The sequence below is a fragment of the Streptomyces sp. JJ66 genome, from assembly GCF_019303495.1.
Taxonomy (GTDB): domain Bacteria; phylum Actinomycetota; class Actinomycetes; order Streptomycetales; family Streptomycetaceae; genus Streptomyces.
This window is the reverse complement of record NZ_JAEVFI010000007.1, coordinates 57,329-112,136: the sequence shown is the minus strand read 5'-3', so window position 1 is coordinate 112,136 and position 54,808 is coordinate 57,329. Positions and strand designations below refer to the sequence as shown.

Here is a 54,808-nt window from a genome sequence, read left to right as displayed (position 1 = left end):
CGGTTCGCAGGCTGGGCCAGGACGTCAGGCGCCGTCCGCGTACGACGTCGGCCTCCACCAGCGTCCACGGCGCGTGGCAGATCGCCGCGACGGGCTTGCCGCGCTCGAAGAACCCCTTGACGAACGAGACGGACTCCGCGTCCATCCGCAGGGCGTCGGGGTTCGCGACGCCGCCGGGGAGGACGAGGCCGTCGTACTCCTCCATGCCGGCCTGGCCGACCTCCTGGTCCACGGGGAAGGTGTCGGCCGCCTCCAAGTGGTGGAAGGCTTGCACCGATCCGCCCTTGGGGGCGAGCAGGCGCGGGGTGCCGCCGGCCTCGGTCACCGCCTTCCAGGGCTCGGTCAGCTCGACCTGTTCGATGCCTTCCTGTGCGACGAGAAACGCGACGCGCACGTCGTTCACGTCCTTCCTTGTGGGATGTGGTCAGCGAACGTTCTTCGGGTGCCCACCCTGCGGGGTGCTATGCCCGACGCGGCGTCGGGCATCGGCGTCGGGCTCAGCTTGGACCGGGCCGGGTGCTGTCACCGGGCGGGCTCCGGCGCACGGCAGCGGCGTCAGCAGATACGGGGGAGCTGTTCGCCCAGCGGCAGGTCCACGACGCGGGTGCCGCCCAGGGTGGTGCGGGCGACGACCATGCCGGGGTGTTCGGCCACGCATGCCCCGATGACCGCCGCGCCCGCGCCCTGGGGGTGCTCGCGCATGGCGGCCAGCACCGCGTCGGCCTCGGCGCGCGGGACGAACGCCAGCAGGCGCCCCTCGTTGGCGACGTAGAGCGGGTCGAGGCCGAGGAAGCCGCAGGCGGCGGACACCGCGTCCGGGACGGGCACGTCACGCTCGGTGAGGACGACGCCGGTGCCCGAGGCGGTGGCGATCTCGTTGAGTGACGCCGCCACCCCGCCCCGCGTCGGGTCGCGCAGCACGTGCACCTCACGGGTGACGCCGAGCATCGCCGCGACCAGGCCGCCCAAGGGCGCCGTGTCGCTGACGATCTCCTCGGCGCCGAACTCCAGCCCCTCGCGCCTGCTCATGATCGCGATGCCGTGCAGCCCGATCGGCCCGCTGACGATCACCACGTCACCCGGCCGCGCACGCTGCGGGCGGATGTCCACCCCGTCGGGGACGAGGCCGATGCCGGAGGTGTTGACGTAGACGCCGTCGCCGTGGCCGGAGTCCACGACCTTGGTGTCACCGGTGGCGACGGTGACCCCCGCGGCCGAGGCGGCGGCCCCGATCGCCCCGGCCACCTTCCCGACCACCGACAGCTCCACACCCTCCTCCAGGATGAACGCGCACGACAGGTAGGCCGCGCGGGCGCCGCTCATCGCCAGGTCGTTGACGGTGCCGTTGACCGCGAGGTCCCCGATGCTGCCCCCGGGGAAGAACAGCGGGCGCACCACGTAGGAGTCGGTGGAGAACGCCAGCCGCGCGCCGCCGAGTGTGAGCGCGGCGCTGTCGCCGAGCCCGGCCAGCGTCTCGTTGCCGTAGGCGGGCGCGAACAGGTGCTCCATCAGCTCGGCGGACAGCGCCCCGCCGCCGCCGTGTCCGAGCACGACGGTGGGGTGGTCGCGCAGCGGCGCGGGGCAGGTCCACGCGACGGGGTCCACCACCGCGGGCGTCGTCGGCTCAGGCACGGAAAGTCGCCTCCTCCAGGGCGGGGGCGGGTGCTCCGGTGGCGTCCGGGGCTAGCGGGGCGGCCGAAGCGGCTGTGGCCTCCGGGGCGTCCGGGGCCTCCGGGGCGGGTGGGGTCTGGAGTCGGCGGTAGAGGAAGTACGCCGCGCAGGCGCCCTCGCTGGAGACCATCGTCGCGCCCAGCGGCGAGCGCGGCGTGCACGTCGTGCCGAACGCCTCGCACGCGTGCGGCTTGATCAGCCCCCGCAGCACCTCGCCGCTGCGGCAGGCGGCGGGTTCGGCGGTGTGCACATCGCCGACGTCGAAGCGGTGCTCGGCGTCGTAGGCGCGGAAGGCGGGGGACAGCCGCCAGCCGCTGTCCGGGATCAGGCCGATGCCGCGCCAGGAGCGGTCGGTGACCTCGAAGACCTCCTCGATGCGCGCCAGCGCCGCCGCGTTGCCCGCCTCCCGCACGGCGCGCGGGTAGGCGTTCTCCACCCGGTGTTCGCCACGCTCCAGTTGGCGCACGGCGCGGCGCACCCCCTCCAGGATGTCCAGCGGCTCGAACCCGGTGACGACCATCGGCACCCGGTACCGCTCGGCCAGCTGGGGGTACTCGGCGGTGCCCATCACGCTGCACACGTGCCCGGCCGCGAGGAACGCCTGCACCCGGCAGTCCGGCGCCCGCATGATCGCCTCGACGGCGGGCGGCACGCGCACGTGCGAGACGAGCAGGCTGAAGTTGCCGATGCCCAGGCGCCGCGCCTCGTGCACGGTCATGGCGTTGGCCGGGGCCGTCGTCTCGAAGCCGATGCCGAAGAACACCACCTCGCGGTCGGGGTGGCGGCGGGCGAGGTCGAGCGCGTCCATCGGCGAGTACACCACCCGCACGTCGCCGCCGGAGCTGCGCACCCGGAACAGGTCGCGCTCGGAGCCGGGGACGCGGAGCATGTCACCGAACGAGCAGAAGATCACCTCGGGCCGGGACGCGATCTCCAGCGCCTTGTCGATCATCTCCAGCGGGGTGACGCACACCGGGCAGCCGGGGCCGTGGATCAGCTCCAGGGAGTCCGGTAGCAGTTGGTCGATGCCGTGCCGGATGATCGAGTGCGTCTGGCCGCCGCACACTTCCATCAGTGCCCACGGCCGGGTGACCGTGGCGTGGATGTCGTCCAGCAGCCGCCGGGCGAGCGCGGGGTCGTGGAACTCGTCGATGTACTTCACCGGGCACCTTCCTCCAGCACGGGTTCCTCGGACGCGGGGGACGCCGGGGACGCGGACCGGCTCTCCCCGGGTGGGGACGCCGCCGGGTTGGCCGCGCCCGCCTCGGTGGCCGCCCGGCCCCAGGCGTCACCGAACTCCTCCTCCAGCAGGCCGAGTTGTTCGAACAGGGCGAGGGAGGCGCGGGCGGACTCCTCGTCCAGCCGCTGGAGCGCGAAACCGACGTGGACGATGACGTACTCGCCTACTTCCGCGTCCGGGACGTAGGCCAGGCACACGTCCTTCACGACGCCGCCGAAATCGACCCGCGCCATGGGCGTGCCGTCCCGTTCACTCGTCCCGACCACTTTGCCGGGCACCGCCAGACACATGGGCCTTACTCCGTTCGTCCGTGGGGGTCGCCAGCTGATGCGGCGTGCGCGGGGCGGGCGTGCGCGGCCACCAGGAGCTGGCCGAGCGCCAGACCGCCGTCCCCCGGGGGCACCTGGCCGTGCCGCAGCACCGTGAAACCGTGCGCGCGCAGGCCCTCCGCGCACGCCTCGTCCAGCAGCGCGTTGGCGAAGACGCCACCGGTGAGGGCGACGCTCGTCGCACCGCTGGCCTGCCGCGCGCGACGGCAGACGGTGACGACGGCCGAGGCGAGCGCCCGGTGGAAGCGGGCCGCCAGCACCGGGGCCGGGATACCGCGCCGCACGTCGTCGGCGAGCGTGGCGAGCAGCGGCGCCGGGTCGAGCACGTCCGGGCGCTCGCCCGCGCCCGCGCGCACCGCGAAGGTGTAGCCCGGGGGCGGCTCGGGTACGGGCCACGCCCGGGCGGCGGCGGCCTCCAGTTCGATCGCCGCCTGCGCCTCGTAGCCCGCGCGGTGGCACACGCCCACAAGCGAGGACACGGCGTCGAACAGGCGGCCCGTGGACGACGTGGGCACACAGGCGAGGTCGCGTTCCAGCTGCCGGGACAGCAGGCGCCGCTCGTCGGCCGGGCAGGCGGCGACGCACGGCAGCGCGGGGTCCCAGGCGACCCCGGCCGTACGCAGCCGGGCGAGCGCGGTGCGGTAGCAGTTGGCCACGCCCGCGTCGCCGCCGGGCAGCGGGGCGTACGCCAGGTGGGCCAGGCGGCGGTACCCGGCGTAGTCCGCCAGCAGCACTTCACCGCCCCACACCGCACCGTCCGCGCCGTACCCGGTGCCGTCGAAGGCGACGCCGATGACGGGCGCGGCGCCGTCCAGCCCGTGTTCGGCCAGCGCGGAGGCGACGTGCGCGTGATGGTGCCGCACCAGCCGCAGTTCCCGCCCGGCCGCGTGCCGCCGCGCCCAGCGGGTGGCCTGGTAGCCGGGGTGCGGGTCGGCGGCGAGCAGTTGTGGTGCGATGCCGGTGAGCGCGCGCAGCCGCTGTTCGGCGCGGGTGAAGGCGTCCAGCGTCGCGACGTCGCCCATGTCGCCGAGGTGCGCGGAGAAGAACGCCTGCTCACCCTCGGCCAGGCACAGCGTGTTCTTCAGGTCGCCGCCGACGGCCAGGGTGGGGCGGACGGTGATGGGCAGCGGCAGCGGGGTGGGCGCGTACCCGCGCGAGCGGCGCAGCACCAACTCGGTGCCGTCCGCGCGGACGCGCACCACCGAATCGTCGCACGGGGTGTCGATGCGGCGGTCGTGGCCGAGCCAGGCGTCGGCGAGACCGGCGAGGCGGGTCAGGGCGTCGGCGTCGTCGGTGACGATCGGCTCGCCCGAGCGGTTGCCGCTGGTCAGCACGAGCGTGCGGGGGCCGGGCGGATCACCGGGGAGGCCGAACAGGAGCTGGTGCAGCGGCGTGTAGGGCAGCAGGACGCCGACGTCCGGGCTGCCCGGGCACACCCCGTCGGCCAGTAGCCCCGGGCCGGGCGTGGCCAGGCGGCGCAGCAGCACGATGGGGCGGCGCGGGGCGGTCAGCACGGCCCGCTCGGCCGGGCTGACGTGGGCGAGGCGCGCCGCGGTGGCGGCGTCCGCGCACATCACGGCGAACGGCTTGTCACCGCGCGCCTTGCGGCGGCGCAGGGTGGCCACCGCGCGGGAGTTGGCGGCGTCGCAGGCCAGGTGGTAGCCGCCGACGCCCTTCACGGCGAGCACCGCGCCCTCGGCCAGCAGCAGCCGGGCGGCGGCCAGCGCCGGTGCGCCCTCGGCCGGACGCAGTCCGAGCCCGGCGGACGGGGTGAGCCGCAGCCGTGGGCCGCAGTCGTGGCAGGCGACGGGCTGGGCGTGGAAGCGGCGGTCCAGCGGGTCGGTGTACTCGGCGGCGCAGGCCGGGCACAGCGGGAAGACCGACATGGTGGTGGTCGCGCGGTCGTAGGGGAGCGCGGTGGCGATGGTGAAGCGGGGGCCGCAGTGGGTGCAGGTGATGAACGGGTGGCGGTGGCGGCGGTCGCCGGGGTCGGCCAGTTCGCGCAGGCAGTCGGCGCAGGTGGCGGTGTCCGGGGGGATCAGGGTGCGCTGTCCGGCGTCTTCGGTGGGGGCGGAGTCGGGCGCGGAGGTGCGGATGGTGAAGCCCGGCTCGCCGTCGCCGGTGGGAGTGAGGGGGGTGTGGGTGACCTCGCGGACGGCGGCCAGCGGCGGAGCCTGGGTGCGCAGCCGCCGGCAGAACTCCTCGACGGCGTCCGCCGGGCCCTCCACCTCGGCGATGACTCCGGCGGCGGAGTTGGAGACGTGGCCGGTGAGGGCGAGCCCGGTGGCCAGGCGGTGCGCGAACGGGCGGAAGCCGACCCCCTGGACGACGCCGCGCACGGTGACGCGGCGCCGCGTCCTGCCACCGCCGGACGCGGCGCCGTGGCGCACGGTGCTGCCGGACGCGGCGGTGCCGGACGTGGCGCCGCCGGACGCGGTGCAGTCGTGGGCAGCGCCGTCACGCCCGGCATCCGGGCTGGCGGTGCCGTGCGCGCCGCCGTCGGCCGCGTCCTGGGTGACCGCTTCTGTCATGGGTGAAGTCCGCTCGGTCCGCTCCGGCTCAGCCCTGGTGGCTCGGGTCCGTCACCCGTCCGGGTGCGGCCGGGGCGTTGAGCGTCCGGGTCAGCCCGTCCGCCTCCGCCTCGTCCGGCGTGTGGCCGTGCGTCCCGGGGCTGTCGTGGTCGTGGGCTCCGCGTGCCGGGGCGTGGTGGCCGTCGGCGTCGGGGCCGCCGTGGTCATGGCCGCCGGGGTCATGCCCGCCGGGGCCGTGGTCGTGGGCGTGGTGGGCCAGGTGCTGGGCGGCCAGCACGGGCTGGTGGGGCGTCACGCCGCTGCACGTGGCGAGCACGCGGTCCAGGAGCGGTTCGACGCCCTCTCCCGTGCGGGCGGAGGAGTGCACGATCTCGACGCCGGGGTTGACCTGCTCGACGTGGGCGGTGAAGGCGGGGAAGTCGAACTCCACGGCGTCGGCGAGGTCGGTCTTGGTGAGTACCACCAGGTGGGCGAGGCCGAAGGCGGTGGGGTACTTGACCGGCTTGTCCTCGCCCTCGGTGACCGACATCAGCACCACGCGCAGGGATTCGCCCAGGTCGTAGGAGGCGGGGCAGACCAGGTTGCCGACGTTCTCGATGAACAGCGCCCGTACGCCCGCCGGGAGCCAGTCGGTGAGGTGGGCGCGGACCTGCTCGCACTCCAGGTGGCACAGGCCGCCAGTGAGGACCTGCTGGACCGGGGCGCCGGAGCGGGCGAGGCGGCGGGCGTCGTTCTCGGTGGCGAGGTCGGCGGTGAGGGCGGCGGCGGCGAGGTGACGTTCACCGGCGCGGGTGAGCACGCGTTCCAGCAGCGCCGTCTTGCCGCTGCCGGGGCTGGACATGAGGTTGACGGCGGTGACGCCGCGCCCGGCCAGGTCGGCGCGGAGGCTGGCGGCGAGGCCGTCGTTCTTCGCCAGCACCGCGTGGCGCAGGTCAACGGTCCGGCACATCACGGGGTCACTCCTGAAGGTAGCGTTACGGCGGCCAGTTCCAGTTCCCGCCCGCTGACCAGTTCGGCGGCCGAGCCCTCGCAGCGGGGGCACCGCAGGTCGGGCGGGGAGCCGACGGGGAAGTCACCGGGGCAGGTGGCGCAGCGGGCGCGGGCGGGCACGTCCTCGATCTCCAGCGCAGCGCCTTCCAGCGCGGTCCCGGCGGCGGCGAGTTCGAAGGAGAAGCGCAGGGCGTCGGGGACGACGCCGGACAGCTCGCCGACGCGCAGCCGCACGGAGCCGACACAGGTGGCGCCGTGCCGCCGGGCGGCGGCCTCGGCGCTTTCGACGACGGCGGTGGCGATCGACAGTTCGTGCATCGGGTTCACGGTGGCATTCCGGGTGCCCGGGGAGGGGACGGCGCGGCCCTGGGGTGACGATTTCCCCCCGTGCGGCCGACACCGGGGCGTGGCGTGCGGCGGGCGGGGCGGGAGGGGGCGTCAGGATCGGCGGCCTGTCCTGATCCCCGTGCCCTGGGAGGTGGCCGTGCGCATCCTGCTTCTGGCGAGTGCCTTCAACAGCCTGACACAGCGGGTCTTCACCGAGCTGACCGACCGTCGGCACCGGGTGGCGGTCGAGCTGGCGGTGGACGGGTTCGCGGACGCGGTGCGGGCCCACGACCCCCAGCTGGTGATCGCGCCGATGCTGACGCGGGCCATCCCGCGCGAGGTGTGGTCGGCGTACCCGTGCCTGGTGGTGCACCCGGGACCGCCGGGTGACCGGGGTCCCTCGGCGCTGGACCGGGCGCTGCTGGACGGGGTCACCGAGTGGGGCGTGACGGTGTTGCAGGCCGAGGCGGAGCTGGACGGCGGGCCGGTGTGGGCGTCGGCGTCGTTTCCGGTGCCGCCGGGCGTGGGCAAGAGCGCGCTGTACCGGGGTGAGCTGGCGGACGCGGCGAGCGGGGCGGTGCTGGAGGCGGTGGAGCGGTTCGCGTCGGGAACGTACGTGCCGCGCCGGGCCGGTGCGGGGCGGTGGCGGCCCGTCGTGCGGCAGGAGGAGCGGCGCATCGACTGGGCGGCGGATTCCACCGAGGTGGTGCTGCGCAAGCTGCGGGCGGCGCACTCCCAGCCGGGCGTGCTGGACGGTGACTGGTACCTGCACGGGGGCTGCCGCGAGGACCGGCTGCGGGGCCGCCCGGGCCAGGTGCTGGCCACGCGGCACGGCGCGGTGTGCCGGGCGACGGCGGACGGGGCGGTGTGGATTCCCGAGGTGCGGCCCCGCCGGCGTCCGGGCGGGCCGCGCACGTTCCGGCGGGCGGCGGCGGAGCAGGTGGGGGCGGGGGCTCCGGAGGTGCCCGCGTCGCTGTGGTCACCGGCGCGGCGCGAGACCTACCGGGACATCTGGTACGCCGAGGAGGGGTCGGCGGGGTTCCTGCGGTGGTCCTTCCCCGGCGGGGCGATGAGCGCGGAGCAGTGCCGCAGGCTGCTGCAGGCGTACCGGTTCGCGTGTACCCGGCCGACGGACGTGCTGGTGCTGGGCGGCACCCGGGACTTCTTCTGCAACGGCATCCACCTGGGCGCGATCGAGGCGGCGGCCGATCCGGCGGCGGAGTCGTGGGCGACCATCCGGGCCATGGACGACCTGGTGGAGGCGGTGCTGACCACCGGGGACCGGCTGGTGGTGGCGGCGCTGGCCGGGAACGCGGCGGCTGGCGGTGTGATGCTGGCGCTGGCGGCCGACGAGGTGTGGTGCCGGGAAGGGGTGGTGCTCAACCCGCACTACCGGCTGATGGGGCTGTACGGGTCGGAGTTCTGGACGTACGTGCTGCCGCGCCGGGTGGGCGAGGCGGCGGCGCGCGAGCTGACGGAGCGCGCGCTGCCGGTGAGCGCGGCGGCGGCGCACCGGGCGGGGCTGGTGGACCGCCTGGTGCCGGTGCCGCCGGGCGGTTTCGGTGCCGAGGTCACCCGGCTGGCCGTACGGCTCACCGCGTCGGCGCAGCTGCCGGGCCGGATCGCGGCGAAGAAGGCGGCCCGGGAGCGGGACGAGGCGCACCGGCCGCTGGGGGCCTACCGGGAGGCGGAGCTGGCCCGGATGCGCCAGACGTTCTTCGACGCGGGCGCGCCGTACCACACCCTGCGCGCGGCCTTCGTGCGCAAGGCCCGGCCCGCGCGGACGCCCGAACACCTGGCCGGGTACACCGAACCCACCCCCCGCGTGTCCGATTTGTGAGCTTTTTCGCCGCGTGTCAGCCTGCACGAGGTGAGCGATCGGGACGGCAGCAGGGCGCTGGCGGCCGGGAAGGAAGGCGCGATGACCACCGAAACGGCCGCCCCCAGCGGCGTGGACGAGGTACACATCCTGTGGACCTCCGAAGGCATGAGCTGCGACGGCGACACCGTCTCGGTCACCGCCGCCTCCCTGCCCAGCCTGGAGGACGTCGTGCTGGGCGCGATCCCCGGCCTGCCCAAGGTGCACCTGCACAACAAGGTCCTCGCCTACGAGACGGGCGAGGACTTCCTGCACGCCTTCCACCAGGCGGCGCGCGGCGAGCTGGACGCGCCGTTCGTGCTGGTGGTCGAGGGGTCCATCCCCAACGAGAACATCAACGGCGAGGGCTACTGGACGTCGATGGGCAACGACCCGGACACCGGCGAGCCCCGCCCGCTGAACACCTGGCTGGACCTGCTGGCCCCCAAGGCGCTGGCCGTCGTCGCCATCGGCACCTGCGCCACCTACGGCGGCATCCACGCCATGGCGGGCAACCCCACCGGCTGCATGGGCCTGGCGGACTACCTGGGCTGGGACTTCCGCTCGGCTGGCGGCCTGCCGGTCATCAACGTCCCCGGCTGCCCCGTCCAGCCGGACAACTTCATGGAGACGCTGACCTGGCTGCTCTACCAGGCGGCCGGAATGGCGCCCACCATCCCGCTGGACGACCAGCTGCGCCCCACCTGGCTGTTCGGCAAGACCGTGCACGAGGGCTGCGACCGGGCCGCCTACTACGAGCAGGGCGACTTCGCCAAGGACTACAACTCGCCCAAGTGCCAGGTGAAGGTCGGCTGCTGGGGTCCGGTGGTCAACTGCAACGTCACCAAGCGCGGCTGGATGGACGGCATCGGCGGCTGCCCCAACGTCGGCGGCATCTGCATCGCCTGCACCATGCCGGGCTTCCCGGACAAGTTCATGCCGTTCATGGACGAGCCACCCGGCGGCAGCGTGTCCTCCGCGCTGCTGTCCTCCACCTACGGCCCCCTCGTGCGCTCCCTGCGCGCGATCACCAACCGCACCGCCAACCACGAACCCAAGTGGCGCCACAACCGCTCCGAGCTGACCTCCGGCTACGCACCGAGGTGGACCGGACGCTGATCCGCACGCCCCACGCCCCCAGGACGCACGCATCAGGAGAGGACCGCTCCCAGTGACCGCCACCCAGTCCCGTCCGGCCGAGGCCCCGCCGGGTCAGCTCACCGAGGTCGCCTTCGACCCGATCACCCGCATCGTCGGCAACCTCGGCATCTACACCAAGATCGACTTCCAGAACAAGCGGGTGGCCGAGTGCCGCTCCACCTCGTCGATCTTCCGCGGCTACAGCGTCTTCATGAAGGGCAAGGACCCACGGGACGCGCACTTCATCACCAGCCGCATCTGTGGCATCTGCGGCGACAACCACGCCGTGTGCTCGATCTACGCCCAGAACATGGCCTACGGCGTCAAGCCGCCGCCGCTCGCGGACTACATCATGAACCTCGGCGAAGCCGCCGAGTACATGTTCGACCACACGATCTTCCAGGACAACCTGGTCTTCGTCGACTACTGCGAGCGCATGGTCAAGGAGACCAACCCGGGCGTGTGGGAGCGGGCCGAGCGCACCCCCGCGCCGCGCGGCGACCAGCACGGCTTCCGCACGATGGCCGACATCATGCGCTCCTTCAACCCCTTCGAGGGCAGCACCTACAAGGAGGCGCTCGTCATGAGCCGCCTCACCCGCGAGATGTGCTGCCTGATGGAGGGGCGCCACGTGCACCCCTCGACGCTCTACCCCGGCGGCGTCGGCACCGTGGCCACCCCGCAGCTCTTCACCGACTACCTGGTGCGCCTCACCCGCTGCCTGGACTTCGTCAAGCGCGCCGTCGCCATGAACGACGACGTCTTCGACTTCTTCTACGAGGCGCTGCCCGGCTACGAGGAGGTCGGCCGCCGCCGCACCCTGCTGGGCTGCTGGGGCGCCTTCCAGGACCCGGAGGTCGTGGACTACCGCTACCGGACGATGAACGAGTGGGGGAACGCCATGTTCGTCACCCCCGGCATCGTCGTGGACAACGAGCTGGTGACCACGAACCTGGTCGATATCAACCTCGGCATGCGCATCCTGCTCGGCAGCTCCTACTACGAGGACTGGACCAGCGAGGAGGTCTACGTTGACCGGGACCCGCTGGGCAACCCCGTGGACAAGCGCCACCCGTGGAACCAGACCACGCTGCCCGCACCGCAAAAGCGCGACCTGACCGACGGCGGCAAGTACAGCTGGGTGATGAGCCCGCGCTGGGTCGATCCGCGCAACGGCGACCACCTCGCCCTGGACACCGGAGGCGGCCCCATCGCCCGCCTGTGGGCCACCGCCCTGGCGGGCAAGGTGCGCACCCCCTACGTGCACTCCACCGGGCACAGCGTGCGCATCGACCTGCCGAAGACGCCGGGCATGCCCGAGGTCAACCTCGAATGGACGCCGCCGCCCTTCCCGAACACCATCGAGCGCAACCGCGCCCGCATGTACTTCGTCGCCTACGCGGCCGGAATGGCGATGTACTTCGTGGAGAAGGCCCTGAACGAGGTCCGCGCCGGGCGCACCAAGGTGTTCGAGGACTTCACCGTGCCGGACGAGGGCATCGGCGTCGGCTTCCACGAGGCGGTGCGCGGCGTCCTCTCCCACCACCTGGTGATCCGGGACAAGAAGATCGCCAACTACCACCCGTACCCGCCCACCCCGTGGAACGCCAGCCCGCGCGACACCTACGGCACCCCCGGCCCGTACGAGGACGCGGTACAAGGCTGCCCGATCTTCGAGGAGAACGGCCCGGAGAACTTCAAGGGCATCGACATCATGCGCACCGTGCGCAGCTTCGACCCCTGCCTGCCCTGCGGCGTGCACATGTACCTCGGCGGCGGCAAGACCCTCACCCAGTCCCACTCGCCGACCTTCGGCGCGGTGGGAGCGTGACCGGGGACGCCGGGGACCAGATGGCACGCCAGGAGCAGCGGGAGCACCCCGGGTGGGACGACGCGTTCGCCCGCGAGCAGGTGCGGCGCGCCGAGGAGCAGCTGGGCGGACTCGACGCGCTGCCCGACAGCGCGGCGGCGGCCCGGGCCCGGGAGACCGTCGAGACACTGGTCGGCCTCTACGGTGACGCCCTCGCCCGCGTCCTGCACCACGCGGAACAGGCGGGCGGCGACGCGCTGGCGCGGCGGCTGGCGGACGACGAACTGGTCGGGCACCTGCTGCTGGTGCACGACCTGCACCCCGACCCGCCCGCCGCCCGCGCCCGCCGCGCCCTGGACGCGGCGGCCGGGCACCTGCGCGGACTGGGCCTGGAACTGGACGTCGCACAGCTGACGGACGCCACCGCCCACGTGCGGCTGACCGGCACCACCAAGGGCTGCTCACCGCCCCCGGTACCGCCCGAGCAGACGGTGCGCGACGCGCTGACCGCCGCCGCGCCGGAGCTGGCCGACGTCCAGGTGGAGCGGGCGGCGGCACCGGCCGCCCCGGCGCCCGTCATCCCGGTGGACGCGCTGTTCCAGCGCCCGGCCCCGGTGGGCGGCACGCCGTGACCGCCCCCGCCTCCCGGCTGCGGGCCGTGGCCCACCGCGCCGCGGCCCGCGACCCGCGCCACGCCGAAGCGGCCGGGGAACGCTGCGACCTGTGCGCGCAGCCGCTGGACGAGGCCCACCGGCACCTGCTCGACCTGCTCTCCGACGAGGTGTCCTGCGCCTGCCGCGCCTGCGCCCTGCTGTTCGACCGGCAGGCGGCCGGCGGCGCGCACTACCGCCTGCTGCCGCGCCGCCGCCTGCGACTGCCGGACGACACGATCGACGACGCCCTGTGGGCCGGGCTCGGGCTGCCCGTGGACCTGGTGTTCCTCACCCGGCACGCGGCCTCCGGCGAGGTCACCGCCCGCTACCCCAGCCCCCTGGGCACCCTGCGCGCGCACCCGGACGCCGGGGTCTGGCACGAGGTGACCGCCAAACACCCCGCGCTGGCCGACCTCGCCGACGACGTCGAGGCGCTGCTCGTCCACCGGGCCCGCGACCGGCGCGAACACTGGCTGCTGCCGCTGGACGACTGCTACCGCCTGGCGGCCCTGGTGCGCGCACACTGGAAGGGACTCAGCGGTGGCCAGGAGGTGTGGCAGCGCGTTGACGGCTTCTTCGCGGAGCTGACAGAGCTGACAGAGCTGTCGGCGCCGGCCACCGGCGCCGCCACAGACCCCGGCGGCGCTCCACACCACAACCGCACCCAGCAGGAGGCGTCATGGGCATCTCCGTAGGCAAACCCGACATCAAGAACGACGCGGCGTCACACACCAAGGGCGTGCGGCGCGGCAACCACCAGGGCAAGGCCAAGCACCAGCCGGGCCACACCGACGACGACCGCTCCACCATGCGCCGCTCCACCGGCATCAACGCGGCGCTGCGCGAGCCGATCCAGCCCGACATGCCGAACCTCTCCCCGTCATGACGGGCCCGGAGCGGACGGGAGCCGCACCCCGTGCCGCCGGGCCGGGCGCCGGGGGCAGCACCGGGCCGGGCGCGGGGGGCGGCGCCCGGCCGGGCGCTGTCCGCCACGCCGCGCCGGGCGCCGGGGACCACGCCGTGCCGGACCTGGACTTCGCCGTCACCGGTGTCACCCAGGAGCGGTACGCCGCCGTTCCCACGCTGCGGTTCGCCGTGGAACTCTCCCGCACCGGCGGCGGCCCCGTCCGCTCCGTCAGCCTGACGACGGCCCTGCGCATCGACGTCACCCGGCGCCGCTACGACGCACGCGCCCGCGCGGCCCTCGCGGAGCTGTTCGGCGGCGCCGACCAGTGGGCCGACGGCCTGCGCCCGCTGCCGTGGACGCAGACCACCGTGCAGGTGCCCGCCTTCGACACCCGGACCACCACCGGCCTGCTGGTGCCGTGCGGCTACGACACCGAGCTGGCCGTCACCAAGTACCTGAAGGCCGTCACCGACGGGGACGTGCCGCTGGACTTCCAGTTCAGCGGCACCGTCTTCTACGACGGCCCCGGCGGCCTGCTGCGCACCGCCCGCGTCTCCTGGTCCAAGGACGCCGCCTGCCGCCTGCCCGCCGCGCTGTGGCACGAGCTGGTCGAGCGCTACTACCCCGGCAGCCCGTGGCTGCGGCTGTCGGCCGAGACGTGGGCCCGGCTGGACGCCTACCGGGCCCGGCAGGTGTGCACCGGCTGGGACGAGGCGGTGTGCCGTCTGCTGGACGCGGCCGAGGCACCCGCCGACACCCCCGCCACCTGAGCCCCGACCGCCCGCCACATCCCGCCCGCATCCCGCCCGCCCCACGCCCGAACCACCCGGAGTGCCATGGACGCCGCCGAGGCCGTCGAGAAGATCGTGCGCACCTGCCTCTACGAGGGCTACCTGCTGTGGCCCTACCGCAGGTCGGCACTGAAGAACACCAAGCGCTGGACCTTCGGCGGCGTCTTCCCGCCCGCGTGCGCCCAGCCGCTCGGCGAACGCGCCGCCTCCCACACCGAGGTGCTGCTCGACACCGGCGTCCCGGGCGGCACCGGCGTCCCGGGCACCGGCGGCCCAGGCGGCACCAGCGGCCCGGACGGCAGCGGGACCCAGCGCACGGGCGGGACCCAGCGCACGGGCGGGACCCAGCACACGTGCGGCACCGAGCGCACGGGGGGCACCGACGGCGTCGAGGTCACCGTCCGGGTGCGGTTCCTGCACGTCGTGGACCGCACCGTGCTGCGCGAAGGTCCCGGCGGCCCGGAGCCGGTGGACGCGGTGACCGTGGGCGGCGAGCGGTACCTCGCCTGGCAGGAGGCCACCGAGCGGGAGTTCACCCTCCCGCTGACGCTCGCCGAGCTGCGCGCGCTACCCGAGGGCGCCCGCGAGGTGCCGCTGACGGTGGCACCCGGCACCGACCGCGAGCCGCTGCACGCGCCGGACGGCACCCACGCCGCCACCCTCCAGCGCACCTGGCAGCGCCTCACCGGCACCGTACGGCTGAGCGCGGAGCCGGTCGCAGGTGGCGTGTACCGGCTCGCCGTGCACGTCGCCAACACCACCGACTGCCCCGCGCCCGACCCGGCCGCCCGCGACGCGCGGGAACGGGCCGCGCGCTACGCGTTCGTCTCCACGCACACCGTGCTGCACTGCGCCACCGCGCGGTTCGTCTCCCTGCTGGAGCCCCCGGCCCGCCTGGCCGACGCCGCCGCCGCGTGCCGCAACGAAGGGGTGTGGCCCGTCCTCGTGGACGGCGGCCCGGGCGGGCTCGGCGCTGGCCGCCGGGACGGCACCGCGGGCGCGCACACCGTGCTCAGCTCCCCGGTGACGCTGTACGACTTCCCGGCCGTCGCCCCCGAAAGCCCCGGCGACCTGTTCGACGGCGGCGAGATCGACCAGCTCCTCGTGCTCAGTGTGCTCTCCCTGACCGAGGAGGAGCAGGCCGAGGCCCGCGCCTGCGACCCGCGCGCCCGCGAAATCCTCGACCGCTGCGCCCGGCTCAGCCCCGCCGAACTGGCCGCGCTGCACGGCACCATCCGCGAGTTCCGCCCCCTCGCCCCGACCGCCCCGCTGGAGGACGCGTGAGTGCCCCCTGGGAGACGCCCGACACGCCCGACACGGCCCCCGACAACGCGCCTGACCCCGCCCGCACCGTGCTCGTGGACGGCGTGGCCCTCGGCCGGGGCAGCCGGGTGCGGCTGCGGCCCCTGCCCGGCGCCGACATCCTGGACCTGGCGCTCACCGGCCGCACCGCCGAAGTCGTCGCCGTCGAGGAGGACTTCGAGGGCAGGGTGCACCTCGCCGTCATCCTCGACGGCGACCCGGGCCGCGACTTCGCCGCCGCCGCCCAGATCGGCCACCGGTTCTTCTTCACCCCCGAAGAGGTCGAACCCGCCGCGCCCGCCGGGGGCACGAAAGCGGTGCGCACGCCGCGCGTGCTGGTCGCGGGCATCGGCAACGTCTTCCTGGGCGACGACGGCTTCGGCCCCGCCGTCGCCACCGCCCTGCGCGAGACGGCCCTGCCGCCCGAGGTGCATGTCGCCGACTTCGGCATCCGCGGTATGGACCTCGCCTACCGGCTCACCGAGGGCTACGCGGCCGCGCTGTTCGTGGACGCCGCACCGCGCGGCGAGCGGCCCGGCACGCTGAGCGTCATCGAGCCACCCGTCGACTCCTTCGACGACGTCGCCCCCGAGGCGCACGCCATGGACCCGGTCAAGGTGCTGGCGCTCGCCCGCCGCCTGGGCGAGGGGCCGCTGCCGCGCGTGCTGGTCGTCGGCTGCGAACCGCTGGTGCGCATGACCGGCGAAGAGCCCGACGTCAGCGTGGGGCTGAGCGAGCCCGTCCAGCAGGCGGTGACCGAGGCCGTCCGGCTCGTCACCTCGCTGGTGACCGAGCTGCTGTCCCAGCCGCAGGTGTCCCAGTCGCAGGCCGAGCCGGGGGAGGAGGTGAGTCCGCGATGAGGAACGGCATCTTCATCCCGGCGACGGTCGTCCGTATCGCCGTGGGTGCCCTGGTCCTGGCGGCGGTGGCCGTCATCGCCTCCGAGGCGCCGGAAGCGATGCGCTACGCCAAGATCAAGCGCATGTGAGCCGCCCGCCCGCCCGGCACGGGCCGGACGGCGGGCATGACCTGACGGCCCATCGACGTCCGGCCCGCCCCGTGCGAGGATCGGCGACATCAGCGCGGGACCTGGGTGCGGGCGGCCGGATACGCCGCCCGCACCCGCCCCGGCCCCCGGCGGTACCGCGCCGTAGCTGCGCGTGGTACCGCCGGGGGAGGCCGTGCCCGCCCGCCTTTAGCATGAACGCCATGGCCAAGGACACGGCGCGGGACGCGGAGAAGGCTCGAATACCCGTTACCCGGCGCCGGAACCCGCCGCTGTGGGCCGTGGTGTTCGCCGCCTGCGCCGGACAGTTCCTCGTCGTGCTCGACGTCTCCGTGGTGAACGTCGCGCTGCCCGCGATCCGCGCGGACCTCGGGATGAGCGCCACCGGGCTCCAGTGGGTCGTCAACGCCTACACCATCACCTTCGCCGGGTTCATGCTGCTCGGCGGCCGGGCGGGCGACCTGTTCGGGCGCAAACGGGTCTTCCTCACCGGGCTCGCGGTCTTCACCGTCGCCAGCCTCGCGGGCGGACTCGCGCAGGAACCCTGGCAGTTGCTGGCGGCACGCGCCGCGCAGGGCGTCGGGGCGGCGGTGCTCTCACCCTCGACCCTGACCCTGCTGACGGTCTCCGTCGCCGAGGGACCAGCCCGCAACCGCGCCATCGGCACCTGGACGGCGGTCGGCGCGGGCGGCGGCGCGGCGGGCGCGCTCATCGGCGGCGTCCTGACCGACGCGCTGAACTGGCGCTGGGTGCTGCTGGTGAACGTCCCCGTGGGCGCGGTGGTCCTCGTCGCGGCGTCGGTGTGGCTGGTGGAGAGCCGGGCGGGGGAGCGGCGCCGGCTGGACGTGCCCGGCGCGGTGCTCGTCACCGGCGGCCTGGCCACGCTCGCCTACGGCATCGTGCAGACGGAGTCAGCGGGCTGGACGGCGCCCGCCGCGCTCGTGCCGCTGGTGGCCGGGCTGGCGCTGCTGGGGGTGTTCGCCGGGGTCGAGGCACGCACCCGGGCGCCGCTGATGCCGCTGCGGCTGCTGCGCGTGCCGACCGTCGCGGCGGGGAACACCGCGATGTTCGCCTGCGGGGCGGCGATGTTCTGCTCCTGGTACTTCATGTCGCTGTACATGCAGAACGTGCTCGGGTTCACGCCACTGGAGGCCGGGCTCGGGTTCCTGCCGCACTCGCTGATGATCGTCGCCGCGTCCAAGCTGGCGCCACGGCTGATGGTATGGGCGGGGGCCCGCAACGTCGCGCTGTCGGGCGTGCTGATCGCGGCGCTCGGCTACCTGTGGCAGAGCGCGCTGCATGCGGACGGCACGTACCTGGGTACCATGCTCGGCCCGGGGCTGCTGATGATGCTGGGCGCCGGGCTGTCGGCGACACCGCTGGCGTCCGTCGCCACCGCCGGGGCGCAACCGCAGGACGCCGGAATCGTCTCCGGGCTGGTCAACACCGCGCGGACGATGGGCGGTTCGCTGGGACTCGCGGCGCTCTCCACGGTCGCCGCCGCTCACATCACCGGGGACACCCCCGAAGGGCTCGCCCCCGGCTACGCGCTCGCCTTCCGCACCGGTGCCGCCATCCTGGCCGCCTGCGCGGTGCTGATCGTCCTCGCCCTGCCCCGCAAAGCGGCACCCCCCGCTGGCGGCGCGTGATCGTCTGTGGGATGGCTGGACGAACGGCCCCGTCTCCCTCCACCGAGATCCGGCCACGCGGGAGGGCCAGCGTCACGGCCCTCCCGATCACACCTCTGGGCCACCGCTCGGCTCGGCGGCTGCCGCCTCGTCGTCGGGGCGCCTGCTTCCACCCGCCACGCTGGACGCAGACATGGTGAGTGCTCCGTCGGCGCGGAGGTCACGCGGTGACGCGGGCAAGGCCGTCCAGAGACTCCCGGTGCTCCTCATCGACCTCGATCCGCACGGCGCGAGCTCCCGTGTGCTTCCGGATGGCCGCTGCGGCGGTGGTGACGGCGTCGAGCAGGGAAGCGCCGGGGGTGAGACAGTAGACCTGGGACGGGTTGGGACCGCTGGAAGTCGGGGTGAGAGATCCGTTTGCGGGGTCGCCCAGATCTTCTCCGTACTCGTCGAAGGCTGTCAGCTCGTGTCGTTCGAGGGTGCGGTCGAGGATGAGAGCGAAATCCCACGCGCGTGCCATGCCTGTTTCTTCCTTACGTGTGAGCCTTCTGATGTGTGCGGACGAATTCGCTGATGCGTTTCGCGATGGTGTCCGCGCCTACGCCTGCGGTGCCCATGCCGTCAGCGTCGGCCACCGCCGCGCCCTGACCGCCGCCAGCTCCCGGCCCGCGCCCGCTCCTCACGCGCGCCGTGAACCCCTTCCGTGCGGCACTCCGTGCAGTGCGCCCAGCACCCTATCCGCTGTGGCCGCCCCGAGAGGCACCCGCCGCGCGGGTGGGAGCCAGCGTCCCGGAACCCGGAGCAGCGAGATACAGAATCAGATACTCTGATTCCATGCGGGTCATGACGGCGACGGAAGTGTCGCGCAATTTCGCGGCCGTGCTCGACCATGCCGAGCACGGCGAGACCATCATCATCACGCGAGGAGGGCGACGCCTGGCGACATTGTCGCCAGCCGCAGCGGGCAACGGAGCCGCCATCAAGGAGTTCCTGAGGGGAACCCCGGTGGATGACGATTTCGCGGCGGACGTGGCGGCGGCACGCGATCACCTCACTGACGAACTGAGCGGCACGTGGCCCGACGCCTGATTCTCGACACCGGTGTCCTCGTACGGGCCGACCGCAACCCGGCCGATGTGGCCCACCTGCTAGACGACGAGGACGACGTGACCATCGCTGCCGTCACCCTCGCGGAGTTGCAGCACGGGGTCGAACTCACGGATGGCGGGCGACGCGCGCGGCGGCAGGCGTTCGTCGACGGAATCCGCGCGCTCATCCCCGTAGAGGACTACACCGCCGACGTCGCAGTGGTGCACGCACGCCTGATGGCCTACGTTCGGCGGGAAGGGAAGCCGCGAGGGGCGCACGATCTCATCATCGCCGCGACGGCTGCGGCAACCGCCCGCACGGTCGTGACTACGGACGGCAAGGCGGCATTCGACGACCTGCCTGGCGTCTCTTGCGAAATCCGGCCCCCATCGCTCTAACGTCCCGAAGGACTGACCGGCGTGGACTTCGTACCGTTCTCCGAGATCGCCCGCCCGTTTTGAGGGCCGAGCGCACCGCCTGGCATCACGCCGTGCCGACCGTACGGTTTCAGTCGCGGGCACGTTCCTGACGGGAGCACCTACTTCCAGTCGGCCCGCAGGTGGCCGGCGCCGACTGGTGTGGAAGCTCCGCTTCACCGTGGCGCGAGCAGGACGCGGGCCGCTTGCTTACCCTCACATGGTGGAGCGGCGGCGCAGGCGTGCTTCGGCGTGGGGCAGGGCAGCCCAGCTTCCCACCGCCGCGATGAGCCCGGTGAACGCGAACCAGGGGTTAGCGGCGGCCACGGCCACACCTGCCCCGACCACACAGCCGAACCCCGCGCTGTAGGCCAGCCGGTGGGCAACGATCCAGCGCTGGACTGGCGTGAGGCCGTCACGACGTCCAGCGCGGGACAGCACGGCCAGGGAGAGAAACACACCCCACAGGGCAAAGAGCGCGACCGCGGTCATCCTCGTCTCCCCAGCAGAGGCGGCTTCAACGTGCGGATTCGCCCCCTGCGCGTGCGCTGCTCGGGGGACGAAACCCGGTGCTGCCACCCTAGCTTCACGGCAGCGTCAGACTCACGGCGCCGAGGCGTGGCAGCGGTAGGTCCCGTGGCGTGAGACATGCCCGCCGCCCCGTGTCATCAGCATCAATGCGGCGGGCCTTCCCACCGGGCCACCCCGGTTGCCCGTCAGGGTGCAAGGGGGAGGCCCGGCCCGGGACTCTGCGGTCTCAGGTGCGGTGTTTGTCGTCCAGGTCGAAGCGGCAGAAGACGCTCTTCCCGCCTTCGTCCCGGGGGGACCACCACACCGCGCTGGCGAGGCTCTGGACGAGGAACAGCCCGCGGCCGTGGTCGGGAAGCATGTCGTCGGTCTCCAGCCGGGAGAGGTCGGGCACGAGGAGGTCTCCCACGGGCAGCATGGGCGGCGTCGAGTCCTGGTCGGCCACCTCCACGAACAGCCAGCGGGACCAGGCGCGGAAGACGACGGCGACAAGGCGTACCTCGCCGAAGGACGTCATCCGGCCATCCGGGGTGGCGTGGTGCACGGCGTTGCCCACGAGTTCGGACACGCACAGCTCCACGTCATCGGCGCAGACCGGCAGAGCCCAGTCCCGCACTACCTCGCTACCGGTACGGCGGGCCACCTGAGCCGTGTCCGTGGAGTCCGCTACCAGCGTGATGGAGCGGAACCGTTCGGCGGAGGCCAGGGTGACCGGCTCCCAGGGGGCCAACCGGGCTGTTGACAAGGGGTGTTCTCTGGCATGGGCGGGCTTCATCGCGCGTCCTCTCTGTCGGCGCCGAGGCGGTTTCCCTCTCTGTGCTGCTCAGTCAAGGCCGACCGGGCCGTGACCGGGAGCGTTCGCCGGGGGGTTCATGTGCTCGTGCTGGGACCGGCAGGAATGTGCAGGGGGTTCACTGATGAACCCCCTGCCGGGCGTCGGCTACGCGTGTCACGATGGGCACACAGCGTCATCGAGACCCGCTTAGGGTGATCATGAACAAGGAACCGAATCGGGCACTGGCCGCCGTGATGGCTGAGGCTGGCGTCTCGAACAAGGGACTGGCGCGACGCGTGCAGGACGTGGCGTGCCGCCGGGGCGTGCATGTCGGGACGACGCACGTCGCTGTGCAGCGGTGGTTGGACGGCAACGGCATCCAACCCCAGACGGCAGCGTTTCTGGCGGAGGCGTTGAGCGAGAAACTGAAGCGGCGGATCAGCCCGGCTGATATCGGCTTACTGGGACCGGCCGAGCCCATCTCGTCGTTCGGTGCCAGCTACGCTACGTCGCTACCTGAGGCACTGAACATCATGGAGGGGTTGACGCGCTTCCGCCCGGAGAACGGGGCGAGCGGGGAACTGCTCTTGCCCGAGGGGGAAGTCAATTCGGCGGTGCTGTCCTGGCTCGTGTCCCGGCCGGACGGGCTCACCGCGCCCAAGACCGTGCCGCAGCGCGTCACTATGCGGGACGTGGCGGCTCTGCGCACCGCAGCAGAGATGTTCACACACCTCGATTTCAGGTTCGGCGGCGGACACGGCCACCGGCCGCTGCGGCACTACTTCCGCGAGGACGTCCTGCCGCTCCTGAACGCCAGTTACAGCGACCGGGTGGGGAAGGCCCTGTTCACGGCTGCCGCCGAGATGTCGCAACTGCTTGCCTGGACGGCTTACGACACCGGGAATCACGCGCTGGCCGACCGCTACCTGCTCGCCACCCTGCGCCTGACCCAGGTCGTGGACGACCGGATGATGGGGGCGCGCATCCTCGCCAACATGAGTCATCAGGCCAACTATCTGGGCCAGGTGTCGCGTGCCGTACGGCTGGCCCGCGCGTCCGTGGAGGGTGGCAAGGGGCGTTCGACCCCACGGGCGATGGCCCTGTTCTCCGCCCATGAGGCGCGGGCACTGTCCACAGCCGGAGACGTGAGCGGCGCTACGCGGGCGATGCATGAGGCCGAACGCCACTTCGAACGTGCCGCATCCGCCGAGGACCCCGACTGGTTGGCGTACATGGACGAGGCCGAACTCGTCGGGGAGTTCTGCCACTGTTTCCGCGATCTGAACCAGGGCCGGAAAGCTGTCCGGTTCGCGGAGCGTGCCGTCGAGCTGACCGACCCGAAGTACGCGCGGACTCTTGGGTTCTGCCGCATGGTGCTAGCCCAGAGCCAATTACTCGACGGCGAGCTGGAGGCGGCTGTCGCCACGGCAGGATCGGCGGTTGAAGGCGGGGACGCGCTTCAGTCCTCTCGCTTTCAGCGCTACGTCAACGACTTCCAGCGGGCCGTGTCCCGGCACGAGGGCAACCCTGCCGTGCGGCGGTTCAATGAGCGGGTGCGCGAGGCCATGGCTGAGCTGGGCGAGGAGTGACGGCACGGCTCAGCCGGGTTGCCAGTGGCGAGGGGCGTTGTCGTCCCGCAGGGTGGCCACGCGGTGGGCGTATTCGGCGGCCACGGCGGGGCTTTCCCCAATGTTCTGCATGAGCCAGGTGGTCATCTGGAACTCTTGGATGCCGCGCAGGGTGGGATAGCCGTGCCAGACGCTGAGGTCGCGGCCGTAGGCCGTGACGAACGCCGCGTACTCGTCCCTGGACTGCCAGCCGAGGCTGCGGTGTTCGGTGGCGGTGACCATGAGGTCCCATTCGGGGTGGTCGTGGCAGAACGCCTCGAAGTCGATGAGGACGGCGCGCCCACCGCCGTCCACCATGACGTTCTGGATGTGCGCGTCCCCGTGCACCGGGCCAGTCGGGGAATCGAAGCGCAACGCCGCCAGGTTGGCCCGCAACTGCTGGACGCGCTGCCGGAGGAAGGCGCGGTCATGCTCGGGGATGCCGGTGGCCTTCTCGATCCGCAGATCGGTGCGGCCGAAGGCGGAGAAGGGCGGGAGATCCAAGCTTGGGGGTACCGAGAGGGAATGCAAGTCCCGCAGCAAGGTACCGAGTTCGCCGTAAGTGGGCTGGCGGTCGGCTGCTTCGATGAGGTGCCAGAAGGTCACCGGGCAGCCCTCGACGACGAGGGGCTGTTCGACGTCGTCCAGGACGCGGGCGGCAGGGAAGCCCTCGCGGGCGAGCCAGCGCGCGACCGCGACCTCTTTGCGGACAGAGCCGAGGTAGTCGGTCGAGCGGGCGACGCGCACGATCACCGGATGGGAGGGAAGCCGGAAGAGGGCGTTTTCCCCGAAGCGGATCAGCTCAGCGCCGGTCGGGTCGAGCCCCGCTTTCCGTGCGGCGTCGGACGCTAGCTGTGCGGCTCGCCCGGAGGTGAACATCGCCTGCCCCGTCACCCGCTCGTCCTCAGACGGCATCCCGTACCACCCTTCCGTCAACCCACAGCCGCGCCCCGCATCACACTGCCGGGCAGGCGCGGCGCGCCTGCATGCAGGAGGGACGGTACCCACGGTTTCGGGTACGCCGCGCCAGCTCGGGGCGGCACCGGGGTTGACGGGGGGCGGCGGCCCGGGTCACGAGCCGGGGCTGTCCGGGGGAAGGACGCCGGCCGGGCAGGAGATGCCGGTGCCGCCGATGCCGCAGTAGCCGGTGGGGTTCTTGTGCAGGTACTGCTGGTGGTAGGGCTCGGCGGGGTAGAAGGGGCGCTCGTCGGCGGGCAGGATCTCGGTGGTGATGTCGCCGTAGCCGGAGGCGGCCAGCAGGTGTTGGTAGGTGTCGCGGGACGCCTCGGCCTCCTTGTGCTGGGCCGGGGAGTGGGTGTAGATCGCCGAACGGTACTGCGTGCCGACGTCGTTGCCCTGGCGGAAGCCCTGCGTCGGGTCGTGCGCCTCCCAGAACACCTTCAGCAGCCGCCCGTAGCTCACCGCACGCGGGTCGAAGACGACGCGGACGGCCTCGGTGTGCGCCGTCAGACCGGAGCACACCTCCTCGTAGGTGGGGTGGGTGGTGTGGCCGCCCTGGTAGCCGACGAGCGTCGTCCACACCCCGTCCAGCTCCCAGAAGACGCGCTCGGCGCCCCAGAAGCAGCCCAGGCCGACGTCGGCGATCTCCAGGTGCTCGGGGTACGGGCCCAGCAGCGGGGTGCCCAGGACGGTGTGCGGCTCGGTGAGGGTGAACGGCGGCTCCGCGCGGCCGGGAAGCGCCTGCTCCGGGGCGGGGAGGTGGGTCCTGCGGTGGGTGAACATTGCGGGGCTCCCAGGGGACGTCGAGCGGGGTGGCGTCAGTGCGTGGGGGGCGGCGTGGTGGCGTGGTCGCCGCCGTGGCTGTCGAACCCGGCGACGGCGAGCGCGCGGTAGGCGGCGTACTGGGCCGCCGGGTCGGGCGACTCCACCCACGGCACGGCGCCGATGTAGCCGTCCACGACCCGCAGCGCCTCCATCGCCTCCTCGTACCGCTCGGCGCGCACCAGCAGGCACAGCAGCAGGTGCAGCACGTGCGGGCGCACCGGGTGGTCCTGGTCGGCGTGGTTGACGGCGAACTCGGCGGCCTCGATCGCGTCCTCGACCACCTTGCTCTGGTACATGCCGCGCACCAGGTTGGCGTCCGGCAGGTGAGCGTAGACGGCGAACAGCGGCAGCGCCGGGAGCAGGCTGCCCTCCGGCGCGCGGGCGGCGGCACCCTCGGCGAAGGCGTACGCGTCCTCCCGCGAGCCGTGCCACTTCTGCGACCAGTACGGCAGTGCCGCCAGGTGCGCGCCCATGTGGTGCGGTGCGCGGCGTGTCACCTGCTGCCACAGCGCCTCGAAGTCCGCGCGGCGGTAGCTCAGCGAGCGGGCGATGAACAACTCGGTGACGTACGGCGTCGGGTCCGCGTCGGCGCCGGGCAGCGCGGTGGCCTCGTGGGCGACGTTGCGGGCCTCCTCCAGGATGATCCGGTGGTCCGCCGACGCCGGGTCGGCGAGCGCCTGCCACACCAGGAACTGGGCGTAGACCTGCGCGGCCCCGGGGTCCTGCGGGCGCTGCGAGCGCCAGTCGCGCAGCCAGCGGGCGTCCTGCTGACGTGCCTCGGTGGGGGCGTCCTTGCTGAAGGAGAGGCCCGGGGCGCTGGGGGACGGCGCCTGCGTGTCCGCACCCCGGCGGGCCTGGGCCAGTTCCAGCGCCGCCGCACCGGCCAGCGACTGCACGCGCTGCCAGCGCAGCTCCCAGTCGTCCCCAGTGAGCGCGAGCAGGCGGGCGACGGGCTCCCAGTCCTGCGTGCGCTGCGCCTCGTCGAGCGCGTCCACCAACTCCTCGTCCGGCCCTGGCAGGCGCACGTCCAGCTGCTCGGTGGGCACGAAACCGTACGCCCCCGGGTCACCGGCGCGGACCATGCCCTGTCGCGCGTCCCGGACGGCGCGGCGGCGGCGCAGGGCGGGCACGAGGAAGAAGCCGACGACACCGGCGATCAGCAGCAGGGACAGCAGGAGCTCCATACCCCCACGGTACGGCCCGCCGGGCCCGCGGCGGTACGTGTGGTCTGCCCCGCCCGGCCCGAATCCGGCGGCCCCAGCCCCTGGCCCCGGTGCTGGCGTCCACGTCCGGCCTCGCCTCGCCGCCGCCGGGGACGGCCCGCCACCAGTCCGCACGGTGCCGCCACGTCCGCACGGTGGGGACGAGCGGCTGGAGTGGCCGGAGCCCAGGCCCTGGCCACGTCCGCACCGGTGATACCCCGCGCCGCAGCGGGGTGGTCACCGTGGGGCCGAACGTTCGGGCTGGGGGGACGGGGGCGCGTAAGGTCGGCGTCATGACGCACCAGCATTTCGAGACGCTCGCCATTCACGCCGGGCAGGAGCCGGACGCCGCCACGGGCGCGGTCGTGCCGCCGATCTACCAGGTGTCCACCTACAAGCAGGACGGTGTGGGCGGGCTGCGCGGCGGCTACGAGTACAGCCGCAGCGCGAACCCGACGCGCACCGCGCTGGAGGAGAACCTGGCCGCGCTGGAGGGCGGCAGCCGGGGGCTCGCGTTCGCCTCGGGGCTGGCGGCCGAGGACTGCCTGCTGCGTACCACGCTCACCCCCGGCGACCACGTGGTGATCCCCAACGACGCGTACGGGGGCACGTTCCGCCTGTTCGCGAAGGTCGCCGAGCGCTGGGACGTGCGGTGGTCGGTGGCCGACACCTCCGACCCGGCCGCCGTGCGCGCCGCCCTCACCGACCGCACCAAGCTGGTGTGGGTGGAGACGCCGAGCAACCCGCTGCTGGGCATCACCGACATCGCGCAGGTCGCTGCCATCGCGCGGGGCGCGGGCGCGCGGCTCGTGGTGGACAACACCTTCGCCAGCCCCTACCTCCAGCAGCCGCTCGCGCTCGGCGCCGACGTCGTCGTGCACTCGACGACGAAGTACATGGGCGGCCACTCCGACGTCGTGGGCGGCGCGCTGGTCACCTCGGACGCGGCGCTGGGGGAGGAGCTGGCGTTCCACCAGAACGCCATGGGCGCCATCGCCGGTCCGTTCGACGCCTGGCTCGTCATGCGCGGCGTGAAGACGCTGGCCGTGCGCATGGACCGGCACAGCGCGAACGCCGCCCGCGTCGCGGAGATGCTGCGGGCGCACCCGAAGGTGAGCCAGGTGCTCTACCCGGGGCTGCCCACCCACCCTGGGCACGAGGTGGCGGCCAAGCAGATGCGGTCGTTCGGCGGCATGGTCTCCTTCCGGGTGACCGGCGGTGAGGAGGAGGCCGTCGCGCTGTGCGACCGCACCAAGGTGTTCACGCTGGGGGAGTCGCTGGGCGGGGTGGAGTCGCTGATCGAGCACCCGGGCCGGATGACGCACGCCTCGGCGGCGGGCTCGCTGCTGGAGGTGCCCGGTGATCTGGTGCGGCTGTCGGTGGGCATCGAGTCCGCCACCGACCTGCTCGACGACCTCACCCAGGCGCTGAAGTAACCGCACGGGCGACGGCTGTTCGCTACCGGTAACCGCGCGGGCGGTGGGCGGCCGTGCGCTACCAGCCCCGGCCCGGCGGCACGATCCGGTCCACCGGCTGCCACGGCTGGACGACGGCCGCCCACACCGCGAACGCGACGGCGGCGCACGCCAGCACCGCCCAGCCCAGCGCCCGGGCGGCGCGGCGGCGGCGCAGCAGGCGGCCACCGCGCGCGGCGGCCCGGGCGGTGAGGCCGGGCGGGACGACGGGATGCGGGGAGTCCATCAGCCGCCGCACGGGTTCCAGCTTGGGGTCCGGCGGCCCGGCGGAGGAGTAGCGGGCCGGGGCGCGGTCAGCCCCGGACCCACCGGGTCCGGAGCCGCGCAGAACCGGCCCGGAGCCGCGCGGGCCGGGCCTGCGCGGACTGGCGCTGGCCCGGCCGGAGCCGCCCGGCCCGGAGCCGTCCGAGCCGCCCGGGCCGGAGCCGCCACGGGCGCTCACCGGGCCGCCACCCGCAGCCGGGCGGTGCCGCTGGACGCGGGGCCGGAGTCCGTGGGGGCGTGCCGCATGCGGGAGACGGCGCGGGCGAGGATGGCGCGCACCCGGTCCTCGGGCAGCCCGAGCCCGGCCGCCGCCTGCTCCTCGGCGACGTCCTCCCCCAGCCGCAGCACCAGCACGAGCCGTTCGCGTGGGGTGAGCGGCCCGAGCACGCCGCCGCGCGGACGCCGGTAGCGCCAGGCGGAGTGGGCGAAGAGCCGGGCCAGTTCGGTGCGCGCGCGGTCGTAGGGGTCCTCGCCGCGCGGACCGTCCCAGGCGGCGTAGGTGCGGGCGAGCGCGCGGGTGAGCAGGCGTTCGGCGGCCGGGCAGGCATCGCGCGGTTCGGTGGTGAGCAGCGTGGCGGCATGCAGCAGCCGTCCCGCCGCACCGGCGGTGAACGCCTCGAACTCCCGGGCGCGGCGGCGGTCCAGCACAGCCCGTGGCTCTCTCACACGCCCATGGGACGGCGCGCCGGTGCCCGGGTCAAGGGGCGTGCGGCGCGGTCACGAAACCGCGTGCGCCGGGGCGGTCGGTCAGGAGCCGTGAGCCGGGGAGTGCACTGCGGAGAGGGCTTCGTTGAAGCGGGTCAGCAGCGTGCAGAAGACGGTGCGTTCCTCGTCGTCCCACTCCTGGGTGAGCAGCGCCATCAGCGCCCGCCGGGAGGCCCGCACCTGCGCGAGCCGGGAGGCGCCGCGCGCGGACAGCGCCAGCACGACGGCGCGGCCGTCCTCGGGGTGCGAGGCCCGCTCGACCAGGCCTGACTCGACCAGTGGCGCGACCTGCCGGGTGACGGTCGAGGAGTCGATGCCCATGCCCTCGGCCAGGGCCTTGACGCCCATGGGACCTTTCTGGTCGAGGCGGTTGAGCAGCAGGTAGGCGGCGCGGTCCATGGAGTTGCGGCCCTGCCCGACGCCGCCGAGCCGGGTCTGCTCGGCGCGGCGGGCGAAGAGGGCGACCTGGTGCTGCATGGCCTCGAACACACCTTCGCCCTCGGACCGTTCGGCGGTCGGCGGGCCGGAGTTCCGGTCCGGGGAGGCGGGGGCGCCGGGAGCGGGGCGGGAGGGGGGAACGGAGTCGGTCGTCAGGTCCGGGTGCGTGGGCATGGCCGGGGTGCTCGCTTCTGTGGACGTACGGGCTAACGGCGTGGTGCGAGGTGGGGGTGCGCCACAGGGTACGCGCGTTGAGCCCGTCCCGTACCGCTGCTGCGGTAACGACCTGGTACAGGCAGTTGAAGCAGTGGAGGCGCCAGCGGCCGGGGAGCCGTCCACCGGGGGGCACCGCGCACGGGTGCCCGCACCGGTCGAGGGCCGTGGGCGGGCGCTGCGAGACTGGCGGGCATGGTTGACACCGCACATGAACTCACCGTCGAGGACGTCCGGACCGCCCACAAGGTGCTCGCCGGGATCGCCCGCGTCACGGCGATGGAGGGCAGCCGCCACCTGAGCGAGCTGCTCGGCGCCCCGGTCCATCTGAAGTGCGAGAACCTCCAGCGCACCGGGTCATTCAAGATCCGCGGCGCCTACACGCGGATCGCGGCGCTGCCCCCGGGGCGGCGGGCCAGCGGCGTCGTCGCGGCGAGCGCGGGCAACCACGCGCAGGGCGTCGCGCTGGCGGCGTCACTGCTGGGGGTGCGCTCCACGGTGTTCATGCCGGTGGGTGCGCCCCTGCCGAAGCTGGCGGCCACCCGGAGTTACGGCGCCGAGGTGCGGCTGCACGGGCAGGTGGTGGACGAGGCGCTGGAGGCCGCCACCGCGTACGCCGAGGAGACGGGCGCGGTCTTCATCCACCCGTTCGACCACCCCGACATCGTCGCCGGGCAGGGCACGGTGGGGCTGGAGATTCTGGAGCAGTGCCCGGAGGTGCGCACGATCGTCGTCGGCGTGGGCGGCGGCGGGCTGGTCGCGGGCATCGCGCTCGCGGTGAAGGCGCTGCGTCCGGACGTGCGGATCGTGGGGGTGCAGGCCGAGGGCGCGGCCGCCTACCCGCCGTCGCTGGCGGCCGGGCAGCCGGTGGCGCTCGCGGAGGCGTCCACGATGGCCGACGGGATCAAGGTGGGGCGGCCGGGCGACGTGCCGTTCAAAATCGTTGGCGATCTGGTGGACGACATCCGTACGGTTTCCGAGGACGCGCTCTCCAGCGCGCTGCTGCTGTGCCTGGAGCGGGCCAAACTCGTCGTGGAACCGGCCGGTGCCAGCTCGGTGGCGGCGCTGTTGAGTGAGCCGGAGACGATCGAGGGGCCAGTGGTGGCGGTGCTGTCAGGCGGGAACGTGGACCCGCTGGTCATGCAGCGCACGCTGCGGCACGGCATGGCGGCGGCGGGGCGGTATCTGTCGCTGCGGCTGCGGCTGTCCGACCGCCCAGGCGCGCTGGCCGCGCTCCTGGCAGAGTTGTCAGTGGCCGACGCTAACGTCCTCGACGTGAGTCATGTCCGTACCGATCCGCGGCTCGGGCTCGACGAGGTGGAGGTGGAGCTGCACCTGGAGACCCAGGGCCCCGAACACTGTGCCGAGGTGACGGCGGCACTGCGCCAGGCCGGATACACGGTCCGCCCCTAGCCAAACGCCGTCGCCCCGCCAGGTTCGCCCGAACGAGAGCAGTCGCGACAGTGACGCGATACATCGCGTTGCGCTAGAGTGAGAGGCGTGCGCCTCGAAGTCAGCGCGAGCTGGCGCCCCCGGCATGCCGCGCACCCAAGAGCGTGGAGAACCAGGCAGGCAGCCCTCCCTGAACTGCCAGAACTGCCAGAAACAGTCAGAAGCATTTCGAACGACCCCGGATTGGGAGAGAACAGAACATGCCAGGCGCCATTCACGCCGAAGGTCTGGTGAAGACCTTCGGCGACGTCAAGGCACTGGACGGTGTCGATCTCGACGTCCCCGAAGGCACCGTGCTCGGGCTGCTCGGCCCCAACGGCGCGGGCAAGACGACCACGGTGCGGGTGCTGACCACCTTGCTGCGGCCCGACAGCGGCAAGGCGGTCGTCGCCGGCCTCGACGTGCTCAAACAGCCCACCGAGGTCCGCCGTTCCATCGGCCTGTCCGGCCAGTTCGCGGCCGTTGACGAGTACCTGACCGGCCGGGAGAACCTGCAGATGGTCGGACAGCTGTACCAGATGTCCGGCCGGGACGCGAAGAAACGGGCGGGGGAGCTGCTGGAGCGCTTCAACCTCGCCGACGCCGCCGACCGCACCGCCAAGACCTACTCCGGCGGCATGCGCCGCCGCCTCGACCTCGCCGCGGCCCTCGTCGTCAGCCCGCCGGTGATGTTCATGGACGAGCCCACCACCGGGCTGGACCCGCGCAACCGGCAGGCGCTGTGGGACGTCATCCAGGAACTCGTCGCCGGCGGCACCACGCTGCTGCTGACCACGCAGTACCTGGAGGAGGCCGACCGCCTCGCCGACACCATCGCCGTGGTGGACCACGGCAAGGTCATCGCCCGTGGCACCTCCGACCAGCTCAAGCAGCGCACCGGCGGTGAGCGCATCGAGGTCGTGGTGCACGAGCGGGGGCGGATCGAGGACGCCCGGCGCGTCCTCGCGGGACAGGCCCAGGGGGAGGCCGAAGTCGCCCTCGACCAGCACACCCGCCGCCTGACGGTGCCCGTCTCCGGCGGCGCGAAGCTGCTGGCCGAGGTCATCCGCGAACTGGACACGGCGGGCATCGAGATCGACGACATCGGCCTGCGCCGTCCCACGCTGGACGACGTGTTCATCTCCCTCACCGGCCACGCCGCCGTGCTGAGCGACACCACCAATGGCGAGTCCAGCGAGGCCACCGACACCGACAACTCCCCGGAGGCAGCACAGTGAGTACCGTGGCCGACGCGCCCGGCGCCCCCCGGCAGGCCGAGGCCCCCCGGGGCAGCGGCGGCATCCGGCAGTCCGTGGTGGACTCGCTGGTCATCGCCCGGCGCAACCTCATCCGGATGATGCGCATCCCCGAGATGGTCATCTTCGGACTGATCCAGCCGGTGATGTTCGTCGTCCTGTTCAGCTACGTTTTCGGTGGCTCGATCAACATCCCCGGAGCCGGTCTGGACCCGGACGCCTACCGCAACTTCCTCATGGCGGGCATCTTCGCGCAGACGGTCACCTTCGCGACCGCTGGCGCGGGCGCGGGCATCGCCGAGGACATGCACAAGGGCCTCATCGACCGCTTCCGCTCGCTGCCCATGACGCGCGGCGCGGTATTGACCGGGCGCACGCTGGCCGACGCCGTACAGACTGCCCTCACCCTCGTCGTCCTGGCCATCGTCGCGCTGCTGGTCGGCTGGCGCATCGAGGAGGGCATACTCAAGGCTCTGGGCGCCTTCGGTCTGCTGCTGCTCCTCGGCTACGCCTTCACCTGGATCGGCGCCCTGATCGGTCTGACGGTCCGCACGCCCGAGGCAGCGACCTCGGGCGGCCTGATCTGGCTGTTCCCACTGACGTTCATCTCGATCGCCTTCGTCCCGTCCGAGAACATGCCTGGCTGGCTCCAGCCCGTGGCCGAGTGGAACCCGTTCAGCGCCACGGTGCTGGCGGCCCGGGAGCTTTTCGGCAACCTGCCCCCCGGCTACCAGGCACCCGACGCCTGGCCGATGCAGAACCCGGTTCTCGCGTCCGTCCTGTGGTCGCTCGTGATCATCGTGCTGTTCCGCACCCTCGCGGTCCGCAAGTACCGCAAGGCAGCGGGTTGATGACTCCGCCCTCCCACATCACCTGACGCAGACGAGGGAGTGCCCCCCGGCAGCAGCCGGGGGGCACTCCCTCGTCGGTACGTTCGCTGCGCCCGGGGATTACCTCACTGAGTCGATGAAGGCAGCCCACGCCACACGGGGGAACACGACAGCGGGACCACAGGGATTCTTGCTGTCGCGGACGGGCATCACGTCTGCGTAACCGTCAGCCACCTCGACGCAGGCGCTGTCATTCTCCCCGCTGTAGCTGGACTTGCGCCAGGGCGCGCTGCTCAGGTCGATGTGTGCGTGCATAGTGGCCTCGGTGCTCCTCAGCGATCGTCCGGATCAACTCCATGGAGGCTGCCGGGGTGAGCGCGGCTGCCCTGGCGAGATCGTATGCGTCTTGTACGTGTCGCACCAAGGTCGGATCGTCCATGTAGTTGCCCGTGCTGACGCCCTCGGCGTAAGCGACGTCCGGCGCGTCCGCGAAACGCATGACGGTGACCAGGCCGCCGAGCAGCCCCTCGGCTCCGTGTGCGAAAGGGACGACCTGGACTAGGGCCATGCGCTGCCGGGTCATGGCTGAGATGTGATCAAGTTGTTCAGCCATGACCTGCGGGCCGCCAACGGAGAGGCGAAGGACCGCTTCGCTTATCACGAACCAGCCCTCGGCCTGTCGTGTCGTCAGGATGCTGGCACTGCTCAGGCGATTGAGAACGTCTGTTTCGAGCTTCTCTTCCTCTTGAAGGGGTGCTCGGCCCAGGAACACCGCCCGGGCGTACGCCTCGGTTTGCAGCAGGCCCGGGACGTAGGCGGGAGAGTACTCCTGCACGCCGATCGCTGACCGCTCGGCCTCGGCGGCGCGGTCGAAGTGCCCGGCGTACGGGTTGCGCTCCAGGAAGCGCTCGAAGGTTCCCCCGGTGTTCAGCACCTGGTCGAGCAGCCGGGCATCCTCCAGGCTGGGCTTGCGTCGGCCCGACTCCCAGTGAGCGATCAGGGACGGGCTCTTGCAGATCGCCCTGCCGAGTTCCACTTGGGTCATGCCAGCGGCCTCCCGCCGCTGCTTCAACTCTGCGGCGTAGGGCTCCAGTAGCAAATCCCCCTCTTCCACAGGGCATCCGTAACGCCCGCCCCCGAAACCGTTGTTGGTCATGGACATATGCCTCCTCCGCACCCGGCGAAGTAGAGCTGACGAGGTTTCAACGCTACCCGGACCGGACCCATGCTGTAACCGGTTCGCCACAGAAGGTCCCCATCGGGGGAACCCCGCGCCGAGCGCTGACCTGCCCGCAACATGGGTGCTCGCCACGATCACTTGGCGCAAGGCACCGGTTTCCCGTGCCGGTCGGAGAAGAGGGCAGTCCGGGGAGGCGGGCGGTTTCCCGTTCCGTCAACCGTGATCGCTTGACCTCCGCGCCCGGGCCTCGGGACCATCAACCCAGACACGGGGTACTGGCAGCACGGGAGAAGGACCCAGGACATGAAGGTCACCAAACTGGTCAGCACGTGCGACTTCAAGGACTGCCCCACGATCTACCGGACGGATCGTGGCACGCTCTTGGTTCAGGGGGAGACTCCGGACCATCACGGGCTTCAGATTCCCGCCCACGAAAACCTGGTCGAGATTCCAACAGAACTGCTACAGAAGGCCATCCGTGACAACCTCATCTAGGACCCTCGGCGACCTCTTCGACACTTTCCAGGGCGAGGCTTTTCGGCTTGAAACCCTCGACGACTACAGCAAGTCGGGGAATGTCGATGCCTACCACGCGTTCCTGGCCGGGGAGCCGCAGCCGGACGACTACAACGCGGGCTGGGTTGAAGAACTCCGCTCCCACACTGCCAAAGGGAAGCGAGTCTACCGAGTTCACATTCTGCGTCGGCCACTCACGGACTACCTCAGGTTCGAACTCGGATGGGGGTATCGCAAGAACATGACCGGGGGTGAAGAGTTTTACCTTCTGGACGTCACCGACAGGCCGAACCCCTTGCGGCATGTTCCTGACTTCTGGCTCTTCGATTCTGACTCCGTGGCCGTAATGAGATACGACGATGCGGGGAAATTCCTCGGCTCAACCCTGTTGCCGCCGGACCGAACGGAGGAGTTCGTCGGGTACCGTGACGCGGCGCTCGCCTACGCGGAACCGTTCTCGGAATGGTGGGCCGCACACGGGGCGTGAACAGAGCACAGCTTGGGGCCGCGCTGCGGGCGCTGCGGGTAGCTTCCGGCAAGGAGGCCAAAGCGGTGGCCCGCAGCGCCCTCATGTCTCCGTCCAAACTGTCCAAGATCGAAAATGCGAAGCTCGCGGCCAGCGCGGCAGATGTAGAGCGCATCCTGACCGCCATAGGCGTCTCGGATGAGGTAAAGGCGGAGTATGCCGAGGTTGCAAGGGCGTCGGCGACGGAGGCCACGGCATGGCGCTTGTTGAAGCGCGTCGGAGTCCATAAGGGCCAGCAAGCCGCCATGGCCCTGGAGTCCCAGATGTCCACGCTCCGGCTGTTCCAACCAGCCCTGGTCCCGGGACTGCTCCAGACCCCGGAGTACATCCGTGCCGTGCTCCAGCGGCATGACCTGAGTGAAGACGCTCTCCTCCGGACGATCAATGGCAGACTGGAGCGCCAAGCGGTCCTCTACGACAACACCAAGTCGCTGCGGTTCATCATCACCGAGCCCATCTTGCGGTGGCGCCTTGTCCGGCCTCCGATGATGGCAGCGCAGATCGATCGCATCATTTCCTTTTCCCGTCTGCCCCATGTGGATATCCGCATTGTTCCGCTGAGCATTCAGCAGGAGGACATCGCGAACCACGCGTTCGTTATCCGCGACGATCGGATGGTGACGGTGGAGACCGTCCACGCTGAGGTTGTCGTGACGGACCCGAGGGACGTAGGTATTTACGTCAACAAATTCGAGCGTTTCGAACGGATGGCCTGGTCCGGTGACGCCATGAGAAGCCTGGCCGAAGGAATACGCGACGACTATTTGCGGGAACAGGAAACGGGCTAGAAACGTCTGCGAGGACCGGTGAGGATGGCGTTATGGAGAGCGAGAGAGAACTTTCGGTCCCGGAGCCAGCCCTCAGCAGGGTCGTACCTGCTGGAGCCGTAGCGGGAGCCGTCCACCCGACCGGGGTGTGCTGTCTGCATGTCCCCATGGGCAGCCCGTGCGGACGCCCGCTCCGTGTTCGATAGCAGCGTCTTGGCCGACGCCAGCGTACGGACGCGCCAGCACCGCGCAGAAGCACACGCTTCATGAGGTCGGCCCAAGTGCCCGACGCCGAAATCTCTTTCCTCCTCCCAGGAACTCCCGCCCGGGATCGGGCGGCGGCGGTCAGTCGTGGCCGTGATGAGTGAGCAGGAAGGCGCAATGATGCTGAACGGAACCGACCTGTACGGGTTCGACATCGGCGGGGCATCGTTCGTGAGGGCGTGCGGCGGCCCGTGTAGCGAGGGGTGCGTGACCCTGGCCCGGATCGGCGACGATGCCTGGGCACTGGGCGACAGCAAGCGGCCGGACGCGCAGCCGCTGCGATTCACCACGGAGGAGCTGGACGCGGCCGGCATCGACCCGGCGCGCTTCGGCCTGAACGTCTGACCCCCTTCACCAGCCGGGCGCGGGCTCATCTCCCGTCTCTGGGCGCGGCTCGCGCCTGGCTGGCCCTTCTCGAAACGGAAACGCCTTGTGCACCACCACGGCTATCTGTGGGCCGGACCGAAAGAGCGCTTCGACAACGAGGCCCTACGGCGGCCTCCGTACCCTGAGCCACCCCCGGCCGGGAGCAGGCCGGAGCTGATCCAGCGGTATCGGGAGGTCTCGGCCGAGTTCCCGACCGTTGACCTGCCTCCACTGGAAACGGCGAACTGGCTCATCAAGCCGCGCTCACTGATTCGGGGCACATGGGGTGGGGCGAAGGAAGCGGCTGCCTGGCTTGGGGAGCGGCTGGCGGAGCACGCGCCTCGGTTCACGGCGGAGGCAGAGCGGGACACGGCCCGTCTGGCGTCGATGGTGACCTCTGCCGAGGGGCGGTTGGAGGAGGGAGGTGATGTGTCCTACGGCTTCTACCTCGAACGTCCTTCCTTCCTCTCTCTCGCTGTCGTGACGTGCTCCCCGAATCGCTCGATGCCCGAACAGGCTTGTCCCCTCAGGTAAGCGCGGGAGCCTTCCGCTGTTGGGCACGCGGCGCGGCAGGGGTGTTCCGGCGTCTGCACGCGGGAAGCCCCCGGCGGGGTGGCTGGGGGCTTCGGGCGGGGCGTGCGGGCGGGGTCAGCCCTGGTAGGGCTTGGCTTCGAGGACCTTGACGGTGGCCTTCTTGCCGTTGGGCAGCTCGTACTCGGCGGTCTCGCCGATCTTCTTGCCGCTCACGCCGCTGCCGAGCGGTGATTGCGGCGAGTACGTCTCGACGTCGGCGCTCGCGTACTCCCGGGAGGCGAGGAGGAAGGTGAGGGTGTCGTTCGGGTCGCCGTCGAAGGCGATCGTCACCACCATGCCGGGGGCCACCACACCGGTGTCCGCAGGGGCCTCGCCGACCTGCGCGTTCTCCAGCAGCTGGGTCAGCTGCCGGATGCGCAGCTCCTGCTTGCCCTGCTCCTCCTTGGCCGCGTGGTAGCCGCCGTTCTCCCGCAGGTCACCCTCTTCGCGGGCCTCCTCAATCTTCTTCGAGATCTCGGCGCGTGCGGGACCCGACAGATGCTCCAGCTCGGCCTTGAGCTGGTCGTACGCCTCCTGGGTCAGCCAGGTGACGTTGTCGCTGGTCTGGGTCACAGGTGCTCCTTGCAGGTACTCGGGATATAAGCAACGCCCTGCCCAGAGGATGGTTCGTCACTGGACGGGCGAAACATCGACCCTAACAATTTCCCCGGAAAACGGAAGATGGGGTAGCGGTGAGTGTCGGCAAGCTCACAGCGGGTCCCTGGGGGGTGGGGTGGTGCCTGTCGTACAGGGCACGGTTCCGCTCTGGGTGTGGGGGTCTTCCCGCCCTCACAGGTGCCTCCCGCCCCGCGCGGGTGCCTCCCCGCCGTCGTCCCCCGCCGGACGGCCCAGGCGCGGGGCGTCAGCCGGTCAGCGGTTTGCAGCCCAGGAGTTCGGTGGCGTACGCCTCGCGGGTGGTGCGCAGGGTGACGACGCGGTCCACGCGGCGTTCGCCCGCCTCGAAGGTGTAGTCGGCGCGGCCGACCTCCGCCTTGTCGAGTGCCAGCGCCCGCAGCGAGCACACCCCGGCGACGTCGGCCTCCTTGCGCACCTCCAGGTGCGCCTCGATCTCCGTCTCCGAGACCGGGTCGTACTTGATCACCTCGCCGCTCACCGTGCCCGCCGTCGTCACGTAGGAGTAGCCGAACCAGCCCAGCACCGCGAGCGCGCAGGCCCCGGCGACCGCGCCGACGACGCGCAGGCGGTGGTCGCTGCGGGCCTCGTCGGTGCCGGAGCGCCCGTACCGGTCGGCAGGGAGTCCGCGCGATTCGGCCATGGTTCACGTCCGGCGGGTGAGAAGGGGAATTTTTCGGCAGGCTGCGTCCGTCAGTATAGGAGCCGTGTTCCGTCACCAGTGAACGAGGATCGAAGAGCCTTGAGTGAGCAGCTGCGACTGATGGCCGTGCACGCCCACCCCGACGACGAGTCGAGCAAGGGCGCCGCGACCATGGCGAAGTACGTGTCCGAGGGGGTGGACGTGCTGGTGGCGACCTGCACCGGCGGTGAGCGCGGCTCCATCCTCAACCCCAAGCTCCAGGGAGACGCCTTCATCGAGGCGAACATCCACGAGGTGCGCCGCAAGGAGATGGACGAGGCGCGCGAAATCCTCGGTGTCAAGCAGGCGTGGCTCGGCTTCGTGGACTCCGGCTTGCCCGAGGGCGATCCGCTGCCGCCGCTGCCCGAGGGCTGCTTCGCGTTGCAGGACGTGGACGCCGCGGCCGGTGCGCTGGTCCGGCTGATCCGCACGTTCCGGCCGCACGTGATCACCACGTACGACGAGAACGGCGGTTACCCCCACCCCGACCACATCATGACGCACAAGATCAGCATGGTCGCCTTCGACGCCGCCGCCGACCCGGAGCGCTATCCGGAGGCCGGTCCCGCCTGGCGTCCGCTGAAGCTGTACTACAACCAGGGCTTCAACCGTCCGCGCACCCTGGCGCTGCACGAGGCGATGCTCAAGCGGGGCCTGGAGTCCCCGTACGGGGAGTGGCTCAAGCGCTGGGAGGACTTCCAGCGTCCCGATCGCACCCTGACCACCTATGTGCCCTGTGGCGAGTTCTTCGAGATCCGGGACAAGGCGCTGATCGCCCACGCCACCCAGATCGACCCGGACGGCGGCTGGTTCCGCGTCCCGATGGAGCTCCAGCGCGAGGTCTGGCCGACGGAGGAGTACGAGCTGGCGAAGTCACTCGTGGACACCACCCTCCCCGAGGACGACCTCTTCGCGGGCATCCGGGACAATTGAGCCCATGAGCGCTACGCAGGCCCTGCTGACCTCCCCGCACTCCGCCGAGCTGATCACCCTGGCGCAGGAGCTGGACGAGAACAAGGTGACGCCCGGCGTCCTCGGGTTCATCGTCTTCGCCGTGATGGGGCTCGCGGTGTGGATGCTGATGAAGTCCCTCAACCGGCACATGAACCGCGTGGACTTCAAGGAGCCGGAGGCGGCTGACACCGCGAAGACCGCCCAGACCGCCCAGACCACGCAGCGCCCGGAGGCGTAGCGCGGCCGACGGCGACGGGCGGGCCGCGTGTGCCACGGCCCGCCCGGCGGTGTCACCGCGCGGTTTCGGGCTCCAGCGGCACGCCCATCACCTCGCGGGAGTGCCGGGTGGGCACCATGCCCAGGTCCCACATGCGCCAGCCCTCCGCCACCTCGACGCCGCGCTCCAGCATCAGCGCGTACGCCTCGGCGCTGTCGGCGAGGGCCGGGTCGCGCTGGCTGTGGTCCTCGCGCAGCAGCTCGGCCAGCTCCTCCTGGGCCACCGCCGTGCCGACGACGGAGCCGCCCGGCGAGGCCAGCGGCAGCAGCGTGCAGCGCAGGAACCGCGCCCAGTCGCCGCCGCGCAGGTCGGGCCGGGACGCGCCCGGTTCGCCGTACCCGGCCGCGAACAGCTCCAGTGCCGCGTCCGCCAGACCGAGCGCCTGCGCGAGCTTGCCGTTACCCGCGTCGATCACCGCCAGCTCCAGGCAGGACCACGCCTCACCGTGCGCGACGCCGATGCGCTGGAAGTCGCCGCGCGCGTCCTGGAGCAGCTGCCGGGCGAATCCGCTGTTGCGCAGCGAACCGGAGGACGCCGCCCGCTGGTCGCGGCTGACGCGGCCCAGGTGGTGCCGGGCACAGGCCAGCCCGTAGACGTCCCGCATGCGGCTGAACCCGGCCCGGGCCCGCTCCAGCTCCTGCACGGCGCCGTCCCGGTTGCCGGTCTCCTCCAGCGCCAGCCCCAGGTAGTGCCGCGTCCACGCGGCGCCGCGCGGGTCCTCGCTCTCGCGGTGCCGCACCAGCGCGCCGTGCAGCTCCTCGACCGCCTCGGACGCCTCGCCCGCGTACAGCCGGGCCCGCGCCAGCTCGGTGAGCGCCCACGCCTCGCCGCGTCCGTCCTGGCTGCGCCGATAGCCCTCCAGCGCGGCGTGCAGCTCGCTCTCGGCGGCGCCCACCTCGCCGGTGCGCAGCAGGGTCTGGCCCAGCTGGAAGTGCGTCCACGCCTGACCGTGCACGCTCTCGCTGAACCGGTGCCCCTCCAGCGCCTCGCGCAGCAGCGTCAGCGCCTCCCCGACCCGGCCCCGGTCACGTTCGACGGCGGCCAGGGCGTGCAGCGTCCAGGCCCGGTCCCCGCGCAGCGCCTCCCCCGACTGGAGCTGGAGCGCTTCGCGCAGCTTGTCCGCCGCCTGCGGCAGCTGGCCCTGGTGGTGCAGGGTGATGCCCAGCTCGCGCAGGGTGCGGGCGGCACCGGCCTGGTGATCGGCCTCCAGGTACAGGCTGACGACGGACGACAGCGTGCTGTGCGAACGGTCCAGCTCGCCCAGCTGCCGGGCCGCGATGCCGGTGCGCCACTGCACCGAGCGGGTGAGCAGGCCCTGATCGACGGCCTCGGCCAGGTCGCTCAGCTCGCCGAGCCGGTACAGGTCGCCGTGCAGCAGGCAGTAGTCGCACAGCGCGCCCAGCAGGTGCAGCACCGCCGACTGGTCCACGGCCGGGTCGGTGTGGCGCAGGGCGGCGGTGATGAAGCTGGACTCCTCGTCCAGCCAGCGCAGCGCCGATTCCAGCGAGGTGAAGCCGTGCCCGCCGAAGTGGCCGGTGGAACGGGTGGAGGTGTTGCCGTCCACCATCCGGATCACCGTGTCGGCCAGCTCCGCGTAGCTGCGGATCAGCCGCTCCTGGGCGGCGGCCCGCTCGGCCGCGTCCTCCTCTTCCCGCAGCCGGGCGAGCGCGAACCGCCGCACCAGGCCGTGCAGCTTGTACCGCTGCCCGCGCACCTGCTGGAGCAGCCCGGCCCGCGCCAGCGCCTGGAGCTCGCGCGCGGCGGCGGGTTCGTCCGTACCCAGCAGCGCACCGGCCGCCGCCGCGCCCAGACTGGCCCGCCCGGCCAGCGCCAGCCGCCGCAGCAGCCGGCGTCCGGCCTCGGACTGGTCGGCGTACCGCAGCGTGAGTGCCCGCTGCACGGGATCGACGGCGCCGGGCGGCCCGTAGGCGGCCAGCTTCCGCGCGACGGCCCCCGCCTCACCCGCGTCCGCGAGCGCCGAGCCCGCCAGCCGCAGCCCGAACGGCAGCCCGCCGCACAGCCCGGCGATCTCCTCGAACGCGGCGGCGTCGTAGGGCACCTCGGCCCGCGCGCCCTCGGCGTCCGGCGCGGCGGCCAGCGTGCGCAGCAACTCCTCGGCGCCCGCCGCCTCCAGCCCGTTTAGTGCCAGGTGGTGCACCCACGCCGTCAGCTCCGGCGGCAGCTGAAGCGGCTCGGTGGTGGTGACGATCACCAGGCTGTCCGAGCGCTCCGGGACGAGGGCGGCCACCTGCGCCGGGTCCGTGGCGTCGTCCAGCACCACGGTGACCGGCACCCCGGCCAGGTGCTGGTGGTACAGCTCCGCCAGCCGCCGCACCTGCTGCTCCTGCGCCGGACGCTCCCGGCCCGAGCCCGAGCCGCGGAACAACAGCTGCTCGCGCGGCGCGCCCAGCCGGTTCAGCAGGTGCAGCAGGGCATCCCGGGTGCCCAGCGGCGTCCCGGTGGTGGTGTCGCCGCGCAGGTCCACCAGGCACGCGCCGCGAAACTGGTCCCGCAGCTCGTGTGCCGCGTGGAGCGCCAGCGCGGTGCGGCCCGACCCCGGCACGCCGTGCAGTACGACGACCGTCGGCCGCGTCTGCGTGCTCGCCCGCGCCTGGTGCACCCACTGCGCGATCCGCGCCAGGTCCGCCTTGCGGCCCGCGAACGGCTCGGTGGGCGCGGGCAGCTGCGCGAACGACTGCGCCAGCACCGTGCGGCGCCGGGCGGCCGCGCTGCGGTCCTGCCCGCGCAACTGCGGCTGCCGCCCGGCGCCTTCGCCGCGCCGGGACCCGGTGCGCGGCGCGGCGATGCGCTGCTGCTCCAGATACGGGCGGACGCCGCGCACCTCCAGCGCCGTCAGCCACGCCAGCCGCAACTGCTCGACTCCGCCGGGCTGGTGGCGCGCCCCGGCACCGGACTGCGCGTCCCACAGGTGTGCCGCGACGATCTGGGCCAGCGCGCCCGCCACCCCGGCGGCGGCGACGACGAGCGCGGCGCCGATCGCCTGCCCGGACCCGTACTCGCGGTCCCACAGCATCACCGCTACGGCGGCGAACGCCACGGCTCCCGCCACCGGCCCGAGTGCCCGCCCGGTGAACCGCTCGCCCAGCCGGCCCGGCCCGGCCGCGTCCAGCGCCCGCGTGTAGGCCGCGTACTCCTCACCCGCGCGCGCCGCGATCTCCGTCAGCGACGCCCGGCCCCGGGCGAGCAGCACCCCGCCGTCCACGGTGCCGCCGCTGCGCCGCACCTCCTCCTCCACGGCGCGTGCCAGCACCTGCTCGGCCTCCGCGCGGTGCTGGTCTCTCAACTCCGGTACAGCCCCCGACATGTGAGCAGCCTTCCCTCTCGGCAACCCCTCCAGTCTTCCGCGTCCGCCCCCCGGGCAACACCCCGGCGCACGCCCACCGCGCCCGCCTCCCGCCTCTGCGCCCCCACCCTGGCCGCCCACACGCCCGACGGGTGGCCCGTCCGCCGCGTGGCGTGGCGTCGGTGGCGGACCCCTGAGGTCACAGAGACCCGAGGACGATCTCCGCCCGCGACGGAGCCACCGTCCGCACGCCCCAGATGCCGTTGTACGGTCCGTGGCGGCTCCGGTCCGTGGCTTTGGCCGGGACAGCGCGGTGCGCGGTGTGGCCCCTTCCCGCGTATCCGGCACCGGAGAGCACCGAATACGCGGAAAGGGGGCCGCGAGCGGTGCTCGCGGCCCCCTTCGGGGACGGACGGGCGGCTGGGCCGCGTAGCGTCAGTCGCTGCTGTTGAGAATCCAGGCCAGGCGCAGGAACTCGAAGTAGATCCAGGCCAGGGTCATGGTCAGACCGAAGGCGGCCAGCCAGGACTCCTCGCGCGGGGCGCCGTAGGCGATGCCGTCCTCGACCTGCTTGAAGTCCAGGGCGAGGAACAGGGAGGCGATCAGCACGCCCGCGATGCCCATCAGGATGCCGATGCCGCCGGTGCGGAAGCCCCAGCCGTCACCCGCGCCGAAGAGCGCGAAGCCCAGGTTGACCAGGCACAGCAGCGCGTAGCCCATACCCGCCGCGATCGCGAAGCGGGTAAAGCGGGCGTTGACCCGGATGATGCGCGACTTGTACAGGAACAGCACCGCGCCGAAGACCGCCATGGTGCCGATCACCGCCTGCATCGCGGCGCCGGGCGCGTACTGGTTGACGTAGTTGCTCATCGCGCCGAGGAAGACACCCTCGAACACCGCGTAGGCGATGATCAGCGGCGGCGAAGCCTTCGCCTTGAAGGACTGCCACAGGCCGAGGCCGAAGGCGACCAGCAGGGCGATCAGCGCCACGCCGAGGCCCACGTTGGTGACCCACGCGACGGTCGCGGCCGCCACGACGGTGCCGAGCGTCATCGCGGTGCGCGAGACGACGTCGTCCATCGTCATGCGGTCGGCCTGCGGCGGGGCGGCGGGCGGGAAGCCCTGCGTGCCCTGCTGCGGCTGCGCGTACGGGTTGCCGGCCTGCGGCTGCGCGTACGCGTTGCCCTTGGCGGCGCTCTGCGCGTAGGGGTTCCCGGCCTGTGCCTGACCGGCCTGGAAGCCGGCGTAGCCGTCCCGACTGAACCCCCGACGCGAGAAGACCGGGTTGCTGCTCCTCATCTCACTCCTCCATGGCCGCACGGCACGGCTTCTTGAACCAGGGTAATGGTTGAGCAAAAGCCGCACGCTAGTCCACCGGGGGAACGTGGGAAAGAGTCGGAATCGTTCCATCGTCGTGACGGCTTCCGCCGTCGGACGCACGCGGCGCCGTCGCCTGCGAGCGGCGTCACACCGCGGAAGCCGTGACCTTGGTCCTACGCGCGGGTAACTTCCCTGGCAGTTCTGCCCCGCGCCCGTCTGTCTGGAGCCGTCATGCCCGAAGCAGTGATCGTTTCTGCCGCCCGCTCGCCGATCGGGCGGGCCTTCAAGGGGTCGCTCAAGGACGTCCGCCCCGACGATCTGACCGCCGAGATCATCCGGGCCGCGCTCGCCAAGGTGCCGCAGCTCGACCCGCGCGACATCGACGACCTCATGCTGGGCTGCGGCCTGCCCGGCGGCGAGCAGGGCCACAACCTGGGCCGCGTGGTGGCCGTGCAGCTCGGCATGGACCACCTGCCCGGCTGCACCATCACCCGCTACTGCTCCTCCTCGCTCCAGACGACGCGGATGGCGCTGCACGCGATCAAGGCCGGTGAGGGTGACGTCTTCATCTCGGCGGGTGTCGAGATGGTCTCGCGCAGTGTGAAGGGCAGCTCCGACGGTCTGCCCGACACCCACAACCCGCTCTTCGCCGACGCCGAGGCCCGCACCGCCGCCCGGGCCGAGCAGGGCGGCGAGGGCTGGAGCGACCCGCGCGAGAACGGCGAGCTGCCGGACGTCTACATCGCGATGGGCCAGACGGCGGAGAACCTGGCCCGGCTCAAGGGCGTCACGCGGCGCGAGATGGACGAGTTCGGCGTCCGCTCGCAGAACCTGGCCGAGCAGGCGATCAAGAGCGGGTTCTGGGAGCGGGAGATCACGCCGGTGACGACGCCGGACGGCACGGTCGTCAGCCAGGACGACGGCCCGCGCGCCGGGGTGACGCTGGAGGGCGTCGAGGGCCTGAAGCCGGTGTTCCGCCCCGACGGGCTGGTGACGGCCGGTAACTGCTGCCCGCTGAACGACGGCGCGGCGGCGCTGGTGATCATGTCCGACACCAAGGCCCGCGAGCTGGGCGTCACGCCGCTGGCCCGGGTGGTGTCCACCGGTGTCTCCGGTCTGTCCCCGGAGATCATGGGCTACGGCCCGGTCGAGGCGAGCAAGCAGGCGCTGGCCCGCGCCGGGCTGTCGATCGGCGACATCGACCTGGTGGAGATCAACGAGGCGTTCGCCGCCCAGGTGATCCCCTCCTACCGGGACCTGGGCATCGACCTGGACCGCCTGAACGTCAACGGCGGCGCGATCGCCGTCGGCCACCCCTTCGGCATGACCGGCGCGCGCATCACCACCACGCTGATCAACTCCCTCCAGACGCACGACCGGCAGTTCGGCCTGGAGACGATGTGCGTGGGCGGCGGCCAGGGCATGGCGATGGTCATCGAGCGGCTGAGCTAGGAGTCCCGGGGCGGGGCTGTTCGAGACCCCGCCGATGCCAAAGCGCCCTCAGGATGTGATGTATGTCCTGGGGGCGTAGCCTTTTCGCAGATCAGAACGGTATTGGCCAAAGCATTGCGCCGTGCGAGGTGCACGATTTGTGATGTTTTCCGCTGTGCTTGTGCCGGAGGCACGGTAAAGCTGAGGTAGGAATTCAAGGCTGTAGCCGAGTCTGGAGAACGTCAGTGATCGCCATATCCCTCATCCTGCTGCTGGCCGCCGTGGTCGTCGCGGTGCTGAGCGGGTTCGCCCTGCACGCCGTGCGCGGCCTGCGCCGCGAGGTCGCCGGGCTGCGCGGCGACCTGGACCGGCGCGCCGCCCGCGAGGCCGCCGTGCCCGCCGCACGTCCCGCACCCGTCGCGGAGGACGTGCGGGTCGCCGTGGCGGACGCGCTCGCCGCCGAGCGGGAGCGGGAACTGGCCGAGGCCCGCGCGTTCTGGGACGCGCAGGACGGCCGGGACGCCGACACCTTCGGCGGGCACGCTGACACCTTCGGTGCTCCGTACGGCCCCGGGACCTATGACGCCCTCCCGGACCTCCACCCCGGCTACCCCACGGACCCGCACCCGGATCTCCCCCTGGACTACGACGTCAGCGCCCTGGACGCCGCGCTGCTCGATGCCCTGCTGGACGAGGTGACGGCCGCGCCGGAGGTCCCGCAGGCTGGTCCCGTCGTGCCGCGTCAGGCAGACCGCCGGGTCGAGGCGACGCCGGTGGCCGAGCCGGAGGGGACGGGCGAGCGGGCGGAGCCCGAGCCCGCCGAGGCCGCCGCCCACGCGGAGGCGCCGCACGCCGAACCCGCGTCCCGCACCGACCGCACCGACGCGGAGGCCGCAGCCCGCGCCGCCGCCCGGCGCCGTCACCCTTCCAATCCGCACCACACTCTTTCCGGTGAACCTGTGGTCCCGGCGCCCGCGAGCGGCGCGGAGGCGGACGACGCCGCTCCCGATGCCGCGGCGCTCGACGCCGCTGCCCGGCACGCCGAGGCCCGGCAGACCGGTGGCACGGACGCCGAGGGCACCGTGGCGCGGCTGGCCGCGGTGGCCGCCTCCGGCACGGAGCTGACCGACGTCCGCCCGGGTCCGCTCGGCACGCTGGACGTGTACGTCTTCGCCGACGGCACCACCGTGTGCCTCTCCCCGGGCCACCGCGACACCGCCGAGCGGCTGGCCGGGTCCCTGCGCGCGGGGGACGCCCCCGTCCTGCTGGGCGGCTCCGGCATCTCCGGCGGCTACGCGCTGACCTTCGCCTGTGGCGAGGAGACGCTCTACGTGCTCGCCGACCGCGTCATCGCCTCCCGCTGACGGCCCGTTCCTGAGCCCGCGCCCCGTGCGGGTGCCCAAGGGCTTGCAGATCATTACCACCCCGACGCCCTCCCGTGCCGCCTTGCCGGGAGGGCGTCCGGCTGTCCTGGTGCCGCCGTCCAGCCCTGTTGACTAGTTCTATTCAGCTCGTAGAGTGTGTGAATAGAACGATCCGTGAGGCAGGGCCGCGCCCCACGCGGGACGCGGGCGACACCGGGAGGCAGGGGCATGGCGGGACAGGCCGGACAGGCGGGAGACCGCGCGCCGCGCACCGTGCGCGCGCCGCGCGGCACGGAGCTGAGCGCGCTCGGCTGGCCGCAGGAGGCCGCACTGCGGATGCTCCAGAACAACCTCGACCCACAGGTCGCCGAGCACCCGGAAAAGCTCGTCGTCTACGGCGGCACCGGCAAGGCCGCGCGGGACTGGCACTCGTTCGACGCCATGGTCCGCACCCTGCGCACGCTGCGGGCGGATGAGACGATGCTGGTGCAGTCCGGGCGCCCCGTCGGCGTGCTGCGGACGCACGAGTGGGCGCCGCGCGTGCTGCTGGCCAACTCCAACCTGGTCGGGGACTGGGCCACCTGGGAGGAGTTCCGCCGCCTGGAGCAGCTGGGCCTGACCATGTACGGGCAGATGACGGCCGGCTCGTGGATCTACATCGGTACCCAGGGCATCCTGCAGGGCACCTACGAGACGTTCGCCGCCGTCGCCGCCAAGCGCTTCGGCGGCACCCTGGCCGGGACGATCACGCTGACGGCCGGGCTCGGCGGCATGGGCGGCGCGCAGCCGCTGGCCGTCACCATGAACGGCGGCGTCGCGCTCTGCGTGGACTGCGACCCGCGCGCCATCGACCGCCGCATCGAACACCGCTACCTGGATGAGCGCGCCGACTCGCTGGAACACGCGCTGGAGCTGGCCACCGCCGCCCGCGACCAGCGCCGCCCGCTGTCCATCGGCGTGCTGGGCAACGCCGCCGAGGTGGTGCCACGGCTGCTGGCGATGGGCGCGCCCATCGGCATCGTCACCGACCAGACCAGCGCCCACGACCCGCTCGCCTACCTCCCCGCCGGCGTCGAGTTCGCCGACATGGCCGCCTACGCCGCAAAGAAGCCCGCCGAGTTCACCGACCGCGCCCGGGAGTCGATGGCGCGGCACGTGGAAGCGATGGTCGGCTTCCAGGACGCGGGCGCCGAGGTGTTCGACTACGGCAACTCGATCCGCGGCGAGGCCCAGACCGCCGGGTACGCGCGGGCCTTCGCCTTCCCCGGCTTCGTCCCCGCCTACATCCGCCCGCTGTTCTGCGAGGGCAAGGGCCCGTTCCGCTGGGCCGCGCTCAGCGGCGACGCGAAGGACATCCACGCCACCGACCGCGCGATCCTCGACCTCTTCCCGGAGAACGAGTCGCTGGCCCGCTGGATCAGGCTGGCCGGGGAGCGGGTGCACTTCCAGGGCCTGCCCGCCCGCATCTGCTGGCTCGGCTACGGCGAGCGCGAGCGCGCGGGCGAGCGGTTCAACGCGATGGTGGCCAGCGGTGAGCTGTCCGCCCCGGTGGCGATCGGCCGCGACCACCTGGACTGCGGCTCGGTCGCCTCCCCCTACCGGGAGACCGAGGCGATGCTCGACGGCTCCGACGCCATCGCGGACTGGCCGCTGCTGAACGCCATGGTCAACGTCGCCTCGGGGGCGTCGTGGGTGTCGATCCACCACGGTGGCGGCGTCGGCATGGGGCGCTCGATCCACGCCGGGCAGGTCACCGTGGCTGACGGCACGCCACTGGCGGGCGAGAAGATCCAGCGCGTGCTGACCAACGACCCGGGCATGGGCGTCATCCGGCACGTGGACGCCGGCTACCCGCGCGCCGACGAGGTGGCCGCCGAGCGCGGAGTGCGGGTGCCGATGCGTGAGGACGGCGCGAGCGCCCCGGACGCGACCACACCGGGCACGAGCACGGGCGCCCCGGGCGAGGGCGGCGCGGCGTGAGCTTCCTTCAGATGTGGCGCGAGCTGGCGCCGATCGGCCGCAGCGCCGAGACCGGCGGCTACCGGCGCTACGCCTGGACGCCCGCCGACGCCGACTGCCGCGCCTGGTTCCGCGCCCAGGCACACGCCCGCGACCTGGCCTACGAGGTGGACCGCAACGGCAACCAGTGGGCCTGGCTGGGCGACCCGGCCGCCGGGGACGCCGTGGTCACCGGCTCGCACCTGGACTCCGTGCCCGACGGCGGCGCCTTCGATGGCCCGCTCGGCGTCGTCTCCGCGTTCGCGGCGCTGGACGCCCTCCAGGCGCGCGGGGCCGCGTTCGCCCGCCCCGTCGCCGTCGTCAACTTCGGCGACGAGGAGGGGGCGCGCTTCGGCCTGGCCTGCACCGGCTCCCGCCTGACCGCGGGCCAGCTCACCGCGCAGGCGGCGCGGGAGCTGCGGGACGCCGAGGGGGTCAGCCTCGCCGACGCCATGGAGCGCGCCGGGCAGGACCCGGAGGCGATCGGCCCCGACCCCGAGCGCCTGGCCCGCGTCGGCGCGTTCGTGGAACTGCACGTGGAGCAGGGCCGCGCGCTGGCCGACACCGGGCACCGGGTCGGCGTCGCCTCCGCGATCTGGCCGCACGGGCGCTGGCGGTTCGACTTCCACGGGGAGGCCAACCACGCCGGGACGACCCGCATCGCCGACCGCCGCGACCCCATGCTCGCCTACGCCCACACCGTGCTCGCCGCGCGGGAACAGGCGCGGGCGGCGGGCGCGCTGGCCACGTTCGGCAAGATCGCCGTCGATCCCGGCGGCGTCAACGCCATCGCCTCCCGGGTGCGCGGCTGGCTGGACTCCCGCGCGCCCGACGAGGAGACGCTGGCCACGGTCGTCGCCGCCGTCGAACGGGCGGCCCGCGCGCACGCCCGCACCGAGGGCGTGGACGTCGGCGTCACCCGCGAGTCGTTCACCCCCGTGGTGGAGTTCGCGCACCCGCTGCGCGACCGCCTAGCCGCACGCCTGGGCGGCGCCCCCGTGCTGCCCACCGGCGCGGGACACGACGCCGGTATCCTCGCCGCCGCCGTGCCGACCGCCATGCTGTTCGTGCGCAACCCCACCGGTGTCTCGCACTCACCCGCCGAGCGGGCCACCGAGGACGACTGCCTCGCCGGGGTCGAAGCGCTCGCCGACGTACTGGAGGACCTCGCGTGCCGCTGACCGATCCGGCGCTCCCCGCGACGTACTGGGCCGAGCACGCCTGGCTGGACGGCCAGGTGGCGCACGGCGTGGCGCTGGAGGTCAGCGGCGGCCACCTCACCGCCGTCCACCGCGAGACGCCCACCGCGCCGCCCGGCGCCGAGGTGCTGCGCGGCTTCACCCTGCCGGGGCTGGCCAACGCCCACAGCCACGCCTTCCACCGGGCGCTGCGCGGCACCGTGCAGGCGGGCACCGGCACCTTCTGGACGTGGCGCGAGGCGATGTACCGCGTCGCCGAACGGCTCACCCCGGAGAGCTACTACGCGCTGGCCCGCGCCGTGTACGCGGAGATGGCACTGGCCGGTATCACCTGCGTCGGCGAGTTCCACTACCTCCACCACGCCCCCGGCGGCGCGCGCTACGCCGACCCGAACGCCATGGGGCAGGCGCTGATCGCCGCCGCCCGCGACGCCGGGTTGCGGCTGACGCTGCTGGACACCTGCTACCTGTCCGCCGGGTTCGGCGAGCCGCCGACGCGGCCCCAGCAGCGTTTCAGCGACGGCAGCGCGGACGCCTGGGCGCAGCGGGCGAGCGCGCTGAGCGGCGACGCCACCACCCGCGTCGGCGCCGCGATCCACTCCGTGCGCGCGGTGCCCGCCGCCCAGCTGGCCACCGTCACCCAGTGGGCCGCCGAGCGGCGCGCCCCGCTGCACGTCCACCTCTCCGAACAGCCCGCCGAGAACGACGCCTGCCGCGCCGCGCACGGCCGCACCCCCACCGGGCTGCTGGCCGACCACGGGGTGCTCGGCCCGCGCACCGTCGCCGTGCACGCCACCCACCTCACCGACGCCGACGTCACCGTGCTCGGGGAGTCCGGCACCGGGGTGTGTATGTGCCCCACCACCGAACGCGACCTGGCCGACGGCATCGGGCCCGCCGCGCACCTGGCGCGGGCGGGCAGCCCGCTGAGCCTGGGCAGTGACAGCCACGCCGTCATCGACCTGCTGGAGGAGGCGCGCGCGCTGGAGCTGGACGAGCGGCTGCGCACCCGCACCCGGGGCCACTGGACGGCGGCCGGTCTGCTCCGGGCCGCCACCGGCGACGGGCACGCGGCGCTCGGCTGGCCCGAGGCGGGCCGCCTCGAAGCCGGTGCCCCGGCCGACTTCACCACCGTCGCCCTCGACTCGGTGCGCACCGCAGGGCCCGCGCCCGCCCTGGCCGCCGAGACGGCCGTGTACGCGGCGACGGCCGCCGACGTGCGGCACACGGTCGTCGCCGGTCGCATGGTGGTGCGTGACGGCGCCCACCGTGGCGTGCCGGACCCGGCCGCCGCGCTGGCGTCCGCGATCGCCGCCGTCCTGCACTGACGCCGCCCGCCCTGCCGCCCCCGCACCGCCCGCCCTGCCGCCCCCGCACCGCCTGCCCTGCATCCCGCCACCACGTCAAGGAGCCAGCCCCGTGGCCGCGACCACCGTCATCCGCAACATCGGCAGCCTGGCCACCGGCGACCCGGAGCTGGGCCAGGGACCGCTCGGCCTCCTGCGGGACGCCGCCGTCGTGATCGAGGGCGAGCACGTCGCCTGGGTCGGGCCGCAGGGGCGGGCGCCCGCCGCCGACACCGCCTGCGACGCCGAGGGGCGGGCCGCGCTGCCCGGGTTCGTCGATTCCCACTCGCACCTGGTCTTCGCCGGTGACCGCACCGAGGAGTTCAACGCCCGCATGTCCGGGCGCCCCTACAGCGCGGGCGGCATCCGCACGACGGTCGCCGCCACCCGGGCCGCGAGCGACGCCGAACTGGCCGCGACGCTGGAGCGGTACGTGCGCGAGGCGCTGCGCCAGGGCACCACCACGCTGGAGACCAAGTCCGGGTACGGGCTCACCCCGGCCGAGGAGGCGCGCGCCCTGCGGATCGCCGCCGCCCGGCTGGAGGAGGTCACCTACCTCGGCGCCCACGTGGCCGCACCCGAGTACGCCGACGACGTGGCCGGATACGTCGGGCTGGTCACCGGCCCCATGCTGGACGCCTGCGCGCCGCACGCCCGCTGGGTGGACGTGTTCTGCGAGCGCGGCGCGTTCGACGGCGACCAGGCCCGCGCCGTGCTCACCGCGGGCATGGCGCGCGGCCTGGTCCCGCGCGTGCACGCCAACCAGCTCGGCCCCGGGCCCGGTGTCCAGCTCGCCGTCGAACTGGGCGCCGCCTCCGCCGACCACTGCACCCACCTGACCGACGCCGACGTGGCCGCGCTCGCCGGGGGCAGCACCGTCGCCACCCTGCTCCCGGGCTGCGAGTTCTCCACCCGCGCTCCCTACCCCGACGCGCGGCGCCTGCTCGACGCGGGCGTCACCGTGGCGCTGTCCACCGACTGCAACCCCGGCTCGTCCTTCACCAGCTCCATGCCGTTCTGCGTCGCCGTCGCGGTGCGCGAGATGGGCATGACACCGGATGAGGCGGTGTGGTCCGCCACCGTGGGCGGTGCCGCCGCGCTGCGCCGCGACGACGTGGGCCGCCTGCGGCCGGGGGCGCGCGCGGACGTGGTGCTGCTGGACGCGCCCAGCCACGTCCACCTCGCCTACCGGCCGGGCGTGCCGCTGGTCAGCGACGTGTGGCAGCGCGGGGCGCGCGTCTGGCACCGCTGAGCCGGGCGGGTCCGCGTGCCCTACTCCTCGACGGTCAGCCCCTTGCGCAGGCGGGTGAGGGTGCGGGCGAGCAGGCGGGAGACGTGCATCTGCGAGATGCCCAGCTCCTCGCCGATCTCCGACTGCGTCATGCCCGCGACGAAGCGCAGCGAGAGGATGCGCCGGTCGCGCTCGGGCAGCTCGGCGATCATCGGCTTGAGCGACTCGATGTACTCGATGCCCTCAAGGCCGTGGTCCTCGTACCCGATGCGGCTGGCGAGGGCGCCCTCGGCGTCGTCCTCCTCGGGCTGCGCGTCCAGCGAGCTGGCGGTGTAGGCGTTGCTGGCCGCCATGCCCTCGACGACCTCCTCGCGGGAGAGGTTCAGCCGCTGGGCCAGCTCGGCGACGGTCGGCGCGCGGTCGAGCTGCTGGGCCAGTTCGTCCCCGGCCTTGGCCAGGTCCAGGCGCAGCTCCTGGAGGCGGCGCGGCACCCGCACGGACCAGGAGGTGTCCCGGAAGAACCGCTTGATCTCGCCGATGATCGTCGGCATCGCGAACGTCGGAAACTCCACGCCGCGTCCCGGCTCGAAGCGGTCGATGGCCTTGATCAGGCCGATCGTGCCGACCTGGACGATGTCCTCCATCGGCTCGCTGCGGGAGCGGAAACGCGTGGCGGCGAACTTCACCAGCGCCAGGTTCAGCTCGATGAGGGTGTTGCGCACGTAGGAGAATTCCGGCGTGCCTTCGTCCAGGGTGGCCAGGCGCTCGAACAGCGTCTTGGACAGGGCGCGGGCGTCAACCGCTCCCACCTCGTCGTACGGGGGGATCGCGGGAAGCCCGGACAGCTCACCGTCGAGGTCGTCCAGTGCGGTGTCGTCCGTCGCGAGCGCGTGGCCCTCGGCGACCTTCCCGGTCTCCTCGGGGGTGACGCGCGCGGGGCGCACCTCGGCGGGCTGGGGTGACATGGTGGTCCTCCATTGTTGACCGGCATATGGCTGCCGGAGCCGTGACGTGCACTGCGAGGTGCGGCGCCTCCATGGCTGACGTGCTGGTCCGCTTCCCTCATAGACCTATCCGGTGTTGCGGGGGCACGGCAAGTGCGGTATGTCCGGTTAGGTTGCCTCGGGTCGTTTGCCCCGGTACCGGTGCGGGACGTCAAGGCGTAGGGTTCGAACGTGTGAACACGGGGGTAGAAGCAACAGCCGTCTCCTTCGGGAAGCGGCCGTGAAAGGCGGAAGAGGTGGGCATGGACCGCGCGGTGCCCGGGAGTACCAGTCACCGGAGTCGGCTGGCGGTCAGGGTGCGCCGGCACGGTTCCCTCGCCGTCGTCACCCCGGAAGGTGAGCTTGACCACCACACGGCGGACCTGTTGCGTGCGCCACTGGAGGAATCCGTACACAACGGATGCATCCATCTGGTGGTGGACTGCTCGGGTCTGGAGTTCTGCGACTCCACCGGGCTCAACGTGCTCCTGAGCGCCCGGCTGGCGGCCGAGGAAGCCGGGGGCCGCGTCCACCTGGCCGCGATGCGGTCCGCCGTGGCGCGCGTCTTCGAGATCACCGGCGCGGGCGCGGTCTTCGCCGTCCACGACACCCTGGATGACGCGCTGCACGGCCTGCCCGGCGGGTGAGGCGTTAGCCGCGTCACACGGTGCCCGGGGAATCCATGGGTGTTCCCTGGGCACCTCCGGGCAGGAGACCTTCTGTATCTGTTGGCGGCCGTTTCCCCGCGCGTAGGGCGGACGGTGAGAAACACTCGGTGTACCGGTGAGGTGAAGCACTGATGAGCACCACCCGGCCCTCTGCGGCGGGCGAGCGGGGCCCGGAGCCCAAGGAGGCTCCGCAGCCCGCGTCCGCCGCCTCCGTGGCTCCGGGCGTGGCCGGTACCCCTCCGCACGCCACGGCGCCAGCCGGGCCGGGCCGGGGCGCGGCGCACCAGCTGCGCCGACTGCGGCTCGTGGGCGTCAGCGGTGCCGTCCAGCGCTCCCGTGACTTCACCCGGGAGGCCCTGCGGGACTGGGGCTGGCTGCCCGCGCCCGACCCCCAGGCGCAGGCCGCCGCCGAGGACGTGCTGCTCGTCGTCTCCGAGCTGGTCACCAACGCCTGCCTGCACGCCGGAGGGCCACAGGAGGTGCGCATCGCCCGCGAGGACGCGGGGCTGCGCCTGGAGGTCACCGACGCCGGTTCCGGCGAGCCCGCACCGCGCACGCCGCACCAGGCCGGGCGCCCGGGCGGGCACGGCATGTTCATCGTCGAGCGCCTGTGCAAGAACTGGGGCGTCGCCTACGCCCCCGACGGCGTCGGCAAGACCGTTTGGGCCGAGCTGACGCCAGCGCTGTAACCGCCGGGCCGGACGGCAGCCCCGTGCGCACCCGCACCTACGCCAGCTGACGGCGGTGGGCCGGAACCTCCCGGGTTCCGGCCCACCGCCGTCTGCTGTGCGGGGCGCCTACCTGACGTCGCCCATCAGCGAGCGCAGCTTGCGCGAACCGGCCAGGAAGGCCAGGCCCGCCGCCACCGCGACGACGGCCCACATGCTGTAGTACGCGACGTCGCCGAGCGGCCCGTTCAGCCGGGTCACCCAGCCGTTGAGGGCGTTGCCGGTGGCCGTCGCCAGGAACCACAGGCCCATGACCTGGCTGACGAACTCCTTCGGCGCGAGCTTGGTGGACAGCGACAGG

57 protein-coding genes (2 of these 57 cut by a window edge) are annotated in these 54,808 nt (G+C 72.9%); 33 read left to right on the top strand and 24 right to left on the bottom strand.

From position 1 onward, the window contains the following. From JJV70_RS07365 to hypA, 7 genes are all read right to left on the bottom strand, one after another. On the bottom strand, positions 1-394 hold the 5' portion of the coding sequence (locus tag JJV70_RS07365; protein WP_219046968.1) for a type 1 glutamine amidotransferase domain-containing protein. It extends 149 nt beyond the left edge of the window; the window shows 394 of its 543 coding nt (coding positions 1-394); the start codon lies at positions 392-394; the stop codon falls past the left edge of the window. 161 nt (positions 395-555) lie between these two features. Then, complete coding sequence (gene hypE / locus JJV70_RS07360) at positions 556-1,632, bottom strand: hydrogenase expression/formation protein HypE (protein WP_219046922.1); 1,077 nt, start codon at positions 1,630-1,632, stop codon at positions 556-558. Then, positions 1,625-2,833, bottom strand: a complete 1,209-nt coding sequence (gene hypD, locus JJV70_RS07355; RefSeq protein WP_219046921.1) for a hydrogenase formation protein HypD — start codon at positions 2,831-2,833, stop codon at positions 1,625-1,627. Before hypD ends, hypE begins: the two co-directional genes overlap by 8 nt. Beyond that, entirely contained in the window at positions 2,830-3,201 is a 372-nt protein-coding gene (gene hypC, locus JJV70_RS07350) for a HypC/HybG/HupF family hydrogenase formation chaperone (RefSeq protein WP_219046920.1), read from the bottom strand. The genes hypD and hypC overlap by 4 nt, the downstream gene beginning before the upstream one ends. A gap of 5 nt (positions 3,202-3,206) precedes the next feature. Then, positions 3,207-5,771, bottom strand: a complete 2,565-nt coding sequence (gene hypF, locus JJV70_RS07345) for a carbamoyltransferase HypF (RefSeq protein WP_219046919.1) — start codon at positions 5,769-5,771, stop codon at positions 3,207-3,209. Between the two features lie 28 nt (positions 5,772-5,799). After that, positions 5,800-6,720: a hydrogenase nickel incorporation protein HypB gene (gene hypB, locus JJV70_RS07340; protein ID WP_219046918.1), complete on the bottom strand. Its 921-nt coding sequence runs from the start codon at positions 6,718-6,720 to the stop codon at positions 5,800-5,802. After that, entirely contained in the window at positions 6,720-7,079 is a 360-nt protein-coding gene (hypA, locus tag JJV70_RS07335; RefSeq protein WP_219046917.1) for a hydrogenase maturation nickel metallochaperone HypA, read from the bottom strand. Before hypA ends, hypB begins: the two co-directional genes overlap by 1 nt. 166 nt (positions 7,080-7,245) lie before the next feature. Between hypA and JJV70_RS07330 the strand changes: the two genes are divergently transcribed. From JJV70_RS07330 to JJV70_RS07285, 11 genes are all read left to right on the top strand, one after another. Further along, positions 7,246-8,928, top strand: a complete 1,683-nt coding sequence (locus JJV70_RS07330; RefSeq protein ID WP_219046916.1) for an enoyl-CoA hydratase-related protein — start codon at positions 7,246-7,248, stop codon at positions 8,926-8,928. An 81-nt stretch (positions 8,929-9,009) separates the two neighbouring features. Continuing rightward, positions 9,010-10,065: a hydrogenase expression protein HypE gene (locus tag JJV70_RS07325; protein WP_219046967.1), complete on the top strand. Its 1,056-nt coding sequence runs from the start codon at positions 9,010-9,012 to the stop codon at positions 10,063-10,065. Positions 10,066-10,117: 52 nt separating this feature from the next. Then, positions 10,118-11,917 carry a nickel-dependent hydrogenase large subunit gene (locus tag JJV70_RS07320; protein ID WP_219046915.1) on the top strand — a complete coding sequence of 600 codons (1,800 nt, stop codon included), beginning with the start codon at positions 10,118-10,120 and terminating at the stop codon, positions 11,915-11,917. Further along, the gene (locus JJV70_RS07315; protein ID WP_219046914.1) at positions 11,914-12,528 is read left to right on the top strand and encodes a NifU family protein; all 615 of its coding nucleotides are present in this window, start codon (positions 11,914-11,916) and stop codon (positions 12,526-12,528) included. Before JJV70_RS07320 ends, JJV70_RS07315 begins: the two co-directional genes overlap by 4 nt. Then, entirely contained in the window at positions 12,525-13,244 is a 720-nt protein-coding gene (locus tag JJV70_RS07310; protein WP_308294723.1) for a DUF5947 family protein, read from the top strand. Before JJV70_RS07315 ends, JJV70_RS07310 begins: the two co-directional genes overlap by 4 nt. After that, complete coding sequence (locus JJV70_RS07305; protein WP_219046913.1) at positions 13,229-13,435, top strand: hypothetical protein; 207 nt, start codon at positions 13,229-13,231, stop codon at positions 13,433-13,435. The genes JJV70_RS07310 and JJV70_RS07305 overlap by 16 nt, the downstream gene beginning before the upstream one ends. Continuing rightward, a complete protein-coding gene (locus JJV70_RS07300) occupies positions 13,432-14,226 on the top strand; it encodes a DUF6084 family protein (RefSeq protein ID WP_219046912.1) in 795 nt (264 codons plus the stop codon). Before JJV70_RS07305 ends, JJV70_RS07300 begins: the two co-directional genes overlap by 4 nt. A 66-nt stretch (positions 14,227-14,292) precedes the next feature. Continuing rightward, entirely contained in the window at positions 14,293-15,531 is a 1,239-nt protein-coding gene (locus JJV70_RS07295) for a hypothetical protein (protein ID WP_219046978.1), read from the top strand. Then, complete coding sequence (locus JJV70_RS23160) at positions 15,528-16,409, top strand: hydrogenase maturation protease (RefSeq protein ID WP_308294722.1); 882 nt, start codon at positions 15,528-15,530, stop codon at positions 16,407-16,409. Before JJV70_RS07295 ends, JJV70_RS23160 begins: the two co-directional genes overlap by 4 nt. Then, entirely contained in the window at positions 16,406-16,537 is a 132-nt protein-coding gene (locus JJV70_RS22535; RefSeq protein ID WP_257573545.1) for a hypothetical protein, read from the top strand. The genes JJV70_RS23160 and JJV70_RS22535 overlap by 4 nt, the downstream gene beginning before the upstream one ends. A gap of 221 nt (positions 16,538-16,758) precedes the next feature. Beyond that, a complete protein-coding gene (locus JJV70_RS07285; RefSeq protein ID WP_257573544.1) occupies positions 16,759-18,204 on the top strand; it encodes an MFS transporter in 1,446 nt (481 codons plus the stop codon). 199 nt (positions 18,205-18,403) lie between these two features. On the opposite strand, the gene JJV70_RS07280 is transcribed toward JJV70_RS07285, so the two are convergent. Further along, positions 18,404-18,703 (bottom strand): hypothetical protein, encoded by a 300-nt coding sequence (locus tag JJV70_RS07280; protein WP_219046910.1) that lies wholly within the window; start codon positions 18,701-18,703, stop codon positions 18,404-18,406. Between the two features lie 314 nt (positions 18,704-19,017). On the opposite strand from JJV70_RS07280, the gene JJV70_RS07275 reads away from it, so the two are divergent. Continuing rightward, positions 19,018-19,272, top strand: coding sequence for a type II toxin-antitoxin system Phd/YefM family antitoxin (locus JJV70_RS07275; RefSeq protein ID WP_219046909.1), 255 nt, complete (start codon positions 19,018-19,020; stop codon positions 19,270-19,272). Continuing rightward, a complete protein-coding gene (locus tag JJV70_RS07270) occupies positions 19,257-19,670 on the top strand; it encodes a PIN domain-containing protein (RefSeq protein WP_219046908.1) in 414 nt (137 codons plus the stop codon). Before JJV70_RS07275 ends, JJV70_RS07270 begins: the two co-directional genes overlap by 16 nt. A 234-nt stretch (positions 19,671-19,904) precedes the next feature. On the opposite strand, the gene JJV70_RS07265 is transcribed toward JJV70_RS07270, so the two are convergent. Further along, positions 19,905-20,180 carry a hypothetical protein gene (locus JJV70_RS07265; protein ID WP_219046907.1) on the bottom strand — a complete coding sequence of 92 codons (276 nt, stop codon included), beginning with the start codon at positions 20,178-20,180 and terminating at the stop codon, positions 19,905-19,907. Positions 20,181-20,445: 265 nt separating this feature from the next. After that, positions 20,446-20,991, bottom strand: a complete 546-nt coding sequence (locus JJV70_RS07260) for an ATP-binding protein (protein ID WP_219046906.1) — start codon at positions 20,989-20,991, stop codon at positions 20,446-20,448. 218 nt (positions 20,992-21,209) lie between these two features. Here JJV70_RS07260 and JJV70_RS07255 point away from each other — a divergent pair, with 218 nt between their 5' ends. Then, positions 21,210-22,580 carry a sporulation protein gene (locus JJV70_RS07255; RefSeq protein WP_219046905.1) on the top strand — a complete coding sequence of 457 codons (1,371 nt, stop codon included), beginning with the start codon at positions 21,210-21,212 and terminating at the stop codon, positions 22,578-22,580. Positions 22,581-22,589: 9 nt separating this feature from the next. Here JJV70_RS07255 and JJV70_RS07250 read toward each other — a convergent pair whose 3' ends face one another. From JJV70_RS07250 to JJV70_RS07240, 3 genes are all read right to left on the bottom strand, one after another. Continuing rightward, on the bottom strand, positions 22,590-23,513 hold the full coding sequence (locus JJV70_RS07250) for a phosphotransferase enzyme family protein (protein WP_219046904.1): 924 nt from the start codon (positions 23,511-23,513) through the stop codon (positions 22,590-22,592). A gap of 156 nt (positions 23,514-23,669) precedes the next feature. Beyond that, positions 23,670-24,341, bottom strand: a complete 672-nt coding sequence (gene msrA, locus JJV70_RS07245; RefSeq protein ID WP_219046903.1) for a peptide-methionine (S)-S-oxide reductase MsrA — start codon at positions 24,339-24,341, stop codon at positions 23,670-23,672. 35 nt (positions 24,342-24,376) lie between these two features. Beyond that, entirely contained in the window at positions 24,377-25,567 is a 1,191-nt protein-coding gene (locus JJV70_RS07240) for a hypothetical protein (RefSeq protein WP_219046902.1), read from the bottom strand. Between the two features lie 311 nt (positions 25,568-25,878). Between JJV70_RS07240 and JJV70_RS07235 the strand changes: the two genes are divergently transcribed. Continuing rightward, positions 25,879-27,021 (top strand): cystathionine gamma-synthase, encoded by a 1,143-nt coding sequence (locus tag JJV70_RS07235; protein WP_219046901.1) that lies wholly within the window; start codon positions 25,879-25,881, stop codon positions 27,019-27,021. A gap of 58 nt (positions 27,022-27,079) precedes the next feature. On the opposite strand, the gene JJV70_RS23155 is transcribed toward JJV70_RS07235, so the two are convergent. The 3 genes from JJV70_RS23155 to JJV70_RS07220 form a co-directional block, all read right to left on the bottom strand. Further along, the gene (locus tag JJV70_RS23155) at positions 27,080-27,502 is read right to left on the bottom strand and encodes a hypothetical protein (protein WP_306823420.1); all 423 of its coding nucleotides are present in this window, start codon (positions 27,500-27,502) and stop codon (positions 27,080-27,082) included. Then, a complete protein-coding gene (locus tag JJV70_RS07225; RefSeq protein ID WP_219046900.1) occupies positions 27,499-27,990 on the bottom strand; it encodes a sigma factor-like helix-turn-helix DNA-binding protein in 492 nt (163 codons plus the stop codon). Before JJV70_RS07225 ends, JJV70_RS23155 begins: the two co-directional genes overlap by 4 nt. An 81-nt stretch (positions 27,991-28,071) precedes the next feature. After that, complete coding sequence (locus JJV70_RS07220) at positions 28,072-28,641, bottom strand: MarR family winged helix-turn-helix transcriptional regulator (protein ID WP_219046899.1); 570 nt, start codon at positions 28,639-28,641, stop codon at positions 28,072-28,074. A gap of 234 nt (positions 28,642-28,875) precedes the next feature. On the opposite strand from JJV70_RS07220, the gene ilvA reads away from it, so the two are divergent. From ilvA to JJV70_RS07205, 3 genes are all read left to right on the top strand, one after another. Further along, complete coding sequence (gene ilvA, locus JJV70_RS07215; RefSeq protein ID WP_219046898.1) at positions 28,876-30,093, top strand: threonine ammonia-lyase; 1,218 nt, start codon at positions 28,876-28,878, stop codon at positions 30,091-30,093. A 239-nt stretch (positions 30,094-30,332) separates the two neighbouring features. After that, the gene (locus tag JJV70_RS07210; protein ID WP_219046897.1) at positions 30,333-31,349 is read left to right on the top strand and encodes an ATP-binding cassette domain-containing protein; all 1,017 of its coding nucleotides are present in this window, start codon (positions 30,333-30,335) and stop codon (positions 31,347-31,349) included. Then, the gene (locus JJV70_RS07205; protein WP_219046896.1) at positions 31,346-32,218 is read left to right on the top strand and encodes an ABC transporter permease; all 873 of its coding nucleotides are present in this window, start codon (positions 31,346-31,348) and stop codon (positions 32,216-32,218) included. Before JJV70_RS07210 ends, JJV70_RS07205 begins: the two co-directional genes overlap by 4 nt. A gap of 99 nt (positions 32,219-32,317) precedes the next feature. Here JJV70_RS07205 and JJV70_RS07200 read toward each other — a convergent pair whose 3' ends face one another. Both JJV70_RS07200 and JJV70_RS07195 read right to left on the bottom strand, forming a co-directional pair. Further along, positions 32,318-32,512, bottom strand: coding sequence for a DUF397 domain-containing protein (locus JJV70_RS07200; RefSeq protein WP_219046895.1), 195 nt, complete (start codon positions 32,510-32,512; stop codon positions 32,318-32,320). After that, a complete protein-coding gene (locus JJV70_RS07195) occupies positions 32,448-33,353 on the bottom strand; it encodes a helix-turn-helix transcriptional regulator (RefSeq protein WP_219046894.1) in 906 nt (301 codons plus the stop codon). The genes JJV70_RS07200 and JJV70_RS07195 overlap by 65 nt, the downstream gene beginning before the upstream one ends. Before the next feature lie 327 nt (positions 33,354-33,680). Here JJV70_RS07195 and JJV70_RS07190 point away from each other — a divergent pair, with 327 nt between their 5' ends. The 5 genes from JJV70_RS07190 to JJV70_RS22530 all read left to right on the top strand — a co-directional run bounded on the left by JJV70_RS07190 (position 33,681) and on the right by JJV70_RS22530 (position 36,350). Continuing rightward, positions 33,681-33,872 (top strand): hypothetical protein, encoded by a 192-nt coding sequence (locus tag JJV70_RS07190; RefSeq protein ID WP_219046893.1) that lies wholly within the window; start codon positions 33,681-33,683, stop codon positions 33,870-33,872. Then, on the top strand, positions 33,856-34,380 hold the full coding sequence (locus tag JJV70_RS07185) for a DUF6879 family protein (protein WP_219046892.1): 525 nt from the start codon (positions 33,856-33,858) through the stop codon (positions 34,378-34,380). The genes JJV70_RS07190 and JJV70_RS07185 overlap by 17 nt, the downstream gene beginning before the upstream one ends. Next, complete coding sequence (locus JJV70_RS07180; RefSeq protein WP_308294720.1) at positions 34,377-35,207, top strand: helix-turn-helix transcriptional regulator; 831 nt, start codon at positions 34,377-34,379, stop codon at positions 35,205-35,207. Before JJV70_RS07185 ends, JJV70_RS07180 begins: the two co-directional genes overlap by 4 nt. A 363-nt stretch (positions 35,208-35,570) precedes the next feature. Further along, positions 35,571-35,795, top strand: a complete 225-nt coding sequence (locus JJV70_RS07175; RefSeq protein ID WP_219046963.1) for a DUF397 domain-containing protein — start codon at positions 35,571-35,573, stop codon at positions 35,793-35,795. An 87-nt stretch (positions 35,796-35,882) separates the two neighbouring features. Then, entirely contained in the window at positions 35,883-36,350 is a 468-nt protein-coding gene (locus JJV70_RS22530; protein WP_308294719.1) for a hypothetical protein, read from the top strand. A 114-nt stretch (positions 36,351-36,464) separates the two neighbouring features. Here the strand turns inward: JJV70_RS22530 and greA are convergent, their stop codons facing one another. Beyond that, a complete protein-coding gene (gene greA / locus JJV70_RS07170) occupies positions 36,465-36,962 on the bottom strand; it encodes a transcription elongation factor GreA (RefSeq protein WP_219046890.1) in 498 nt (165 codons plus the stop codon). A 289-nt stretch (positions 36,963-37,251) separates the two neighbouring features. Further along, positions 37,252-37,665, bottom strand: a complete 414-nt coding sequence (locus JJV70_RS07165) for a DUF4307 domain-containing protein (RefSeq protein ID WP_219046889.1) — start codon at positions 37,663-37,665, stop codon at positions 37,252-37,254. Between the two features lie 99 nt (positions 37,666-37,764). On the opposite strand from JJV70_RS07165, the gene mca reads away from it, so the two are divergent. Together mca and JJV70_RS07155 are read left to right on the top strand one after the other, a co-directional pair. Further along, positions 37,765-38,637 carry a mycothiol conjugate amidase Mca gene (gene mca, locus JJV70_RS07160; RefSeq protein WP_219046888.1) on the top strand — a complete coding sequence of 291 codons (873 nt, stop codon included), beginning with the start codon at positions 37,765-37,767 and terminating at the stop codon, positions 38,635-38,637. A gap of 4 nt (positions 38,638-38,641) precedes the next feature. Continuing rightward, on the top strand, positions 38,642-38,896 hold the full coding sequence (locus JJV70_RS07155) for a hypothetical protein (RefSeq protein WP_219046887.1): 255 nt from the start codon (positions 38,642-38,644) through the stop codon (positions 38,894-38,896). 52 nt (positions 38,897-38,948) lie between these two features. Here JJV70_RS07155 and JJV70_RS07150 read toward each other — a convergent pair whose 3' ends face one another. Both JJV70_RS07150 and JJV70_RS07145 read right to left on the bottom strand, forming a co-directional pair. Continuing rightward, on the bottom strand, positions 38,949-42,260 hold the full coding sequence (locus JJV70_RS07150; RefSeq protein ID WP_219046886.1) for a tetratricopeptide repeat protein: 3,312 nt from the start codon (positions 42,258-42,260) through the stop codon (positions 38,949-38,951). Positions 42,261-42,674: 414 nt separating this feature from the next. Next, complete coding sequence (locus tag JJV70_RS07145; RefSeq protein ID WP_219046885.1) at positions 42,675-43,538, bottom strand: Bax inhibitor-1/YccA family protein; 864 nt, start codon at positions 43,536-43,538, stop codon at positions 42,675-42,677. Between the two features lie 252 nt (positions 43,539-43,790). Here JJV70_RS07145 and JJV70_RS07140 point away from each other — a divergent pair, with 252 nt between their 5' ends. From JJV70_RS07140 to hutI, 6 genes are all read left to right on the top strand, one after another. Further along, positions 43,791-45,011 (top strand): acetyl-CoA C-acetyltransferase, encoded by a 1,221-nt coding sequence (locus JJV70_RS07140; RefSeq protein ID WP_219046884.1) that lies wholly within the window; start codon positions 43,791-43,793, stop codon positions 45,009-45,011. Positions 45,012-45,244: 233 nt separating this feature from the next. Then, a complete protein-coding gene (locus tag JJV70_RS07135) occupies positions 45,245-46,354 on the top strand; it encodes a hypothetical protein (RefSeq protein ID WP_374227254.1) in 1,110 nt (369 codons plus the stop codon). Positions 46,355-46,582: 228 nt separating this feature from the next. Next, positions 46,583-48,334, top strand: coding sequence for a urocanate hydratase (gene hutU, locus JJV70_RS07130; RefSeq protein WP_257573543.1), 1,752 nt, complete (start codon positions 46,583-46,585; stop codon positions 48,332-48,334). Between the two features lie 11 nt (positions 48,335-48,345). Then, positions 48,346-49,533, top strand: coding sequence for an allantoate amidohydrolase (locus JJV70_RS07125; RefSeq protein WP_219046962.1), 1,188 nt, complete (start codon positions 48,346-48,348; stop codon positions 49,531-49,533). Further along, entirely contained in the window at positions 49,524-50,879 is a 1,356-nt protein-coding gene (locus JJV70_RS07120; RefSeq protein ID WP_219046882.1) for a formimidoylglutamate deiminase, read from the top strand. Before JJV70_RS07125 ends, JJV70_RS07120 begins: the two co-directional genes overlap by 10 nt. A gap of 91 nt (positions 50,880-50,970) precedes the next feature. Next, positions 50,971-52,149: an imidazolonepropionase gene (gene hutI / locus JJV70_RS07115; RefSeq protein ID WP_308294718.1), complete on the top strand. Its 1,179-nt coding sequence runs from the start codon at positions 50,971-50,973 to the stop codon at positions 52,147-52,149. A 20-nt stretch (positions 52,150-52,169) separates the two neighbouring features. Here hutI and JJV70_RS07110 read toward each other — a convergent pair whose 3' ends face one another. After that, positions 52,170-53,093, bottom strand: coding sequence for an RNA polymerase sigma factor SigF (locus tag JJV70_RS07110; protein WP_219046881.1), 924 nt, complete (start codon positions 53,091-53,093; stop codon positions 52,170-52,172). 281 nt (positions 53,094-53,374) lie between these two features. Between JJV70_RS07110 and JJV70_RS07105 the strand changes: the two genes are divergently transcribed. Then, the gene (locus JJV70_RS07105; protein ID WP_219046880.1) at positions 53,375-53,758 is read left to right on the top strand and encodes an STAS domain-containing protein; all 384 of its coding nucleotides are present in this window, start codon (positions 53,375-53,377) and stop codon (positions 53,756-53,758) included. 152 nt (positions 53,759-53,910) lie between these two features. Further along, positions 53,911-54,468, top strand: a complete 558-nt coding sequence (locus JJV70_RS07100; RefSeq protein WP_219046879.1) for an ATP-binding protein — start codon at positions 53,911-53,913, stop codon at positions 54,466-54,468. A 108-nt stretch (positions 54,469-54,576) separates the two neighbouring features. On the opposite strand, the gene JJV70_RS07095 is transcribed toward JJV70_RS07100, so the two are convergent. After that, positions 54,577-54,808, bottom strand: partial view of a peptide MFS transporter gene (locus JJV70_RS07095; RefSeq protein WP_219046878.1) — the 3' end only. The gene runs 1,271 nt beyond the window's last position; the window shows 232 of its 1,503 coding nt (coding positions 1,272-1,503); its start codon lies beyond the right edge, outside the window; the stop codon is at positions 54,577-54,579.

What these genes read in the sequence shown, in the direction of transcription:
- JJV70_RS07240 (WP_219046902.1), bottom strand. Translation starts at nt 25,567, where the DNA reads ATGGAGCTCCTGCTGTCCCTGCTGCTGATCGCCGGTGTCGTCGGCTTC.
- JJV70_RS07220 (WP_219046899.1), bottom strand. Translation starts at nt 28,641, where the DNA reads ATGCCCACGCACCCGGACCTGACGACCGACTCCGTTCCCCCCTCCCGC.
- JJV70_RS07155 (WP_219046887.1), top strand. Translation starts at nt 38,642, where the DNA reads ATGAGCGCTACGCAGGCCCTGCTGACCTCCCCGCACTCCGCCGAGCTG.
- JJV70_RS07265 (WP_219046907.1), bottom strand. Translation starts at nt 20,180, where the DNA reads ATGACCGCGGTCGCGCTCTTTGCCCTGTGGGGTGTGTTTCTCTCCCTG.
- JJV70_RS07105 (WP_219046880.1), top strand. Translation starts at nt 53,375, where the DNA reads ATGGACCGCGCGGTGCCCGGGAGTACCAGTCACCGGAGTCGGCTGGCG.
- hutU (WP_257573543.1), top strand. Translation starts at nt 46,583, where the DNA reads ATGGCGGGACAGGCCGGACAGGCGGGAGACCGCGCGCCGCGCACCGTG.
- hypB (WP_219046918.1), bottom strand. Translation starts at nt 6,720, where the DNA reads ATGTGCCGGACCGTTGACCTGCGCCACGCGGTGCTGGCGAAGAACGAC.
- JJV70_RS07190 (WP_219046893.1), top strand. Translation starts at nt 33,681, where the DNA reads ATGAAGGTCACCAAACTGGTCAGCACGTGCGACTTCAAGGACTGCCCC.
- hypC (WP_219046920.1), bottom strand. Translation starts at nt 3,201, where the DNA reads ATGTGTCTGGCGGTGCCCGGCAAAGTGGTCGGGACGAGTGAACGGGAC.
- JJV70_RS07280 (WP_219046910.1), bottom strand. Translation starts at nt 18,703, where the DNA reads ATGGCACGCGCGTGGGATTTCGCTCTCATCCTCGACCGCACCCTCGAA.
- JJV70_RS07195 (WP_219046894.1), bottom strand. Translation starts at nt 33,353, where the DNA reads ATGACCAACAACGGTTTCGGGGGCGGGCGTTACGGATGCCCTGTGGAA.
- JJV70_RS07260 (WP_219046906.1), bottom strand. Translation starts at nt 20,991, where the DNA reads ATGAAGCCCGCCCATGCCAGAGAACACCCCTTGTCAACAGCCCGGTTG.
- JJV70_RS22535 (WP_257573545.1), top strand. Translation starts at nt 16,406, where the DNA reads ATGAGGAACGGCATCTTCATCCCGGCGACGGTCGTCCGTATCGCCGTG.
- JJV70_RS07125 (WP_219046962.1), top strand. Translation starts at nt 48,346, where the DNA reads ATGTGGCGCGAGCTGGCGCCGATCGGCCGCAGCGCCGAGACCGGCGGC.
- JJV70_RS07300 (WP_219046912.1), top strand. Translation starts at nt 13,432, where the DNA reads ATGACGGGCCCGGAGCGGACGGGAGCCGCACCCCGTGCCGCCGGGCCG.
- JJV70_RS07145 (WP_219046885.1), bottom strand. Translation starts at nt 43,538, where the DNA reads ATGAGGAGCAGCAACCCGGTCTTCTCGCGTCGGGGGTTCAGTCGGGAC.
- JJV70_RS07110 (WP_219046881.1), bottom strand. Translation starts at nt 53,093, where the DNA reads ATGTCACCCCAGCCCGCCGAGGTGCGCCCCGCGCGCGTCACCCCCGAG.
- JJV70_RS07255 (WP_219046905.1), top strand. Translation starts at nt 21,210, where the DNA reads ATGAACAAGGAACCGAATCGGGCACTGGCCGCCGTGATGGCTGAGGCT.
- JJV70_RS07210 (WP_219046897.1), top strand. Translation starts at nt 30,333, where the DNA reads ATGCCAGGCGCCATTCACGCCGAAGGTCTGGTGAAGACCTTCGGCGAC.
- hypA (WP_219046917.1), bottom strand. Translation starts at nt 7,079, where the DNA reads ATGCACGAACTGTCGATCGCCACCGCCGTCGTCGAAAGCGCCGAGGCC.
- JJV70_RS07235 (WP_219046901.1), top strand. Translation starts at nt 25,879, where the DNA reads ATGACGCACCAGCATTTCGAGACGCTCGCCATTCACGCCGGGCAGGAG.
- JJV70_RS07100 (WP_219046879.1), top strand. Translation starts at nt 53,911, where the DNA reads ATGAGCACCACCCGGCCCTCTGCGGCGGGCGAGCGGGGCCCGGAGCCC.
- ilvA (WP_219046898.1), top strand. Translation starts at nt 28,876, where the DNA reads ATGGTTGACACCGCACATGAACTCACCGTCGAGGACGTCCGGACCGCC.
- JJV70_RS07325 (WP_219046967.1), top strand. Translation starts at nt 9,010, where the DNA reads ATGACCACCGAAACGGCCGCCCCCAGCGGCGTGGACGAGGTACACATC.
- JJV70_RS07140 (WP_219046884.1), top strand. Translation starts at nt 43,791, where the DNA reads ATGCCCGAAGCAGTGATCGTTTCTGCCGCCCGCTCGCCGATCGGGCGG.
- JJV70_RS07200 (WP_219046895.1), bottom strand. Translation starts at nt 32,512, where the DNA reads ATGCACGCACACATCGACCTGAGCAGCGCGCCCTGGCGCAAGTCCAGC.
- hypF (WP_219046919.1), bottom strand. Translation starts at nt 5,771, where the DNA reads ATGACAGAAGCGGTCACCCAGGACGCGGCCGACGGCGGCGCGCACGGC.
- JJV70_RS07175 (WP_219046963.1), top strand. Translation starts at nt 35,571, where the DNA reads ATGCTGAACGGAACCGACCTGTACGGGTTCGACATCGGCGGGGCATCG.
- JJV70_RS07250 (WP_219046904.1), bottom strand. Translation starts at nt 23,513, where the DNA reads ATGCCGTCTGAGGACGAGCGGGTGACGGGGCAGGCGATGTTCACCTCC.
- JJV70_RS07285 (WP_257573544.1), top strand. Translation starts at nt 16,759, where the DNA reads ATGGCCAAGGACACGGCGCGGGACGCGGAGAAGGCTCGAATACCCGTT.
- JJV70_RS07295 (WP_219046978.1), top strand. Translation starts at nt 14,293, where the DNA reads ATGGACGCCGCCGAGGCCGTCGAGAAGATCGTGCGCACCTGCCTCTAC.
- JJV70_RS07150 (WP_219046886.1), bottom strand. Translation starts at nt 42,260, where the DNA reads ATGTCGGGGGCTGTACCGGAGTTGAGAGACCAGCACCGCGCGGAGGCC.
- JJV70_RS07165 (WP_219046889.1), bottom strand. Translation starts at nt 37,665, where the DNA reads ATGGCCGAATCGCGCGGACTCCCTGCCGACCGGTACGGGCGCTCCGGC.
- JJV70_RS07275 (WP_219046909.1), top strand. Translation starts at nt 19,018, where the DNA reads ATGCGGGTCATGACGGCGACGGAAGTGTCGCGCAATTTCGCGGCCGTG.
- JJV70_RS07305 (WP_219046913.1), top strand. Translation starts at nt 13,229, where the DNA reads ATGGGCATCTCCGTAGGCAAACCCGACATCAAGAACGACGCGGCGTCA.
- msrA (WP_219046903.1), bottom strand. Translation starts at nt 24,341, where the DNA reads ATGTTCACCCACCGCAGGACCCACCTCCCCGCCCCGGAGCAGGCGCTT.